The following is a 54,104-nucleotide window of genomic DNA, read 5'->3' on the forward strand; positions in this document are numbered from 1 at the left end:
CCTTCGACCACCGCGTGGTCCTGCTGGCGGACGCCGAGGGCGAGGGTGAGCCGGTGGAGGTGGCGCGGAGGCGGTGCCGGGCGGCGGTGCGGGTGCGGTGCCGGGTGGCGGCGGGGCGCCGGACCCGGCCGTGCGGGCGGTACGCCCGCCGGTCTGCTCGTCGTTCGTGCGCGGGGCCATGCCGTCTCCTGGATCGCCTGGTGCCGGTTCGGAAGCGGAGGGCGCGGCCCGCCGTGGGGGAAGGGAAACGGGCCGCGCCGGTTCGGGGGTGTGTCAGTACGGGCGCTGCATCCGGCGGCGCCACCAGGCGAGGGCGGTGCCGATCAGCAGGATGCCGGCCGCGCCCGAGGCCGCCGAGGCGGCGATCAGCACGGTGTTCCCGGAGCCGGCGGAGCCCGCCCCGGCCGGCCGCAGTGCGTCGCCGAGCTGACTGCGCACGTCCGCGCCCCCGGCCGTGCCCTTGGCGAGCGCGCCGCGCGAACCGGCGGTGGGCTGGGCGACGTAGGGGAAGTACTTCTCGAACTTCTTGTCGTTCCGGTCCACCGCGTCGCCCAGGTCGTTCTTGGCGCCGACCAGTTCGCCCTCCATCACCTGGAGCGCCTCGTCGACCACGTCGTCGGTGAGCCGGCGGCCGTTCGGGAAGCCCGCGTTGTCGCCGTCCAGGACGCCCAGCCGCTTGGGATGCGCGCTCGGCCTGATCGAGGTGTTCAGCCGCAACTGCTCCGAAGGCTTCACGCCCGGCGGCTGGTTGAGGCCCTTGACGCCCTTGAGGAAGACGTCGACCAGGTCGTCGCGCGGCTCGGCGGGCGCCTTGATCTTGTAGATGCCCTCGATGAGCTTCGGCAGCTCCGGACCGGTGACGTTCTTCAGGAACTGGGCGTCGTACGAGGGCTGCGAGGCGTTGAACCGGTCCTTGTCCTTCTGCGGGTTGACGACCTCGTTCACCAGCGGGTTGCCCAGGCGCGACACCTGCGCGTAGTAGCCCTGCGCGTTGCGGCGCTGGGTGGTCGACCAGATGCCGACCACCGGCTGGTCGCCGGACTCGCGGATCAGGTCGTTGGGCACCTGCAGCGCGATCGTGTTGACGTTGTAGCCCTTGAGCGTGTCCCGGCCGACCTCGGTGAGGTTGCCGCCGTACAGCAGGTCGAAGACGCGCAGGTCAAGGAAGAACGGGTCGTCGGCCTGCCCGGCGAAGGTCGCGGCACCGCCGGCCGCCTTGTACACGGCCTGCGAGCGCAGCTTGCCGTAGTCCGGCATGGACGCCTTGCCCACGTTCGACGGCGCCACGGGTACGTCGTCGGCGAGCTTCGTCCGGGACACCACGTGCTGGTTCCTCAGCCGGACCAGGTCGATGTCGTACGTCTGCGTGACGTTGAGGTCCGGGTCGTCCAGGCTGGTGACCGGACCGGTGTTGTACAGGAACGTGTTCCCGTTCTTCGTGTGCGTCCTGAAGGTGTAGCGGAAGAGCAGGTCGTCCCGCGCGTCACCGTTGCTGTCGATGTGGATGTCGTACTGCGCGTCGTCCGCGAACGTGTAGAAGTTCGGGCCGCCGGCCGGATCCTCGAACGGGATCCAGTCGGCCACGATCGTCGTGGTGTCCGGCTTGTCCGGGCTGACGAACGCGTACAGGTCCGTGTTGTCGTACTGCGGGGTGCCCGATATCAGCGGCGCCTCGCGGTGCGAGGAGGCGGAGGCCGCCCCGGGTTCCAGCGTGGCGACGCCGGCGGCTGCGAGCCCGCCGGCGGCCAGCGCGCCACAGATGAGCGTGACCAGACCCTTGCGTCCGGTGCCGCTCCTGGAGAAGAGAGGTGTCATGCCGTCCGTCCTCAGTACCGACTTGCTCTGACGGACGGGTATACGGAGCGGGTTCGCCGGCCGGATTGGTCGGCGGGGGAATTTCTTTCGGGTCCCGCCGGACCCGCGTTTTCGGCTCCCGAATGCGTATCAACCGCCGGAGGTGTGCGCTCGTGCGGATGCGTGGAGTCAGAGGCGGGAGCCGGACCGGATGCGGTCACGGAGGGGGTGCCGGGGCGCGGGCGGACGAACTGCTGCTGCTCGTGGCGGGCGGCGACCACAGGGCGTTCGAGGACCTGTACGCACTGGTGTCCGGGCCGGTGTTCGGGTTGGTGCGGCGCGTGGTGCGCGATCCCGCGCAGTCCGAGGAGGTCGCCCAGGAGGTGCTGCTCGAACTCTGGCGCTCGGCGGGCCGGTTCGACCCAGGGCGGGGCAGCGCCCTGTCCTGGATCCTCACCCTCGCCCACCGCCGCGCCGTGGACCGGGTGCGCAGCGCACGCGCGGCCGGCGAACGCGAGCAGCGGGAGGCCCTGCGCGCCGGGGAACCGGCCTTCGACCAGGTCGCCGAGGAGGTGGAGGCCGGACTGGAGCGCGAGTGGGTGCGCCGCTGCCTGAAACGGCTCACGGCGCTGCAGCGCCAGTCCGTCACCCTCGCCTACTACGACGGCTACACCTACCGTGAGGTGGCCGAGCGGCTCCAACTGCCGCTCGGCACGGTCAAGACCCGGATGCGCGACGGGCTCACCCGGCTGCGCGAGTGCCTGGGAGGTGCCGCGTGAGCCCGCTCGGCCGCCTGCTGGGCCGTGAGGACCCGCACTCCCTCGCCGCGCCCCACGCGCTCGACGCCCTCGGACCCGGCGAACGGCGCCGCTTCGAGAAGCACCTGGGCGGGTGCGACCGCTGCGCCGCCGAGGTGCGGGCGCTGTCCGAGGACGCGGTACGCCTCGCCTGGTCCACGGCCGAGCCCGCGCCGGCCGCCCTGCGCGACCGGGTCCTGGCCGCCGTCCGCACCACGCCCCAGGAGCGGTCGCCCGCCGGGGAACAGTCACCCGCCGGGGAGCGCGCGACCCGGCTGCCCCCGCACGTCTGGGGCGGCCAGCCCCCGCCACGCGCCCGTACGCCCCGATCGCGCCCCCTGTTCGTCCCGTTCGCCACGGCGACCGCCGCCGCGGCCCTCGTCGTCGCCTCGCTCTTCGCGGTCCAGACCGGCCGCACCCAGGACCGACTCGACGCCGAGCAGGCACGGGCACGTGAGATCGCCCACGTTCTCGCGGCCCCCGACGCCCGGGCCGCGGCGAGCGGGGACGGCCGGGGCCGCGGTATCGGAGTGATCGCCTCCGTCTCCGAGGGGCGGGCGGTCGTCACCCTCAGCGGGTACGGCGCCCCGTCCGGTGGCCGCGTCCACCAGCTCTGGGTCATGCGCCCCCACGCGCGGCCCCGCTCGCTGGGCCTCCTCGCGGGCGACACGCCCTTGGTCGCCCAGGGTCTCGGCAGATCCGCGACGTCACTCGCCGTGACCGTCGAGCCCGGCGGCGGATCGGCGCAGCCTACTGGTCAGCCGGTTGCTCAACTCACCCTGAAAGCGGTCGGATTCGGAGAGTAGTCAGCGACGAATGGTCAACCTCCTTGCGGGGAAGGTGAATCCTGTGGGCGAGATACACGGGTGCTCCACCGGGGCGATAGGGTTACCCTGCCCGGGCCGGGTGGACTCGTACGGGTGGGGAGTGACATGGAGCAGATAACAGTGCGCAGCAGGGCCAGGGTTCCTGCGATCACCTGCGGGAGCAGCGCGACCAGTTCGCGCCTCGACCGCCATCTGTCGGTGCTGGCGGGTCCCGCCATACCGCAGGTCGAGACGATCGAGGCCACCTCGCTGATGCGTGAGCTGACGGCGCGCGACACCCCGCACCAGCGCAGCGACCGGGGCCGGCGGGTCAGCCGGGTCTCCCTGTTCGCGCCGCTGCGCCGGCTGCGCCGTTCGCTGTTCGGCGGGCACTGAGCCGGCACCGAGCCGATACCGAGCGCACCCCGCGAGGCCCCGCGGGGTCCCTGAGCAGGCCCGGCGGACCCGGAACCCGTCCGGGGCCCGCGCTCAGGCCACCACACCGTCCCGGCGCAACGCTGCGATCTCGCCGTCCGTCATCCCCACGGCGCGCAGCAGGGGTTCGGTGTGCTGTCCGAGCGCGGGCACGTCGCCCATCCGTGCCTCCTCCCCGCCCGGCAGCGTGAGGGGAGGCAGCAGCGCCTTCAGCGGTCCGGCCGGCGTACCCACCTGACGCCACCGGTCCCGGGCCGCGAGCTGCGGATGGCCGGCCAGCTCGTGCAGGTCGCGCAACCGCGCGCAGGCGATCCCGGCCTTCTCCAGCAGGGCCAGCGCCTCGTCGGCGCCGAGCGCTCCCAGTTCCCGCGCCACCAGCTCGTCGGTCCGCGCCCGGTTCGCCACCCGGGCCGCGTTCGTCGCGAAGTCCGGGTCCGTCCCCAACTCCGACCTGTTCAGCACCTGCTCCGCCAGCCGCCGCCACTCCCGGTCGTTCTGCACCGACAGCAGCACCCGTCCGCCGTCCGCCGTCGGGTAGGCGTCGTAGGGGGCGATGACGGCGTGCGCGAGCCCGGTGCGGGCCGGCGGCTCGCCGCCGTGCATGGCGTGGTGCAGGGGATGCCCCATCCACTCCGCGAGCGCCTCCAGCATCGACACCTCCACCGGCCCGCCCCGCCCGGTGACGCCGCGCCGGACCAGGGCGGCCAGCACACCGGAGAAGGCGTACATGGCCGCCGCGATGTCCGCCGCCGGGATGCCCGCCTTGACCGGCTGCCTGGGCGTCCCGGTCACCGACACGAGACCGGCCTCGCACTGCACGAGCATGTCGTACGCCCGCTTGTCCGCGTACGGGCCCGAACCGCCGTACCCGGAGATGTCCACGGCGATCAGCCGCGGGTGCGCCGCGCACAGCGTGGCCGCGTCCAGGCCCAGCCGGGCGGCGGCCCCATGAGCCAGGTTCTGCACGAACACGTCCGCCTCCGCGACCAGCCGCCGCACCACCGCCAGGCCGCGCGGGTCCTTCAGGTCCAGGGCGATGGACTCCTTGCCGCGGTTGCACCACACGAAGTGCGAGGCGAGCCCGCCGGCGGCGGTGTCGTAACCCCGCGCGAAATCACCTCCGTCGACCCGCTCCACCTTGACGACCCGGGCGCCGAGGTCGGCGAGCTGCCGGGTGGCGAAGGGCGCGGACACGGCCTGCTCGACGGCGACGACGGTGATGCCCTCCAGGGGCAGCGGCAGTTGATCCATGGGCCGGATGATCTCCCCTGACCGGCGGTCCTGTCAGCACCCGGCCACCGGGCCGCGTACGCTGACCGCATGGACCGGGGCCGCGCGGGGCGTCAACCCGCCCTGATCGCCGGGGTGCTGGAGGTCACCGGCGGATCGGGTCCGGCCCTGTGGCCGCGCGGCGGCCGGGCGATGGACCTCTTCCTCGGCGAGGTCACCCGGGACCACGGGGACGCCGACCGGTTCCCCTGGGCACGGGACGCGGCGGACCTCACCCGCACCCCGAACCGGCTCGGGCACCGGCCCGTTCCCGGACCGCCGGCCGGCCTCCGGCTCGTCACCAGGGACGGCCCGTCCAGCAGCTTCACCCGGCTGGACCCCGCATGACGCCTGTCCGGGACCCCTCCCGGCCGCGCCGGGCCGAGGACGACGCCGACGTCGCGCGGCCGGAGGCCGCCCCGCGCGAGCGCTAGAGCAGCGCGAACTGGCCGTCGGGGCCCTCCTCCTGGTGGTCCAGGACCGAGGCGGGGCGGCGGGCGGAGGCCGGGACCGGGAGGACGCCCGCGCGCCGCAGCCCGGCCGCGGTGACCGGTGAGGTGACCTCGAAGGCGGCCCGCCGTGGACGCAGCTCCGCCAGCAGGGCCAGCACCGTGACCAGCTCCAGCAGCTCCGACGTCCAGGCCTGCGGCCAGCCGGCAGGGCGGATCGCGGAGAGGGTGCCCGGCGCCGCCGGCGCGGTGCGGGCCGTGAACCAGGCCTCCAGGACCCGGACCCCGGCCACCTCGTAGTCCCAGGCCTCCGGTGGCACGGGGGAGACGCGGCCGTCGTCGAGGTGCAGCGTCTCCTCCTCGCGGTCGTAGCGCAGGGCCAGGGGGCGGGCGGGCAGCGGGGCGCGGACGTAGGGGCGGCGGCCGCCGGGCAGTCTGGGGCGTTCGCCGTCGCGGCGCATCAGCCACAGCACGCGCCGGCCCAGCTCCACGCCCGCGGTCCAGACCTCGGCGTCCCGCGTCAGCGGGACGGTGAGATCGGGGCGGGCCGCCACCAGGATCCAGGCCAGCACGTCCACGGCCGTGGGGCGCTCACCCAGCAGGGCGGTGAGATGGTCCAGCAGGCCGGGCGCCAGGTTCGGCTCCGTGCCGTCCGGGCGGCGGTACAGCGGGCGGATCCGGCCGGGGCGCAGCAGCGGCAGCAGCGAGGTCGCGAGCGGCGGACCGCCGTCGCCGGTCTCCACCACGAACACCTGGCGCTCGCCGGCCACCCGCCACAGCTCCGGCCGGGCCGCGTCGAGCAGCCGGTGGTCCGGGATCAGCCACTGCTCGTCGAACGGCGCCGCCAGCACCCGCACCGGTTCCGCGCAGGGGCCCTCCGCGCGCGCCAGCCGTTCGGTGCCGGTGGGCTGGCCGGGGAGCTGGCCCACCGCGGAGTGCGGGGTGCGGGAGCGGGTCGGCTCGAACAGGGCCTCCCGCTCCGGGCCCGCCGCCCGGAGCAGCGCGTCCCAGCGGGCCCGCAGGGAGCCGGGGTCGGGCGCCGTCGGCCAGGCGCGGCCCGGCCGCGGCGGTGCGACGGACCACGGCATGAGGTCCGCCAGCGGCGGAGCGTCGTCGTGCGTCACGCTGGGAATCGTAGAGCCTGCCGGCGGCGGACGGGTCAGGTGGCGTCCAGGGTCACCGTGAAGGAGAAGCGGTCGCCCCGGTAGTGGATGACCACCACGTCCAGCGCCCGGCCCGCGGCGTCGTAGGTCACGCCGGTGTAGTGCAGGATCGGGCTGAGCAGCGGCACCCGCAGCAGCCGCGCGGTCTCCGGATCGGCGAGCCGGGCCTCCACGGTGTCCGTGATGCGGCTGATGTCCGCGCCCGCGACGTCCCGCAGCACCTTGGTCATCGGCCAGCGCACCAGGTCCCGCACGTCGATGCGGGCGGCGAGTTCGGGCCGGACGTGGTTGCGCGCGTGGTTGGTCGGCTCGCCGGTCTTCTCGTCGCTGCGCAGCCGGTGGTACGTCGCCACCTCCGCCAGGTCCGGGAAGTGCTCGGCGAGTTCGCCGGTCACCGGGGTGCTGCCCTGCTCCAGCAGCTCGGTGGTCATGCCGGACTGCTGGGCGACGATCGCGTCCACCGAGCCCAGCAGCCGCACCGGGGCGCCGCGCCGCGCATCGGGTTCGATGAACGTGCCGCGCCGCCGGTGCCGGCTGATCAGCCCCTCGTCCTCCAGTTCCTTCAGCGCCTGGCGCATGGTGAGCACGCTCACCCCGTAGTGCTCCGCGAGGCGCTCCTCGGTGGGCAGGCGCAGCGGGTCCCGCGGGGAGCGGCCCAGTATCGAGGCGCGCAGCGACTGCGAGACCTGGTACCACAGCGGCAGCTTGCGGTTCAGGACGATCGAATCCGGGGCGAAGGAGGTCACGGGCTATCCGTACCTGTTCGGGATCGTTCGGTGCAACGGAGCCGTCACAGCGCGCGGAAGTGACGTTCGAGGCCCTGCCAGACGTCGTCGTAGCGCTGCTGGAGATGGCCGGCCCCGGCCGCCTGCGGGGCGAGCGTCACCGGCCAGCGGGTCTCGAACATGAACGCCAGCCCGTCGTCGATCCGCTGCGGCCTCAGCTCGGCCGCGCTCGCCCGGTCGAAGGTCTCCCGGTCCGGGCCGTGCGCCGACATCATGTTGTGCAGCGAGCCGCCGCCCGGCACGAAGCCCTCGGCCTTGGCGTCGTAGGCCCCCTCGATGAGGCCCATGTACTCGCTCATCACGTTCCGGTGGAAGTACGGCGGCCGGAAGGTGTCCTCGCCCACCAGCCAGCGCGGAGCGAACACCACGAAGTCGACGCCGGCCAGGCCCGGGGTGTCCGACGGGGAGGTCAGCACCGTGAAGATGGACGGGTCCGGGTGGTCGTAGGAGATGGTCCCGATCACATTGAAACGGCGCAGGTCGTAGACGTACGGCACATGGTTGCCGTGCCAGGCGACCACGTCGAGCGGGGAGTGGTCGTACGTGGCGGTCCAGAGGTTGCCGCAGAACTTGTTGATTACCTCCACCGGCCCCTCCACCTCCTCGTACGCGGCGACCGGGGCCCGGAAGTCCCGGGCATTGGCCAGTCCGTTGGCGCCGATGGGCCCGAGGTCGGGGAGCTGGAAGGGCGCCCCGTAGTTCTCGCACACATAGCCACGGGCGGACGGGATCCGCCCGCCGTCCGGTGCGGTGTCGAGCAGCTCCACGCGGAAGCGCACCCCGCGCGGGATCAGCGCCACATGTGCGGGCTCCACATGGAGCCGGCCGAACTCGGTGTGCAGCAGCAGTCCGCCCCGCTCCGGCACGATGAGCAGCTCCCCGTCGGCGTCGGAGAACACCCGCTCCATCGAGGCGTTGGCGTGGTACAGGTGCACGGCCATGCCGGTCCGCTGGGTCGCGTCGCCGTTGCCGCCCAGCGTCCACAGGCCCGCCAGGAAGTCGGTGCCGGCCGGCGGCTCGGGTAGCGGGTTCCAGCGCAGCCGGTTGGGGTCGGGCACGGTCTCGGTGAACGGCGCCGTGCGGATCGCGCCGTTGCCGGTGCGGGTGAACGCGGGGTGCGCGGCCGAGGGGCGGACGCGGTACAGCCACGAGCGCCGGTTGTGCGCCCGCGGCTCGGTGAACGCCGTCCCGCTGAGCTGCTCGGCGTACAGGCCGAGCGGCGCGCGCTGCGGCGAGTTGCGGCCCTCGGGCAGGGCGCCCGGCACCGCCTCCGAGGCGTGTTCGTTGCCGAACCCGGTCAGGTAGGACAGTGACTCGGCGGTCTTCCGCGCGTCCCCGCTCATCGATCGCTCCCTTGCGCCGCTGATTCCTATGCATCACCGTAGGAATGAGTGGGGCGCGGGCGCAAGGGGGCGCCGGACGCCGGGTGTCGGGCGTCCCTTCCCCGTCTGCCGGCGACGTGGGCGCCGTCCCGGCCCGTACGGTCGATGAGTGCAGCAGCCACCTTTTCCCGTACTGGGGGGCGAGGTTCACCCGACCCCGCCGGAGAGGCATCATGAAGTCCGTGCCCCACGCGACATCGCTTCGCCGCGCGCCCGTCCAGAGGCGAAGCGCGGAACGGCTGACCCGGATCCTCGACGCCTGCGCCGACCTCCTCGACGAGGTCGGCTACGAGGCCCTGAGCACCCGCGCGGTGGCCGCGCGCGCCGAGGTGCCCATCGGCTCGGTCTACCGGTTCTTCGGCAACAAGCGGCAGATGGCCGACGCCCTCGCCCAGCGGAACCTGGAGCGGTACGCCGAACGCGTCGCGGAGCGGATGAAGGGCGAGCGGCAGGGGGACTGGCGGGCCGCCGTGGACGCCGTGCTGGACGAGTACCTGGCCATGAAGCGCACCGCGCCCGGCTTCGCCCTCGTGGACTTCGGCAACCAGATACCGGTCGGCGTCCGGCAGGCGGAGCCCAACACCCGGGTCGCCGACCGGCTCACCGACCTGCTCGCCGGCCATCTCGGCCGCACCCCCGGCGAGGAGCTGCGCCGCGTCTTCCTGGTCGCCGTGGAGAGCGCCGACACCCTGGTCCAACTGGCCTTCCGGGTCGACCCCGAAGGGGACTCGGCGATCATCCACGAGACCCGTGAGCTGCTGCGGGCGTACCTGGGGCGCGTCCTCGACTGAGCCGGCCGCCGGCCGCCGCCGACACGGGGGCTCCCCTCCATGCCTACCGGTCGGTATGCTCACCCCCCGAGCCTGCCCGGGCCGCCCGGGCCCACCGCGGCGGGCCCGGCAACGCCACCGATCCTCCGGGAGGACCCGTGCCCCGCACCGCCCTGCGAATCTGCCCCCTGTGCGAGGCCACCTGCGGGCTGACGCTCACCGTCGAGGGCACCCGGGTCACCGGCGCCCGCGGCGACCGCGAGGACGTCTTCAGCAAGGGCTTCATCTGCCCCAAGGGCGCCGCCTTCGGGGCCGTCGACTCCGACCCCGACCGGCTGCGCGTCCCGCTGGTCCGTGAGGACGGCGCGCTGCGTGAGGCCACCTGGGAGGAGGCCTTCGACGCGGTCGCGGCGGGGCTGCGCCCGGTCGTCGAGCGGTACGGGCCGCACGCCCTCGGAGTGGTCCTCGGCAACCCCAACGTGCACACCGTGGCCGGCGCGCTCTACCCGCCGGTCCTGCTGGCGGCCCTGCGCACCCGCAGCCTGTTCACCGCCTCCACGGTCGACCAGATGCCCAAGCACGTCTCCAGCGGCCTGCTCTTCGGCGACGCGCACGCCATCCCCGTCCCGGACCTCGACCGCACCGACCACCTGCTGCTGATCGGCGCCAACCCCCTGGAGTCCAACGGGAGTCTGTGCACCGCCCCCGACTTCCCCGGCCGGCTCAAGGCCCTCCGGGCCCGCGGCGGCCGGCTCACCGTGGTGGACCCCCGCCGCACCCGCACCGCGAAACTCGCCGACCGGCACCTCGCGATCCGCCCCGGCACCGACGCCCTGCTGCTCGCAGCCCTGGCCACCGTGCTGTTCGAGGAGGACCTGACCGACCTCGGCGCGCTCGCCCCGCACGTCCAGGGCGTCGGGGAACTGCGCGACGCCCTGCGGGACTTCACCCCCGAGGCGGTGGCCGAGGCCTGCGACCTGGACGCGGACCTCATCCGCACCCTCGCCCGCGAACTCGCCGCCGCCCCCACCGCCGCCGTCTACGCCCGCATCGGAAGCTGCACCGTCCCGCACGGCACCCTGGCGAGCTGGCTGGTCGACGTCCTCAACGTCCTCACCGGCAACCTGGACCGGCCGGGCGGCGCCCTCTTCCCGCAGGCCGCCACCGGCCGCACCCCCCGCCCGGCCGGCCCCGGGCACGGCTTCGCCCTCGGCCGCTGGCACTCCCGGGTCCGGCGTCTTCCCGAGGCCAAGGGCGAGTTGCCGCTCTCCGCGCTCGCCGAGGAGATAGACACCGCCACCGACGAGGGCGAACCGGTCCGCGCGCTCGTCGTGGTCGCGGCCAACCCGGTGCTGTCCGCGCCCGACGGCGACCGCCTCGACAAGGCTCTGCGCTCGCTGGACTTCATGGTCAGCGTCGACCCGTACCTCAACGAGACCTCCCGCCACGCCGACGTCGTGCTGCCCCCGCCGCCGCCCTCGCAGAGCCCGCACCACGACTACGCCTTCAACGGCTTCGCCGTCCGCAACCAGGTCCGCTACAGCCGTCCCGCCGTACCCCTCGAACCCGGCCGCATGGCCGAGACCGAGATCCACGCCCGGCTGGTGCTGGCCGCGACGGGCATGCACGGCGCCGACCCGGCCGCCGTGGACGCGACGGTCGTCGAGCAGACCCTCGCCAAGGCCGTCCAGGATGTCCACTCCCCGGTGCACGGCCGCGATCCGCGGGAACTCGCCGCACAGCTCACCGGGGACGACGGCCCGGAACGGCGGCTCGACCTGATGCTGCGCCTCGGCCCCTACGGCGACGGCTTCGGCGCCCGGCCCGACGGGCTCAGCCTGCGCGAACTGCTCGACCACCCGCACGGAATCGACCTCGGCCCGCTGCGCCCGCGCCTGCCGCAGCCGCTGAAGACCGTGAGCGGCAGGATCGAGCTGCTGCCCGCGCCGATCGCCGGCGACCTGCCCCGGCTGCGCCGGGCGCTGCGCGAGCGCCCCGCCGCACTGGTCCTCGTCGGCCGCCGGCACCTGCGCTCCAACAACAGCTGGATGCACAACGTGCCCGCCCTCACCGGCGGCAGCAACCGCTGCACCCTGCAGCTCAACCCGCGGGACGCCGCGCGCCTCGGCATAGGGGACGGCCAACCGGTTCGGGTGACGGGCGCCGGGGGAGCGGTCACCGCGCCCGCCGAGGTCACCGACGCGGTCCGGCCGGGCGTGGTGAGCCTGCCGCACGGCTGGGGCCACGACCGCCCCGGCACCCGGCTGAGCCACGCCGGCGCCGACCCCGGCGTCAACGTCAACCAGCTCCTCGACGGCAGCCTGCTCGACCCGCTGTCCGGCAACGCGGTCCTCAACGGCGTGCCCGTCGAGGTGGCGGCCGTGCCCGAAGAGCTCACCGTGCTGACCTGAGCAAAAACGACGGTCGTGCGGGCCGCCCCGACCGGCGCCCGCTCCACCGCGCTCGCCCTGCGGCTGACCGGCAACCGGCTCGGCCAGTTCGCCGCACCGGCCGCGGCGGGACTGGCCGCGGGGGTGGCCGGAGTGGCCGCGCCGCTCGTGATGCTGGGGGCGTTGCTGCTGCTGTCCTCGGCGGTGGCGGTGCGGTCGCCGGAGGGCGCAGAGCCGTCCCAGGCAGCCGATTCGGCACCCGGGGAGGGTCGGAAGGGAACGGCGTTGCGCCGCACGAGCGATATCTGACGGCGCGTCCGGCGTTGGTGCCGCCGGCCGTGGAGGGCATGCGTGAGAGTCCAGATAAAGAGCGATTTGTATGAAAATCGTCTAACTCGGAGGAGCTTGCATGCCCACCCTGACACCTCCACGGACTTTCTCCCGCGCGAGTGCCACCGTCCTCCTCACCGCCCTCGCCGTGGCGGGCGCGTCGTGGGTGGAGGCCCCCAACGCGGCGGCTCAGGGGGAGAACGGCGACATCAGGATCCACAACGCGCGTTCCACCAATCCGCCCTCGTTCATCGGTTCGGCGAAGGACGATCCGGTGGTCTGCAAGTTCTTCCTCGAGGCGGTCAACTTCGACTCGCTGCCCGCCGTCACGTACACCATCACGCCCCAGCCCCCGCTGCCCACCGCCGCCACCGTGACCGGGAGCATCCAGCTCGCCGCCGGCGCGGGCCACACCGACCCGCTGGGGCTCGCGGACGGGCAGTACAAGATCAGCTGGACCGTGGGGACGCCTCCGGCCCTGAAGGAGAAGGTGTTCCACGTCAACTGCCACGACGGCAGGACGGAGGGCCAGCACGGCCCGGGCGGCCAGATCGAGGACCACCAGCAGAACAACGACCAGCAGGGCGACTCGGCCTGGGGTCCGGGCGGCGACCACGGTTCGGGCGGCGACCACGGTTCGGGCGGCGACCACGGTTCGGGCGCCGACCGCAACGACGGTCCCCCCAAGGGCGGTGTGCACGCGGGCGGCGGCGGTCTCGTCGACACCTCGGGCGCGTTCTCGCCGGTGGCGGCCGCCGCGGCCGTCGGACTCGTCGCGGTCAGCGGCGCGGTGTACATCCGGCTGATCCGCCGGCGGCCCCATGGTGCCGCGTAGGCGCCGACCCAGGCCGTGGTACCGGACCCGGGCCTACCGCCTCACCAGGACGGCCCTGCTCGCGGCCGTCCTGGTGACGGTGGGGGTCCGCTGCGGCGGCCCGGACGGACCGGACCTGGCGGGCGGCCGGACCGGCGACGCACGGCAGGGGGAGACCGCCGCCCGCACGCCCCCGCCCCGCCCCCTGTCCACCCGGTCCCGGCCGACGGACTTCCGCATCCCGTCCCTCGGGATCGACGCCCCCGTCATCGGCCTGGGGCTCGAGGCCGACCGGCAGTTGTCGACACCGCCGCTCGACCGGCCCAAGGAGGTCGGCTGGTACCAGGGCGGTCCCACACCGGGGGAGACCGGCACCGCGATCGCCGTCGGCCACCGCGACACCCGGACCGGCGCCGCCGTCTTCGCGGCCCTGGCCCACGTCGAGCCCGGAAAGCCGATCGAGGTCAGGCGGGCGGACGGCCGCACCGCCGTCTACAGCGTGGACCGGGTGAAGGTGTACGACAAGGCGGGCTTCCCCGACGAGGAGGTCTACGGCTCCTCCGGGCGCCCGGAGCTGCGCGTGCTCACCTGCGGCGGACTGTACAGCCGGCGCACCGGCTACACGAGCAACGTGGTGGTCTTCGCCCACCTCACCGCCACCGGCTGACCGACCCGGACGCGGCCTCCCGCCGCCCGCGCCGGGAGGCCGCGGACCCGAACCGCGCCTTCCGTTTCCGTCCCCGCCCGGTGCGCGGTTTCCGGACGCCGTCGCCACTCTTCCCCCGGCCCGGCACATTCCGTTAACTTCCGTGACTCATGGGGCCTGTCGTCCCCTCCCCGCCGGCCGCGCCACGGGGACGCGACGGCATGCCCCTGGGCCCCGTACGTCCGCACGGGGCCCCGGACCCAAGGAGCGGCGGCGCTCCGCACAGCCCCCGGGGGCAGGCACCCATGACACGCGCCATCTCTCTGCACGACGTGAGCAAGTCCTACGCCCGGGGCCCCCGTGTGGTCGACCGGGTCACGCTGGACATCGCGCCCGGCGAGTTCCTCGTCCTGCTCGGGCCCTCCGGCTGCGGCAAGTCCACCGTGCTGCGCATGATCGCCGGGCTCGAGGAGATCGACGACGGCCGGCTGCTCCTCGACGGCGAGTACGCCAACGACTGGCTGCCCGCCGATCGGGACATGGCGATGGTCTTCCAGAACTTCGCGCTCTACCCGAGCATGACCAGCCGCGACAACATCGGCTTCCCGCTGCGCATCGAGGCCCCCGCCGCCGACCCCGGACCGCGCGTGGACGCCACCGCCCGCTTGCTCGGCATCGAGGACCTGCTCGACCGCTTCCCCGGCCAGCTCTCCGGCGGTGAACGCCAGCGGGTCGCCATGGGCCGGGCCATCGCCCGCCATCCCTCGGCGTTCCTGATGGACGAGCCCCTGTCCAACCTCGACGCCAAGCTCCGCAACCACCTGCGGGCCGAGATATCCCAGCTCACCCGTGAGCTGGGCGTCACCACGGTGTACGTCACGCACGACCAGTCCGAGGCCATGTCCCTCGGCGACCGGGTCGCCGTGCTGCGCGGCGGGGTGCTCCAGCAGGTGGGCAGCCCGCGCGAGGTCTACGCCCTGCCCCGCAACATCTTCGTCGCCGCGTTCATCGGCACCCCGCGCATCAACCTGCTGCGCGGCCTCGTCCGCGCCCCGCTGGACGGCGCCATGACCATCAGCCTCGGCAAGCAGTACCTGCGCCTGCCCGAACCCCTCTCGCTGGACCACCAGTTGCTCCGCGTCCAGCAGGGCCGCGAGGTCATCGTCGGACTGCGCTCGGAGGCGGTGCGCATCGCCAAGCACAGCGCCGCCCGGCCCGGCGAGGTGCCGCTGACCGGACTGGTTGAGCACATGGAGTTCCAGGGGCACGAGACCCTCGTGCACTTCAGCACCGGCTCGCGCCCCGCCGTGGTGCCCGAGCTGGAGGCCCCGCGCCCGGCCGCCCGGCCCGTGCGCCGGCGCCGCCGGGAGGGGCCGGGCGTGCTGGACCGGCTGCGGGAGCGGGCCGGGTCGCTGCGGGCCGGCCCGGTGGTGGTCCTGGAGCACCCGCGGGAACCCCTGCCCGAGCCCGCGCCGCCGGAGGGCCGGCTCCCAGGCGACCTGGTGGTCCGCACCACCCCCGACATCCGGCTGCGCCACGGCATGCAGGTGCCCCTGCTCGTCGACCTCGCCCACCTCTTCGTCTTCGACCAGCACGGCGACCGCATCTGCCCGTCCCCGGCCCACCTGCCCGACCTGGAGGAGTGAGCGACGGCCGTCCCGGCGGGGATGTCCTGGTACGTCCGGGTGTGCGGCGCCGCCGGCGCCCGGACATCTCTGGCGCGAGAAAACTATCGCCGCTAGTTTGTGTGCCGGACGACGGAGACCCGCCGGGAGGAAGCAGCATGAAGGCACACGACGGCCTGTACATCGACGGCGCCTGGCGCCCCGCCGCCGGCCGCGACGTGATCGAGGTCGTGAACCCGGCCGACGAGCAGGTCATCGGCCGGGTCCCGGCCGGTGACGCCACGGACGTCGACACCGCCGTACGCGCCGCCCGCGCGGCCCTCGCGGCCTGGGCGGCCACGCCCCCGGCCGAACGCGCGGCACGCCTGGGCGCCCTCCGCGACGTGCTGGCGGCCCGCAAGGACGAGATCGCCGGGACGGTCACCGCCGAGCTGGGCTCGCCGCTGCCGTTCTCACAGGCCGTGCACGCGAGCGTGCCGATCGCGGTCGCCGGCTCCTACGCCGAGCTGGCCGCCGCCCACTCCTTCGAGGAGAAGGTCGGCAACTCCACCGTGCTGCACGAGCCGGTCGGCGTGGTCGGCGCGATCACCCCCTGGAACTATCCGCTGCACCAGATCGTCGCCAAGGTCGCCCCCGCCCTCGCGGCCGGCTGCACCGTCGTCCTCAAGCCCGCCGAGGACACCCCGCTCACCGCGCAGCTCTTCGCCGAGGCCGTCCACGAGGCGGGCGTCCCGGCCGGTGTGTTCAACCTCGTCACCGGACTCGGTCCGGTCGCCGGGCAGGCCCTCGCCGAGCACCCGGACGTCGACCTGGTCTCCTTCACCGGCTCCACGGCCGTCGGCCGGCGGATCGGCGCGGCGGCCGGCGCCGCCGTCAAGAAGGTGGCGCTGGAACTGGGCGGCAAGTCCGCCAACGTCATCCTGCCGAGCGCCGACCTCGCCAGGGCGGTCAACGTGGGGGTCGCCAACGTGATGTCCAACTCCGGCCAGACGTGCAGCGCCTGGACCCGGATGCTGGTCCACCGCGACAGTTACGACGAGGCCGTCGAACTGGCCGCGGCCGCGGCCGCCAAGTACGGCGACCGCATCGGGCCGGTCGTCAACGCCAGGCAGCAGGCCCGTGTCCTCGGCTACATCGAGAAGGGCGTCGCCGAGGGCGCCCGCCTGGTCGCGGGCGGCTTCGAAGCCCCGCGCGGGCAGGGGTACTTCGTCAGCCCGACCGTCCTCGCCGACGTCACCCCCGAGATGACCGTCGCCCAGGAGGAGATCTTCGGCCCGGTCCTGTCCGTGCTGCGCTACGAGGACGAGGAGGACGCCCTGCGCATCGCCAACGGCACGGTGTACGGGCTCGCGGGCGCCGTCTGGGCCGGGGAGGAGTCCGAGGCGGTGGCCTTCGCCCGCCGGATGGACACCGGCCAGGTCGACATCAACGGCGGCCGGTTCAACCCGCTCGCGCCGTTCGGCGGCTACAAGCAGTCCGGGGTCGGCCGGGAACTCGGCAGCCACGGACTGGCCGAGTACCTCCAGACCAAGTCCCTCCAGTTCTAAGGGAGTCACCGAGACATGGCCGTACGAGCCGCCGTTCTGCCCGCCATCGGCGCACCCCTGGAGATCACCGGCATCGAGCTGCCCGACCCGGGCCCCGGACAGGTCCGCGTCCGCCTCGCCGCCGCCGGGGTCTGCCACTCCGACCTGTCCCTGTCCAACGGCACCATGCGGGTGCCGGTCCCGGCCGTCCTCGGCCACGAGGGCGCCGGCACCGTGGTGGCCGTGGGGGAGGGCGTCACCCATGTCGCGCCCGGCGCCCCCGTCGTCCTCAACTGGGCGCCCTCCTGCGGCGCCTGCCACGCGTGTGCGCTCGGCGAGGTCTGGCTGTGCGCCGACGCCCTGGCCGGCGCCGCCGGGGTGCACGCGCGCACGAGCGACGGCACCGAGCTCCACCCCGGTCTGAACGTCGCCGCGTTCGCCGAGGAGACGGTGGTCGCCGCGTCCTGCGTGCTGCCGCTCCCCGACGGGGTACCGCTCACCGACGCCGCCCTGCTCGGCTGCGCCGTCCTCACCGGCTACGGCGCGGTCCACCACTCGGCACGCGTCCGGCGGGGCGAGACGGTCGCGGTGTTCGGCGCGGGCGGCGTGGGCCTCGCCACGCTCCAGGCGGCCCGGATCGCCGGGGCGTCCAGGATCATCGCCGTCGACGTCTCACCGGAGAAGGAGGAACTGGCCCGCGCGGCCGGCGCCACCGACTACGTCCTCGCCTCCGACGCCACCGCGCGCGAGATCCGCGGCCTCACCGGCAGGCAGGGCGTCGACGTCGCCGTGGAGTGCGTGGGCCGCGCGGTCAGCATCCGCGCCGCCTGGGACTCCACCCGCCGGGGCGGCCGGACGACCGTCGTCGGCATCGGCGGCAAGGACCAGGAGGTCACCTTCAACGCCCTGGAGATCTTCCACTGGGGCCGCACCCTGTCCGGCTGCGTCTACGGCAACACCGACCCGGCCCGCGACGTACCCGTCCTCGCCGAGCACGTGCGGGAGGGCCGGCTGGACCTCTCGGTGCTGGTCACCGAGCGGATCGGGCTGGAGGGCATCCCGGCGGCCTTCGAGAACATGCTCGCGGGCAAGGGCGGCCGCGCGCTGGTGGTGTTCTGAGGGTCCGGCGCCCGCCGGTTCAGCCGACCTTCTCGGGTCGCGGCTCCCCGGCCGCGACCCGGCGCGACCGTCCGCCCGCCCGGGACCGGGACACCGCCACGCCCGCCAGGCACAGCGCCCCGCCCACCAGGGTGAGCGCCCCCGGCACCTCGCCGAGCGCCAGCCACGACATCAGCACGACCAGCGCCGGCACGGCGTACGTGGTGGCGCCCATCCGGCTGGCGGTCGTGCGGGCGAGGGCGTAGGCCCAGGTCGTGAAGGCCAGCGCGGTCGGGAAGACACCCAGGTAGACCATGTCCAGGGTCGCCGACACGGGCGCGTGGGCGGCCTCGGTCACCAGTCGCCCGGCGAACGGCAGGCAGACCACCGCGCCGACGAGACACCCGAACGTCGTCACCTGCAGGGCGCTCGCCTGCCCGAGCGCCGGCTTCTGCGACACGACCCCGGCCGCGTAGGCCGCCGCCGCGAGCAGACACGCCACCACCCCGAGCAGCGAGGCCCCGGCGCCCCCGGACGACATCGAGAGGCCCACGGTCACGGCGCCTGCGAAGGACACCGCCATGCCTGCCAGCAGCCTCGGCGGCATCGGGTCGCCGAGCAGCCGGGCCCCGAGCAGGGCGATCAGCAGCGGGCCGACGTTCACGACGAGAGCGGCGGTGCCCGCGTCCACCCGCTGTTCGCCCCAGTTGAGGGCGACCATGTAGAACCCGAACCAGAGCACCCCGGAGAGGGCTATGCCGCGCCAGGCGGATCTCGGCGGCAGCCCCTCCCGCCGTACGACGCACAGGACGCCCAGTGTGAGGGCTCCGGCCAGCAGCCGCCCGAGCGCCAGCGCCCCCGGCGAGTAGGCGTCACCGGCACTGCGGATCGCCACGAAGGCCGAGGCCCAGAGCACGACGGTGAGGCCGGCCGCGGCGGCGGGCAGCAGGGGGTGACGCGGGGTGTTGCTCATCATGCTCCTGAGGCTGGGAGGGACAGGGTGACGCCGGCCGGCGGAAGGCGACGGCGCCTTGCGGACGGGGGATGCGGGGGCAGCCGGGGGCGCGGGGCCGCTTCGACGTGCGGCCCCCGCAGCGGCGCGACCAGCCGCGGCGGACCCGCACCCGGCGACCGGCACGACCCCAGCCCCCGTGACGGTGCTGACCCCGGCCCCCGTGGCCGTGCTCGTCCTCGCCCCCGTGCCCCTGTTGACCCCCCGGCCCCCGTGGCCGTGCTCGTCCTCGCCGCCGCAGCCGTCCGCTCAGCACAGCGCCTCCCGCTCGACGCCCAACAGCTCGTACAGCGCCCGCTCCCCCGCGGGAGTCACCCGCACCGCGCGCTCGGACCCGATCCGCAGGCACCAGCCCGCGTCCAGCGCGTGCCGGCACAGCGCGGCGCCTGCGGAACCCGCGAGATGGGGCCGCCGCTCGGTCCAGTCCAGGCACGCCCGGGCCAGGGGCCGCCTGGCCGCACGGTCCAGGGTGATCCCCGCCGCGCCGAACCACCGCAGTCCCGCGTCCGTCAGCGCGAAACCGGTGTCCTGGCGCAGCAGCCCCCGCCCGGTCAGCGCGTCCGTGATCGCGATGCCCAGCCGCCCCGCGAGATGGTCGTAGCAGGTACGGCCCCGGGCCATCGCGGAGCCCGCGCTCGACTCCCGCAGCGTGCGCGTGCGCGCGGCCGGAGCGGGCGCCACCTGGGCGGCGAGGTCCTCGACGAGCTGCGCCGCCCGCGCGTCCGCCAGCCGTACGTAGCGGTGCCGTCCCTGCCGCTCCTGGACGAGCAGCCCGCCGGCGACCAGCTTGCCCAGGTGCTCGCTGAGCGTGGACGGGGCCACCCCGGCGTGCCGGGCCAGTTCCCCGGCGGTCCAGGCCCGTCCGTCCAGCAGCGCCAGCAGACACGCCGCCCTCGTCTCGTCGGCGACCAGCGCGGCGAACGCGGCGAGCCCGGCGGCCCGGGAGTCCTTGGTGGTCATGCACCCAGCATGCGGCACCGGTACTTCGGCGCCGGCCGAAGCGTCCCGGCGTCCTCACACGCTCTGCCGCGCCTGCTCGTACTGCTGCGCCAGCCCGTCCAGCAGCGCCGTCAGCCCCGTCTCGAAGGCCCGCTCGTCGATCTTCTCCTGCTGCTCGGCGAGCAGGTGGGCCTGCCCGAGATGCGGGTAGTCGGCGGGGTCGTAGGCGCTCGCGTCGTCCACGAAGCCGCCCGCGAAGGAGCCGAGCGCGGAGCCCATGATGAAGTACCGCATCAGCGCGCCGATGGACGTGGCCTGCGCCGGCGGCCAGCCCGCGTCGACCATCGCGCCGTACGCGGCGTCGGCCAGCCGCAGGGCCGCCGGGCGGCGGCCGGGCCCGCGGGCGAGCACCGGGACGATGTTGGGGTGGTCGCGCAGTGCGCTCCGGTAGGAGACGGCCCAGTCGTGGAGCGCGGTCCGCCAGTCCCGGCCGTCCTCGAACATCGACAGGTCGACCTGCCCGCTCACCGAGTCCGCGACCGCCTCCAGGATCTCGTCCTTGGTGCGGAAGTGGTTGTAGAGCGAGGGCCCGCTGACCCCCAGTTCGGCGGCCAGCCGCCGGGTGGAGACGGCCGCGAGTCCCTCCGCGTCCACGAGTTCCCGGGCCGTCTCGACGATCCGGTCGGTGCTGAGCAGGGGCTTGCGCGGTCGGGCCATGGCGCACATAGTAGGGCTGCGACCGGAAACTAGCACTGCTAATTTAAATGTACGTCTTTCAAGATCTGTATCCGTGTGGGGTGATCGCGTGCTGAACCTGGAGCTGAGCGAGGAGCAGGCCGCCGTACGGCAGCTCGCCCGGGACTTCGTGGAGCGTGAGATCACCCCCCACGTGGTCGCCTGGGACCGGGCCGAGGAGGTCGACCGGGGGATCGTGAAGAAGCTCGGCGAGGTCGGCTTCCTCGGGCTGACCGTCGACGAGGAGTACGGCGGCTCCGGCGGCGACCACCTCGCGTACTGCCTGGTCACCGAGGAACTGGGACGCGGCGACTCCTCGGTGCGCGGGATCGTGTCGGTGTCCCTGGGGCTGGTCGCCAAGTCGATCGCCGCCTGGGGGAGCGAGGAGCAGAGGCGGCGCTGGCTGCCGGGGCTGACCTCCGGCGAGTACGTCGGCTGCTTCGGCCTCACCGAGCCCGGCACCGGCTCCGACGCGGGCAACCTCGCCACCCGCGCCGTGCGCGACGGCGGGGACTTCGTCCTCGACGGCACCAAGATGTTCATCACCAACGGCACCTGGGCCGATGTGGTGCTCCTGTTCGCCCGGTCCACCGACGCCCCCGGCCACAAGGGCGTCTCCGCCTTCCTGGTGCCCACGGACACCCCCGGCCTGACCCGGCGCACCGTCCACGGCAAGCTCGGCCTGCGCGGCCAGGCCACCGCAGAGCTGGTCCTGGACGGCGTGCGGGTGCCCGCCTCCGCGCTGGTCGGCGAGGAGGGCAAGGGCTTCTCCGTCGCCATGTCCGCGCTGGCCAAGGGGCGGATGTCGGTCGCCGCCGGATGCGTCGGCATAGCCCAGGCCGCGCTGGACGCGGCCGTGCGGTACGCGGGCGAGCGCGAGCAGTTCGGCAAGCCCATCGCCCGGCACCAGCTCGTCCAGGAGCTGATCAGCGACATCGCCGTCGACGTGGACGCCGCCCGGCTGCTGACCTGGCGGGTCGCCGACCTGATCGACCGCGGCCGGCCGTTCGCGGTGGAGTCCTCCAAGGCCAAGCTGTTCGCCTCCGAGGCCGCCGTCCGCGCCGCCAACAACGCCCTCCAGGTCTTCGGCGGCTACGGCTACATCGACGAGTACCCGGCCGGCAAACTGCTCCGCGACGCCCGGGTGATGACCCTCTACGAGGGCACCAGCCAGATCCAGAAGCTGCTCATCGGGCGGGCGCTCACCGGGGTCTCCGCCTTCTGAGGCCTGACGGGGGCGCCCGGCTGAGTACGCGTTCTGAGTATCCGGGCGGATGTGGCGCCGGCCACGTCCGCCGATGCTCGTCGTCATGAGTGACACACCGGTCAAGCAGCAGAACACGGCCGCCTTCTACGGGCAGGCCGTCGCCTCCTTCGCGGTCGCCATGGCGGCCACCGCCATCGGCGTCTTCCGGCTGGACGCCGACGCCTGGGTGCGTTCCTTCCTCGCCGTCGCCGTCCTCTACCTCGTCACGTCCGCCTTCACCCTCGCCAAGGTGATCCGCGACCGGCAGGAGGCCGGACAGATCGTCAGCCGCGTCGACCAGGCCCGGCTGGAGAAGCTGCTCGCCGAGCACGACCCCTTCGAGAAGCTCTGACCGCCCGGGGACGGCGGCCCCGCGCCGGGAGGCTGCGCTAAGCGGCCGCTCACCTTCGGCGGTATGGTGGTGCTCCTGTCACCGAGAGGGGCGAACGAGCGATGAGTACGGCGGAGGAGACGGCCGGCGGCGAGGTCGAGCCGTGGGAAGAGGTCACCCCTGACGCGGCACGGCGGCTGCTGGTCGCCGCCGTGGAGGCCTTCGCCGAGCGCGGGTACCACGCGACGACGACCCGCGACATCGCGGGCCGCGCCGGAATGAGCCCGGCCGCGCTCTACATCCACTACAAGACCAAGGAAGAGCTGCTCCACCGGATCAGCCGGATCGGCCACGACAAGGCCCTGGACATCCTGCGCACGGCGGCCCGGCGCGAGGGCAGCGCGACCGAGCGGCTCGCCGACGCCGTCAGCTCCTTCGTGCGCTGGCACGCCGGGCGGCGCACCACCGCGCGGGTCGTGCAGTACGAGCTGGACGCGCTCGGCCCCGCCGCCCGCGCCGAGATCGTCGCGCTGCGCCGCCAGGTCGACGCCGAGGTGCGCGGGATCATCGACGAGGGTGTCGCCTCGGGCGAGTTCCGGGTGCCGGACGTGCAGGGCACCACCCTCGCGGTGCTGTCGCTCTGCATCGACGTGGCCCGCTGGTTCAACGTGGCCGGTCCGCGCACGCCCGAGGAGGTCGGTGCGCTCTACGCCGACCTCGTGCTGCGCATGGTGGGCGCCGAGCCGGACGCGCCGGCCCGGCGGTAGGGCCGGCGGGCCCCAAGGCCCGGGCTCAGAGGTAGTAGCGGGACACCGACTCCGCGACGCACACGGGCTTCTGCCCGCCCTCCCGCTCCACCGTGAAGGCGAGCGTGACCTGGATGCCGTCCTTGACGTCCTCGACGCCGGTGACGACGGCGGTGGCGCGCAGCCGGGAGCCGACCGGGACGGGGGAGGGGAAGCGGACCTTGTTCGTCCCGTAGTTGACGCCCATGCGCACGCCCTCGACGCGGAGCAGCTGTGGGCCGAACAGCGGCAGCAGGGAGAGCGTGAGGTAGCCGTGCGCGATGGTCGTCCCGAACGGCCCCGCGGCGGCCTTCTCCGGGTCCACGTGGATCCACTGGTGGTCCCCGGTCGCCTCCGCGAACAGGTCGATCCTCTTCTGGTCGATCTCCACCCAGTCCGTGTGGCCGAGCTGCTCGCCCACTGCGGCCTTCAGCTCGTCGGGGGAGGTGAAGGTCCTCGGTTCTGCCATGTTCCCGGCCTCTCGCTCGCATTCCTAAGCAACTGCTTAGCATGGTCGGGCGCGGGGAGGATGTCAACGGATGGCGGTGCGGCCGGGTCGGTAGTCTCTGCCGGGTGCCCCAGATCCCCGAGAAGGTCCACGAGCTGACCGTCGGCCAGTTGTCCGCGCGCAGCGGCGCCGCCGTCTCCGCCCTGCACTTCTACGAGTCCAAGGGACTGATCACCAGCCGACGCACCGCGGGCAACCAGCGCCGTTACACCCGGGACACCCTGCGCCGGGTCGCCTTCGTGCGCGCGGCCCAGCGGGTCGGCATCCCGCTGGCCACGATCCGCGAGGCGCTGGCCCGGCTCCCCGAGGAGCGGACCCCCACCCGCGAGGACTGGGCCCGTCTGTCGCAGGCGTGGCGCTCCGAACTCGACGAACGCATCCGGCGGTTGAACCGGCTCCGGGATCACCTCACGGACTGCATCGGCTGCGGCTGCCTGTCCCTGGAGAACTGCGTGCTGTCCAACCCGGACGACATCTCCGGCAACCGCCTGACCGGCTCCCGTCTCCTGCCCGAACGGCCGTAGGGCCGGTCCGGGCGCGCGCCCGCGGGCACGGCCCCGCCCGCAGGAGTCCGGGCCCGCCCCGCGTTACGGCGAACGCCGGACCGACCCGTACTGGGCCAGTCCCTCCGCCACCAACCGGGCGTTGGAGGCGGCGCGTTCGCCGTCGGGCAGGAACAGGGTGTCCTCCAGGCCGATGCGGGTGGCCAGGCCGAGCCGGCCGGCCAGCCGCAGCACCGGCCAGGCGCCGCCCTCCTCACCGTGCAGCAGGACCGGGCGGCCGTGCGCGGGACCGAGGCGCGCCAGCAGGGCCCGCGCGGTCGCCTCCGCGGTCCCGGGGTCGGGGTCCGTCACCTCCGCGAGCACACGCAGCACCCTCGGACCGAGCGGCGAGGCCGCGAACCGCCCGGCGGCGTCCGTGCCGGACCAGACGCCCGCCTCGACCCCCACGCCCATGGCGAGCAGTTGCGCGGCGACCTCCTCGGCGCCCGGCTCGTGCCAGTTGACCGACGCGAAGTCGGGCAGCACCGACCAGGCCCGCACGCGGCCGAGCCGGGCGGCCGGTTCGGGCTCGGCCCAGGCGCCGGTGGTCACGCCGACCGGCACCGCCACCCGCGCCCGTATCGCCTCGAGCGCCGCCGCGAGCACCCGGGGGGACAGGCTGTCGCGCCCGCACGGCGTCTTCGGGTGGACGTGGACCTCGGTGGCGCCCGCCGCGACGGCCTCGGCCGCGGACCGCGCCAACTCCGTTGGGGACAGCGGCACTCCGACGCCGTCGGCGGCCGAGCGGTTTCCGTTGAGACACACCTGCACCATGGGCCGATGGTGCCAGAGGCCACCGGGCACGGCGGCCGAGCGCATCAGGGGCGCGGCATCCCCCGGCGCACCCCCTGCGCGTCCCCCTCGGTCGGGCCGGCCCGCGGATCAGGCCGACATCAGCAGGCGTTCGCTTCTGGAGTACGCCAGCGCCTGCTGTGTGAGCACGGGCCGGGGCACGAGGATGCCGCAGTCCGCGCAGACCGGGCCGGACGACGGCTCGTGGTCGAGGCCGTACCTCCAGGCCAGCCGCTCCCCGTCGCAGACCGGGCAGCACGCGCCCGGTTCGCGGTTCAGCGCGGCGATGATCCGGCGCAGCACCTCCGCCAGGGGCTCGCCGGGATGGATCCGCGGGTCGTCGCACCAGGCGACCCCGAACCCGCCCCAGGTCATCCGGTGCCAGTCGTCCACCGTCCCCGGCCGGCGCAGCCCGTCGTGCTTCTCCTTCTTGCGGCGCTCGGCGAACTCGGCCTCGTAGCCGAGCCAGACCGCCCGCGCCTCCTCGAGCTCCTCCAGTGCGGCCACGAGCCGCGCCGGATCGGGGGACCGGTCCTCCGGGCCGAAACCGGCCCGGGAGCAGAGATGGTCCCAGGTAGCCCGGTGCCCATAAGGAGCGAACCGCTCCAGGCACTTGCGCAGCGAGTAGCGCCGCAGCGCCAGATCACACCGCGGGTCCCGCACCTGTCTCGCCAGACTTCGGAATCCGGCCATCGCCATGCACCTCCGTCACACCTGCGTCCGCTCTTGCGTCAGTTCTCCGTCGTCGTACGGGTTCCGCGCGACGTCGCCGAATAGACGTGTCGACACGAGATTCGGCTCCATCCGTTTTCCGATGCCCTCCCATAAGGCGCCCGGCGGTCGGCGTGGGGCACCGCTGTGACGACTTCGGAAAGTTGACGCATGTTCATCTTCATTCCCGGGGATACCGGCGGTAACGTCCGGCCCACCCCAGTCGGGAGGAGCTGCCATGCCACGGCGCGCCCCACGCAACGTGCTGTTCGACAAACTGAGAACTCCCCGCAGACTCACCGGGTTCCTGAAGACGGCGTCGATATGCGTTCTCGTCGCCGGACTTCTCAGCCCGCTCACCCACGCCACCGCCGCACAAGCCGCCGTGACCTCGGACGACTACTGCGGCGGCCAGTGTTCGGACATCCTGCCGCCCGGCGAGAACGGCAACGCCACCCTCGCCCAGATCCTGCTCAACCAGGCCTTCGGCACCCAGCCCGCGCACGCCGAGGACCAGCTCGGCCCCTACGCCGGCCTGGCGACCGGATACCGGGGACTCACCGACGCGAAGATCAACACCTTCTTCAACGACGCGTCGTTCGGCGTGCCTTCCGACCAGGTCGCCTCCACCGAGAAGCCGGCCGGGCGCGGCGACGTGACCATCGTCCGCGACAAGAAGACCGGTGTGCCGCACATCACGGGCACCACCCGCTACGGCACCGAGTTCGGCGCCGGGTACGCGGCCGCGGAGGACCGGCTGTGGCTGATGGACGTCTTCCGGCACGTGGGCCGCGGCCAGCTCACCGGCTTCGCGGGCGGCGCCGCCGCCAACCAGGGCCTGGAGCAGCAGTTCTACCGCAACGCGCCGTACACCGAGGCTGATCTGCAGGCGCAGATCGACAACGCCGTCGCGCGCAACGGCGCCCGCGGGCAGCAGGCCCTCGCCGACGCGGACGCCTACCTCGCCGGCATCAACTCCTACATCGACGCCTCCGACAGCGGCCGTTACTTCCCCGGCGAGTACGTCCTGACCGGCCACAAGGACTCCATCACCAACGCCGGCACCATAGAGCACTTCAAGATCACCGACCTGGTGGCGCTCGCCTCGGTCGTCGGCTCCCTGTTCGGCTCCGGCGGGGGCGGCGAGGTGAACAACGCCCTCTCCCTGATCGCCGCCCAGTCCAAGTACGGCGTGGAGCAGGGCACCAGGGTCTGGGAGTCGTTCCGGATGCGCAACGACGCCGAGGCGGCCCTCACCGTCCACGACGGCACGAGCTTCCCGTACGCCGGCCGGCCCGCCGACCCCAAGGGCCTGGCACTGCCCGACGCGGGCACGGTGACCGAGGAGCCCCTGGTCTACGACCGCACCGGCAGCGCGGCCACCGCGAGCGCGAAGAGCGCCTCGAGCGCGGCGGCGAGGACCTCGCTGAGCTCCGCCCGGCGCGGCATGTCCAACGCCCTCGTGGTCAGCGGCAAGTACACCGCGAGCGGCCACCCCGTCGCCGTCTTCGGGCCGCAGACCGGCTACTTCGCCCCGCAGCTCCTTCTCCTCCAGGAGATCCAGGGCCCCGGCATCAGCGCCCGCGGCGCCTCCTTCGCGGGCCTGAGCATGTACGTCGAACTGGGCCGCGGCCAGGACTACTCCTGGAGCGCCACCACCTCAGGCCAGGACATCATCGACACCTACGCCGTCGAGCTGTGCCAGGACGACCACCACTACCTGTACCACGGCGCCTGCACGGCCATGGACCAGGTCGAGCGGAAGAACTCCTGGAAGCCCACCGTGGCCGACGGCACCGCCGCGGGCTCGTACACGATGCGGGTGTGGCGCACCAAGTACGGACCGGTGCAGTACCGCGCGACCGTCGGCGGCAAGAAGGTCGCCTACACCACGCTGCGCTCCTCCTACCTGCACGAGGCCGACTCCATCATCGGCTTCCAGATGCTCAACGACCCCGGCTACGTCAAGGGCCCGAAGGACTTCCAGAGCGCGGCCCAGCACATCAACTTCACCTTCAACTGGTTCTACGCCGACTCACAGCACACCGCGTACTACAACAGCGGCGACAACCCGGTCCGGGCGAGCGGCGTCGACGCCGAGTTCCCGGTGCGGGCCGAAGCCGCCTACGAGTGGCGCGACTGGGACCCGGCCACCAACACGGCCGACTACACCCCGGCCTCCGCCCACCCGAACTCGGCCGACCAGGACTACTACGTCTCCTGGAACAACAAGCAGGCCAAGGACTACACGACCGCGTCCTGGGGCGACGGCTCCGTGCACCGCGGCGACCTGCTCGACGACCGGGTGGCGAAGCTGGTCGCGGCCGGCGGGGTGACCCGCACCCAGCTCGTGCAGGCCATGGCGGACGCGGCCCTCGCCGACCTGCGCGCCGAGGACGTCCTGCCGAAGCTGCTCAGGGTGATCGGCTCGTCGCCGGTGACCGACTCCACCGCCGCCGCCGCGGTGAGCAAGCTCCAGGCGTGGGTGACCGCGGGCGCGAAGCGCACCGAGACCTCGGCCGGCTCCAGGAAGTACGCCGACGCGGACGCCGTCCGGATCCTGGACGCCTGGTGGCCGCTGCTGGTCAAGGCCGAGTTCGAACCCGGTCTCGGCAGCGACCTGTACACCGCGTTCACCGGCAACCTGCCCGTGGACGAGGCCCCGTCCGCCGGTCACGGCCCGACCGGATCGCACGCCGGCAGCTCCTTCCAGTACGGCTGGTGGAGCTATGTCGACAAGGACATCCGGGCGGTGCTCGGCGAGTCCGTGCGGGACGGCCTGGCGCAGAAGTACTGCGGCGGCGGCGGCCTCGGCGCCTGCCGGGACGTCCTGATCGCCACCCTGAAGGAGGCGGCCGGAAAGAGCGCCGCCCAGGTCTACCCGGGTGACGACCAGTGCTCCGCGGGCGACCAGTGGTGCGCCGACTCCATCGCGCAGCGCCCTCTGGGCGGCGTCAAGCACGGCAGCATCAGCTGGCAGAACCGGCCGACCTACCAGCAGGTCGTGGAGTACACCTCGCACCGGTGACGCACCGGCCCCGGCGACGGCGGCGGGTCAGGCGATACGGCCCGCCGCCAGCACCACCCGCGCCAGCTCCGGGTGCAGGATGTCGCTGTGCGCTCCGCTCGGCGCGCCGCCGCGCCGCACCACCGCGGCCACGTCGACGTTCACGCAGCCCGACCTGGGCAGCGGTCCGCGCAGGGCCGCCGCGAGGTCCAGGGCGGCGGTGCCCGGCACCGCCCGCACCCCGTCGTGGCCCATGGCTCCCCACCGGTCGCCCAGCAGCCGCCCGAGGGCGAGGCCGCCGACCGAGCGGTCGTCGTCGGCGCAGCGCGAGGCCAGCGGGTAGAACGTGGCGAGCGCCGAGTCGAAGCGGGAGTAGCAGCACACCAGCGGGCCGTCGATCCGCTCCTGCCGGTCCCGCAGCGCGCCCGCGCGGCCGGTGTCGTGCGGCAGCCCGGCCGCGAACGCGTAGTGCGAGAAGGCGCCCTGGAGCAGCGTCACGGACTTCACCGAGCGCACCCCGGCCGGCAGCCCGCGCAGCGCGAACGACACCAGCCGCCCGCCGAAGCTGTGCCCGACCAGGTGCACCCGTACGCCCGGCGCCGCGGCGGCCAGCCGCCCGACGGCCGGCCCGAGCCCGTGCTCCCCGACCGTCCCGGCCCGCCGCTTCATCGTGTAGTACGTCGCCTGCCGCAGGAGTTCCTTCGCGCCGTTCCAGGGGTCCGGCAGCGTGAACCCCTCCGCCGTGCCGAGTCCCGCCAGGGCCCCGGCCAGCTCCGCACAGGCCGCCACCGGGTCGCCCCGGAACACCGCCGGCCCGTCCTCCCCGGGGACGTCCGCCACCCCGGGCGCGCCCGGCCCCGGCTCGACGAGCAGCCGCACCAGCCGCCCGAACTCCGCGAGCCCCTCGTCCCCGGCCGGCCGCTCGTCCAGCAGCCGGGCCAGCCGGCCGAGCACGGTGGCCCGGGCCGGGAAGGCGTCCAGCAGGGCGCGCCGGGTGTCCTCGTCCAGCGCCGGGCCCGGCGCCGCCTGCGCCTCCACGGCCGCGACCGACCGGGGCAGGTCCGGGATCGGCTCGTCGCAGAACCGCATCGACGGCCAGATGACTCCGGCGTACCCGATCCGGGCCTTGGGGGCGAGACCCGGGACCGGGGCGAAGAACGCGCGGTACAGCGCGGTCGCGCTCGAACGGTCGTTGTTCCAGCCGTGCGCGAAGACGATCAGGTCACGGACGCCGCGTTCCGTGACCTGCGCCAGCAGCCGGTCCCGTTCGGGGCCGTCCACGTCCCCGTCCGCGTCGAAGGTCAGCTCCCAGTAGGGAGACACGCTCATCCCCGGCTCCGCCATGACAGGCTCCCTCGTGCCCCGAAACGGTGCGATGCGGGCGTATCGTCCTGCGGCGCGGGGGAGTTGGCCAGAGCGGGCGGCTCACCTGTAGAGGAGATATTTCCCGCGGACCTTCCGGAAGGCCGCCAGCTCGTCCTGCCAGGCGCCGACGACCTCGTCGGTGCCCGCGCCGGCGTCGATCATCGTCCGCACCCGGGTGGAGCCGGTGAGCTTGTCGATCCAGTCGTCCGGCCGCCAGGCGAAGCCGTCCCAGACCTTCCGGGCGGTCACCAGCAGCGCGATCCCGGTGCGCACGGGATCGAAGGCGGCCCGGTCGTGCACGTGGATCTGCACGCCTCCGGCCGTCCTCCCCTGGAACTTCGAGAACGTGGGCGCGAAGTACGCCTCCCGGAACCGGACGCCCGGCAGCCCCGCCCCGTTGGCCTCGGCCGCCCACCGCCCGTCGATGCCCTCGGCCCCCAGCAGCTCGAACGGGCGGGTCGTGCCCCGTCCCTCGGAGAGGTTGGTGCCCTCGAACAGACAGGTCCCCGAGTACACCAGCGCGGTGTCCGGCGTGGGCATGTTCGGGCTCGGCGGCACCCAGGGCAGGCCCGACGCGTCGTAGAACCGGTCGCGCTTCCAGCCCGTCATCCGGACGGTCTCCAGCCGGACCGCCCCGTCCAGGAACTCCCCGTTGAACAGCAGGGCCAGCTCGGCCACCGTCATCCCGTGCGCCTGCGCGATCGGCTGCCGCCCGACGAACGTGGCGAACTCCCGGTGCAGCACCGGGCCCTGGGCCGAGCGGCCGGTCACCGGGTTGGGCCGGTCGAGCACGACGAAGCTCTTGCCCGCCAGCCGGGCCGCCTCCATGCAGTCGTAGAGGGTCCAGATGTAGGTGTAGAAGCGGGCGCCGACGTCCTGGATGTCGAAGACGACCGTGTCCACGCCGGAGGCGGTGAACACGTCGGCCAGCGGCTGACCGCTCTTCAGGTACGTGTCGAAGACCGGCAGGCCGGTCGCCGGGTCGTCGTAGCGGCCCTCGGAGCCGCCGGCCTGGGCGGTGCCGCGGAAGCCGTGCTCCGGGCCGAAGACGGCGGTCAGCCGCACCCGGGGGTCCGCGTGCATGACGTCGACGATGTGCCGGGCGTCGCGGGTGATGCCGGTGGGGTTGGTGACGACGCCGACGCGCCGGCCGTCGAGGAGGCGGTAGCCGTCGGCCGCGAGCTGCTCGAAGCCGGTGCGGGGATGCTCCGCGGCGGCTGCCGGCGCCGCCGGGAGGGTGGCGGTGGCCCTGGACGCCGCCGGGATGGCCGCGCCGGCCGTGGCCGCCGCCAGGACGCTCCGTCTGGACAGGTGCACGAGGAGACCTCCGTGGGTGGGGAAGTGCGGACCGTGCGTGGCGGGTCGTGCCCACGCGGCGGAGTCGCACATCGGTACGGCCCCGCGCCCCTAGGTTTGATCCGGCCGCCCTTCCCTCACACATACCGACCGGTTAGTCTGGCCGTCGCTGAGCCGAGTCGCGTCGCGTCGAAGGAGACCGATGGTGAAAGCCGTGCAGGATGCGGGAGTGGTCGTCACCGGAGCGGGCGGGGGGATCGGGGCCGCGCTGGCCCGGCGGTTCGCCGCCGAGGGCGCCCGCGTGGTCGTCAACGACCTGGACGCCGGCAAGGCCGCGGCCGTGGCCGAGGAGATCGGCGGGACCGCCGTGCCCGGGGACGCCTCGGCCGTCGTCGGCGAGGCCCGCGACGCCCTCGGCGGCACGGTGGACGTCTACTGCGCCAACGCCGGCGTCGCCTTCGAGGACGCCGGAGCCGGCAAGCCGCTGGACGAGCGGGCCTGGGCCGTTTCCTGGGACGTCAACGTGATGGCGCACGTCCGCGCGGCCCAGGAGCTGCTGCCGGGCTGGCTGGAGCGCGGCGCGGGCCGCTTCGTCTCCACCGTCTCGGCCGCCGGGCTCCTCACCATGATCGGCGCCCCGTCCTACGCCGTCACCAAGCACGGTGCGCTGGCCTTCGCCGAGTGGCTGTCGCTGACCTACCGCCACCGGGGCGTCAAGGTGCACGCCATCTGCCCGCAGGGTGTGCGCACCGACATGCTGGCCGCCACCGGCAGCGCGGGCGACCTGGTGCTGCAGCCGACCGCGATCGAGCCCGAGGACGTCGCGGACGCCCTGTTCCGGGGCATCGAGGAGGACCGTTTCCTGATCCTGCCGCACCCCGAGGTCGCCGAGTACTACCAGGCGCGGGCCGCCGTCCCCGACCGCTGGCTGGCCGGCATGAACCACATCCAGCGCAAGTGGGAGGCCACCCGATGAGCGGCTCCCGCTACGCGGCCCGGCCCTGGCTGGCCCTGCTCGACGAGGCCCAGCGCGCCCCGGTCGACCCCGCCGACTCCCTGGTGCACGCCCTGCGCCGCTCCGTCGCCGAGGCCCCCGACCGCACCTTCCTCACCTACTTCGACGCCCGGCTCGGCTACCGGGAGACCGACGACCTGACCGACTCGGTCGCCGCCCACCTCGCCGGTCGCGGCCTGCGGCGCGGCGACCGGGTGGCCGTGCTGCTGCAGAACTCCCCGCACTTCGTGCTCGCCGTCCTCGGCGCCTGGAAGGCGGGCGCCACCGTGGTGCCGGTCAACCCCATGTACAAGTCGGCCGAGGTCGCCCACGTGCTGCGGGACGCCGAGGTCAGCGCGCTGATCTGCTCCGACCGGGCCTGGGAGTCGTACCTGCGGGAGACGGCCGCAGATTCGCCGGTACGCGTCGTGCTCACCGCCTGCGAGCTGGACCTCCAGACCCGTGACGACGCGCGCGTGCTCAGCTTCGAGCGGCTGCCCCAGGCCTCCGACGCCGACGACCTCCTGGCCGTCGCCCGGCAGGGCGGCCGGGCCCCGGCGGGCCGCGACCCGCTGCCCGGCGACATCGCCCTGATCAGCTACACCTCGGGCACCAGCGGCACCCCCAAGGGCGCCACCAACACGCACGGCAACATCATGCACAACGCCGAACGCCAGCGGACCGGTCTCGCCCTGCCCGAGGCGCCCGTCTACTACGCGCTCGCGCCCCTGTTCCACATCACCGGCATGGTCTGCCAGTTCGGCGCCTGCCTGAACAGCACCGGCACCCTGGTGCTCACCTACCGCTTCGAGCCCGGCGTGGTCCTCGAGGCCTTCGCCGAGCACCGCCCGCACTACACGGTCGGCCCGTCCACCGCGTTCATGGCGCTCGCCGCGCACCCGGACGTCACCCCGGAGCACTTCTCCTCCTTCGTCAACATCTCCTCCGGCGGCGCGCCCGTGCCGCCCGCCCTGGTGGAGCGGTTCCGCGACCGCTTCGGGCCGTACATCCGCACCGGGTACGGCCTCACCGAGTGCACCGCGCCGTGCGCCTCCGTGCCGCCCGGCCTGGAGGCGCCGGTGGACCCCGTCTCCGGGACCCTCTCGGTCGGCCTGCCCGGCGCCGACACGGTGGTGCGGATCCTGGACGACCGGGGCGTGGAGCTGCCCTTCGGGGAGCAGGGCGAGATCGTCGTGCGCGGCCCGCAGGTCGTCCCCGGCTACTGGCGGCGGCCCGACGCCACCGCCGAGACCTTCCCGGACGGCGAACTGCGCACCGGCGACATCGGGTTCATGGACGAGCGGGGCTGGCTCTACGTCGTCGACCGCAAGAAGGACATGATCAACGCGTCCGGCTTCAAGGTCTGGCCGCGCGAGGTCGAGGACGTCCTGTACACCCATCCGGCGGTGCGCGAGGCGGCCGTCGTGGGCGTCCCGGACGGCTACCGCGGCGAGACCGTCAAGGCCTACATCAGCCTGCGCCCCGGCTCCGACACGGACCCCGGTGAACTCGCGGTGTACTGCAAGGAGAGACTGGCCGCCTACAAGTACCCGCGGCAGGTGGAGATCCTGCCCGACCTGCCCAAGACGGCGAGTGGGAAGATCCTCCGGCGGGAACTGCGCACCCGGGCGCAGGACAGCGGCAACGACAGTCGGTAGACACGACGGAAAGGCAGGTGGCGGCAGTGCCCAGGACGACGGACGGAGACGGGACGCCCGTCCCGCAGCGGCTGCTGGACGCCGCCACCCGCCTCTTCGCCGAGCAGGGTTACGACCGCACGTCGGTGCAGGAGATCGTGGAGGCGGCCGGCGTCACCAAGGGGGCGCTGTACCACTACTTCGGCTCCAAGGACGACCTGCTGCACGAGGTGTACGCGCGCGTGCTGCGCATCCAGCAGGAGCGCCTCGACACCTTCGCCAACGCGGACGAGCCGGTCGAGAAGCGGCTCAGGGGCGCGGCGGCCGACGTCGTCGTCACGACGATCGAGAACCTCGACGACGCGATGATCTTCTTCCGCTCCATGCACCAGCTGAGCCCGGAGAAGAACAAGCAGGTGCGCGCCGAGCGCCGGCGCTACCACGAGCGCTTCCGCGCGCTCATCGAGGAGGGCCAGCGCGAGGGCGTCTTCTCCACCGCCACCCCGGCCGACCTGGTGGTCGACTACCACTTCGGCTCGGTCCACCACCTGTCGACCTGGTACCGCCCCGACGGCCCGCTCACCCCGCAGCAGGTCGCCGACCACCTGGCCGACCTGCTGCTGCGCGCGCTGCGCCCATGACCGGCGGCGAACGCGCGTGAGCCCCTGACCGGGCACGCGGAGGGGCGGCCGCCCGGGCGGCCGCCCCTCTGAGTCGTTCCCCTACAGATGTGACGTTCCCCTACAGGTACTTCTTCAGCTCGCGCCGGGCCAGCGAGCGCTGGTGCACCTCGTCCGGGCCGTCGGCGAGCATCAGCGTGCGGGCGCTCGCGTACAGCTCGGCCAGCGGGAAGTCCTGGCTCACCCCGCCCGCGCCGTGGAGCTGGATCGCCCGGTCCAGGATGCCGACCACCGCGCGCGGAGTGGCGATCTTGATGGCCTGGATCTCCGTGTGCGCGCCCCGGTTGCCGACGGTGTCCATCAGCCAGGCCGTCTTCAGCACCAGCAGCCGGAGCTGCTCGACGGTGACCCGCGCGTCGGCGATCCAGTTCTGCACCACGCCCTGCTGGGCCAGCGCCTTGCCGAAGGCGGTCCGGGACACCGAACGCCGGCACATCAGCTCGATCGCCCGCTCGGCCATGCCGATCAGCCGCATGCAGTGGTGGATCCGGCCGGGGCCGAGCCGGGCCTGGGCGATGGCGAAGCCGCCGCCCTCCTCGCCGATCAGGCTGGTGACCGGCACGCGCGCGTGGTCGAAGACCACCTCGGCGTGGCCGCCGTGGGAGTGGTCCTCGTAGCCGAAGACCCGCATCGCGCGCCTGACCGTCACCCCGGGGGTGTCGCGCGGGACCAGCACCATGGACTGCTGGCGGCGGATGTCGGCGCCGTCGGGGTCCGTCTTGCCCATGACGATGAAGATCTTGCAGTCCGGGTTCATCGCCCCGGAGATGTACCACTTGCGGCCCGTGACGACGTACTCGTCGCCGTCCCGCTCGATGTGCGTGGTGATGTTGGTGGCGTCCGAGGAGGCCACCTCCGGCTCGGTCATCGCGAACGCCGAGCGGATCTCCCCCGCGAGCAGCGGCTCCAGCCACTGCTTCTTCTGCCGCTCGTCGCCGAACTGCGCCAGCACCTCCATGTTCCCGGTGTCGGGCGCGGCGCAGTTCGTCGCGGTCGGCGCCAGGTGCGGGGAGCGGCCGGTGATCTCGGCGAGCGGCGCGTACTGCAGGTTGGTCAGACCGGCGCCGTGTTCGGCGTCGGGCAGGAAGAGGTTCCACAGGCCCTGCCTGCGCGCCTCTGCCTTCAGCTCCTCCACCACGGCCGGGGTGTCCCACGGCGAGGCCAGCGCGGCCCGCTGCTCCTCGGCGACCGGCTCGGCCGGGTACACGTACTCGTCCATGAAGGCCAGCAGCCTGGCGCGCAGCTCCTCGGTGCGCGCGTCGAACGCGAAGTCCATGTCCGGGTCAGCCTTCCTGCAGAGTGGTCAGTCCGTGGTCGATGAAGACGGGCACCAGCTCGCCGATCCGGTCGAAGCCGCGCCCGACCGTCTGGCCGAGCGTGTACCGGTAGTGGATGCCCTCCAGGATCACGGCGAGCTTGAACCAGGCGAACGCCGTGTACCAGGAGACGTCGGAGACGTCGCGGCCCGAGCGTGCGGCGTACCGCTCGATCAGCTCGGCGGGGGAGGGGTGCCCGGGCGCCTCGGCGGTCGTGGACACCGGCGACTGCGGCAGGCCGAGCGGCGTGCTGTACATGACCAGCAGGCCCAGGTCGGTGAGCGGGTCGCCGAGGGTCGACATCTCCCAGTCGAGGATGGCCCGGATGGTGTCGTCGGGGCCGATCAGCACGTTGTCCAGCCGGTAGTCGCCGTGGACGACGGCCGGGGCGGGCGAGGCGGGCAGGGCCCGGCCGAGGGCCGCGTGCAGCTCGTCGACGCCCGCGAGCTCGCGGTTGCGGGAGGCGTCGAGCTGCTTGCCCCAGCGGCGCAGCTGGCGGTCCAGGAAGCCCTCAGGCCGCCCGAAGTCCTGCAGGCCCACGGCCGCCGGGTCCACCCCGTGCAGCCCGACCAGCGTGTCCACGAGCGAGAGCACCGCGTCCCGGGTCCGCGCCTCGCCGAGCGGGGCGAGCTGCCGGGCGGTGCGGTAGGGCGTGCCCTCGACGAACTCCATGACGTAGAACGGCGCCCCGAGCACCTCCTCGTCCTCGCACAGCAGCACCGGCCGGGGGACCGGCACGTCCGTCGGGTGCAGTGCGCTGATCACCCGGTGCTCGCGCTTCATGTCGTGCGCGGTGGCCAGCACGTGACCGAGCGGCGGCCGCCGTACGACCCACCGCGAGGCGCCGTCGGAGAGCGCGTAGGTGAGGTTCGACCGTCCGCCCTCGATCAGCCGGCCGTCGAGCGGGCCGTTCACCAGGCCGGGGCGCTCGCGGTCGAGCAGCGCGCGCAGCCGGTCGAGATCGAGCCCGGGCGGGTGGTCGGCGCTCATACATCACTCCTACGAACCGGTGAACAAGAACGGGTCTCATGATGCCGACCGGTCGGTATGTCGTCCAGTGCGCGTGCCGAACCGGCCCCCGAACGTGACCGGAGCCACCATAATCGCCGCGCGCCGCGGACGCGGCGGACGGTCACGGCGGCCCCCGCGGGGTACCGGCGACTGCGACACGGACGCTGCCGTCACGCGAACGGCGCACATCGCGGCACACCCGTTGCGTGGCGTACGAGGACCCCGGAGGGTCGTGGGCATGAAGGCCATCAGTTACAGCCGCTACGGCGGGCCCGAGGTGCTGGAGTACGGCGAGGCGGACGACCCCAAGGTCGGCCCCGACTCGGTGCTGGTCGCGGTCCGCGCCGCGGCCGTCAACCCGGTCGACTGGAAGTGCCGGGAGGGCTACCTGGACCCGATCCTGGACGCCGTCTTCCCGGTGATCCCCGGCTGGGACGTCAGCGGGGTGGTGGTGCGGCCCGGCGCCGCGGTCCCGGAGTTCTCCGCCGGCGACGAGGTCATCGGCTACGTCCGCGAGGACTTCCTGTCCCGCGGCACCTTCGCCGAGTACGTCGCCGCGCCCGTGCGCACCCTGGCCCGCAAGCCGCGCAACCTCTCCTTCGAGGAGGCCGCCGGGCTGCCGCTGGCCGGGCTCACGGCCTACCAGGTCCTCGTCGGGGCGCTGGAGGTCAAGCGGGGCGAGACCGTGCTGGTGCACGCTGCGGCCGGCGGGGTCGGCTCCCTGGCCGTCCAGATCGCCGCCCACCTCGGCGCCCGGGTGATCGGCACGGCGAGCGAGCACAACCACGACTTCGTGCGCGGGATCGGCGGCGAGCCGGTGAGCTACGGCGAGGGCCTGGCCGAGCGGGTGCGCGGACTCGCCCCCGAGGGCGTGGACGCAGCCTTCGACACCATCGGCGGCGACACCCTCAAGGCCTCGGCCAATCTGCTCGCCCCCGAAGGACGGCTGGTGTCCATCGCCGACCCGGAGGTGGTGAAGTACGGCGGCCGCTACTACTTCGTCCGGCCCGACGCCGAGGACCTGTGCAAGCTGTCCGAGCTGGCCGAGGAGGGCGTGGTGTCCGTGCACGTCCAGGAGACCTTCCCGCTGGAGCGGGCGGCGGACGCGCACCGGCTGAGCCAGGAGGGGCGCACCCGCGGCAAGATCGTGGTGACGGTCGCCCGGGAGACCGAGGGAACCGCCTCCGCCTAGACCCGGGCGGCTCCCTCCGGGGGACGGCCGAGGCGCGGGCTTCTGGTCCCCGGCGGTTCCCTTGGGGGGCGGGCCAGGCGCCTGATGCTCAGGGGCCCCTTTCCGGGGGCGAGACGGGCTTCTGATTCTCGGGGGCTAGGTCACCAGGGCCACCGCGCACAGCGCCATCGCCACCGCGCACAGCGCCGCCGCCGCGGCCTGCCGGGGCGCGAGCGCGGGCGGCCGGGCCGCGGCCGCCAGGGCGCGGATGCGGTGCTGGGCCACCCGCAGGAAGACCAGCCAGAGCCCGCAGCACAGCACGCATCCGGCGATCGTGACGGCCGACGCACCGCCGTGCAGCGCGGCCCTGACCGCGAGCACGGCGGCCACGGCGGCCGACAGCGTCGTACGGCGCCAGGCCAGCCGGGTGCGCTCCGGCTGGAGCCCCGGATCGCGCTCCGCCGGGCTCACCCCTCCCACCCGGCCAGCACCACCACGACCATCGCGACCGCCACCACCGCGACGACCAGGCTCAGCACGGCGGGGAACCGGGAGGCGGGCAGGTCCTCGCCCCGCCGCATCGCCCGTTCGCAGCGCACCCAGTGGTTCACCGCGCGCAGCGCGCACAGCACTCCGGCGCCGAGCAGCGCGAGCGCCAGACCGGTCCGCCACGCCCAGCGCAGGTGCGGCAGGAACTGGTCCACCGCGAACCCGCCGCCGATCAGCGCGAGCGCGGTCCGCAGCCAGGCCAGGAACGTGCGCTCGTTGGCCAGCGAGAACCGGTAGTCGGGCGTGCCGCCCTCTTCGCGCACGCGCTCCGGGGTGAACCAGAGCCGGACGTTGCGTACGAACTCACTCACGCGCAGGACCCTACCGGGGCGTCACCGGGCGGCGCGGAACGCCCGCAGCCGCTCGTAGGCCGCCACGCCGTCCGGCACCCACTCCCACTCGCCGAGCCGCCGCTCCACCTCGTCGACCGCCAGGAAGTCGTGCCACTGCACCTCCTCGGCCTGCGGGTCCACCGGAAGGTCGCAGCGCACCTCGTACACCGCCGACCACCAGCTCTTCCCGGCCCCGTCGTCGTAGAGGAACTTGAAGAGGAACTCCGGCCGGGGCAGCCCCGACACGCCCAGTTCCTCCTCCGCCTCGCGCAGCGCCGCCTCGTCGTAGGACTCGCCCGCGCCCACCACGCCGCCGACGAACATGTCGTACAGGGAGGGGAAGACGAGCTTGGTGGGGGTGCGGCGGTGCACGAACAGACGCCCGGCCGCGTCCCGGGCCTGGATGAAGACGCACCGGTGGCGCAGGCCCCGGGCGTACGCCTCGCCGCGCGGGACCTGGGCGACGACCCGGTCGTCGTGGTCGACGATGTCGAGCATCTCGTCAGCAGGGTTCATACCGGTATCCAAGCAGGGCCGAGCGCGCCGCCTCAGCGCGACTGGAGGTCCGGGGCGCGCTCCGCGTCCCCCGCCCTGGACGGCATCGCCGGGTGCAGCCCCAGCAGCACGATGCCCGCGACGATCGCCGCGAGCCCCGCCGCCTCCCCGGCCAGCGCCCCGGCGCCGGCGCGCAGCCGGTCGCCGAGGAAGCCCACCCCGCACAGGATGCCGGCCAGCGGCTGGGCGGCGGTGAGCGCCGGCAGCGACATGCGCAGCTCGGCCGTCTCGAAGGCGCTCTGCACCAGGACCAGCCCGGTGACGCCCAGCGCGAGCACCCCGTACGGCTGCCATCCGGTGAGCAGCCCGGTGAGGCCGCCGGCCGCGAAACGGGTGCCGCAGATCCGGGTCAGCGCGTCCTGCACGCCGTAGAGCAGCCCGGCGGCGGTGGCCAGCAGCACCGGGCCCCAGCTCAGCCGGGACCGCTTGGCCCAGGCGGTGAGCGCCAGGGCCGAGCCGAGCATCGCGCCGATGATGAGCCAGTGCCGCACCGGATCGGTGACGGCGCTGCCGGCGCGCGGCTCGCCGGCCACGATGAACGCGCTCACGCCTCCCGCGAGCAGCCCGAGCCCCGCCCAGCCCTGGCGGCCGAGCGACTTCCCGGTCCGCAGCCGCGACAGGGCGAGCGCGAACAGCAGGTTGGTCGCGAGCAGCGGTTCGACCAGTGAGATCTCGCCCTCGCCGAGGGCGATGGCGCCGAGCGCCATGCCGGCCGCCATCAACGCGATGCCGCCCAGCCAGCGCGGCACCCGCATCAGGTCCAGCAGCAGCCGGAAGGACAGGAAGTCGCTGAGCGGCGCCTGCTGCGCGGCGCTCTGCTGGAGCACGAACCCGAAGCCCACACAGCAGGCGGCGCTCACGGCGAGCAGGAGAACCAGAACGGACACGCGGCGTACCTCGATCATCCGGCCGGACCACGGACGCTAGTGGCCGACTGTAGCGCCCGGGGAACGCCGCGCCATGGCGTTCACCACACCGCCGCGCCCGCACGCCGCCCCGAGCCCGCGGCCACCAGCGGGTCCGTGTCCCAAGTGGGCCTTCCCACCCGGTGGTTGAAGAGGGCAACACTCCGGTTCCGCTTGACGCAAACCTGAGCTGAGGGTTTGCTGTGTGTGATCGGCCGATGGCAGCCCGAGAAACAGGAAGTCCCGCGGTGCCCCCAATCCCGTCCCTGCTCGGCGCCCGCCGCGCCTTCCCGGACCTGCCGGGCGACACCGCCCCGGAGGACTCCGGTGCCACCGGCGCCTTCGACGCCGCCCTGGACGACGCCGAGCTCCTCGCCGCCCGGGCCGCGCTGGCCCACGGCCGGCGACAGGCCATCCGCGCCCTGCTGCTGCGCACCGGCGACGACTGGGACCGCCGGGGACACCGCCTCACCGTGCTCGCCGGCGCACCCCAGGCCGTCGACTGGGCCGACGACTGGCTGCTCGCCGAGCCCGCGTCGCCGGACGCCGCCGCCCTGCACGCCCTGGCACTGGTCAGGCGGGCGTTACGCGGCAAGGAGAGCCCCGACCGGGCCCGCGCCGCCTGCCGTGCCGCGGCCGCCCTCGCCCCCGCCGACCCCACGCCCTGGCTCGGCCTGCTCCAGCTGGCGCGCACCCAGGGCCCGGAGCGCGAAGTGCTGGGCGCCTTCGCGGAGGTGCGCGAACGCCACCCGGAACACCACCACGCCCACCACCTGCTGGTCGCCCGGCTCGCCGAGCGGCCCCAGGACGGCGGGGGTGAGTCCCACCTGGTGCACGACCTCGCGGAGCGGGCGGCCGCCGAGGCCCCCGCCGACTCCCCGCTGGCCGTCCTGCCGGTCGTCGCGTACGCCGAGCGCTACCGCGTCCTGGCCGCCACCGGCCTGGCCCCCTCGGACCCGGCCGCCGGCGGCCACTGGTCGGGCCCGCGGGCCCGCCGCGTCCTGCGCGCGGCCTTCGACTGGTGGCTGGAGTGGGAGCACGACGAGCACCCCCGCCGCCACACCGACCTCAACCACCTCGCCTTCGCCATGTCCTGCGCCGGCCGCCCGGCCGAGGCGGCGGCCCTGTTCCGGCGCATCGGCCGGCACGCCACCCGCGTCCCCTGGGCGTACCCGCACCGCGAGCCGTGGCCGGCCTTCCGCGCGGCCCGCGCCCGCGCGCTGGGCGGCCACCAGCGACAGCGCGGCGGGAGCGCTCCCGCACCCGGACGGGAAGTCCTTACGGAACTCTGACGGTGCCCGCCCCCACTGGCCCGCCCCCGGCCGCAAGTGCTCGAATGAACACGTGAACCCCGAACCGCCCGAGGACCCCGGCGCCCAGGGCCGACCCGTCGGCCGCCGCGTCTTCCTCGGCACCCTCGCGCTGGGCGCGCTGGGCGTCGCCACCGCGCCGGTGCTGCAGCGCGGCCTCGAAGGCTTCCTGGGCGGCGTCTCCGGCAGCGACCCGACGGGCCTGACCGGCCTGCTGCCCAACGGCGGCGGCTTCCGCTACTACTCGGTGGCCGCGTCCGTCCCGCACAAGGGTCCCGCCGACTACCGGCTCACCGTCGACGGCCTGGTCGACCACCCGCACACCTACACCCTCGCCGATCTGCGCGCACTGCCGCAGACCCGGCTGGTCCGGGACGTCCAGTGCGTCACCGGCTGGCGGGTACCGGGCACCCCCTTCCAGGGGGTGGCGCTCTCCCGGCTGCTGGACGCGGCCGGCGTACGGGCCGCCGGCCGGGCGGTCCGATTCACGTGCTTCGACGGCACCTACACCGAGAGCCTCACCCTCGACCAGGCCCGGCGCCCGGACGTCCTGGTCGCCCTGCGCATGCAGGACGAGGACATCGGCCACGACCACGGCGGCCCGGTCCGCCTCTACGTGGCGCCCATGTACTTCTACAAGTCCGCGAAGTGGCTCTCCGGCATCACCGTCACCGACCGCGTCCGGCCCGGCTACTGGGAGCGGCTCGGCTACGACGTCGACGGCTGGGTCGGCCGGTCGAACGGACGGACCGATGAGCCTACGAGCTGACACCCCGGCACCGCCGGACTCCCGCGTCCGCCGCTTCGGACCGGCCCAGCGCTGGGTGCACCGGGCCACGGCCGCCCTGATGGGCGTGTGCGTGATCACCGCCGCCTGCCTCTACGTCCCGCAGCTCGCCGTGCTCGTCGGCCGCCGGGATCTGGTCGTGCGGGTCCACGAGTGCGCCGGACTCGCCCTGCCCGTCCCCGTGCTGCTCGGCCTCGCCTCCCGTGCCTTCCGCGCCGACCTGCGCTTCCTCAACCGATTCGGCCCGCACGACCGCGTCTGGCTGTGGGCCGCGCTGAGCCGGGACAAGCGCCGCTCCTCACGGCCGGCGGGCAAGTTCAACGCCGGCCAAAAGGTCTACGCGGCCTGGATCGCCGGTGCGTCGCTGGTCATGCTCGGCACCGGCCTGCTGATGTGGTTCACCCGGCTCACCCCGCTGGTCTGGCGCACCTCGGCCACCTTCGTGCACGACTGGCTGGCCCTGACGATCGGCGTGGTCCTGGCCGGTCACATCGGCATGGCGCTCGGTGACCCGGAGGCGCGGCGCGGACTGCGGACGGGCACGGTCAGCAGACGGTGGGCCGAGCGGGAACACCCGCTCTGGCGGCCCTGAGACGCCGCTCGCCCCCTCCCCGGCGGCCGGGGAGGGGGCGAGCGGCGTGCGAGGCGGTACGCACCCGCACTAGGCGCGGTGCGAGCGGCGCACCGCGCCTATATGACGAGTGACAGCAGCAGGACCAGTCCGCCCGCGACCACCGAGATGATCGTCTCCATCACGGACCAGGTCTTCACGGTCTGTCCGACGCTCAGCCCGAAGTACTCCTTGACCAGCCAGAAACCGGCGTCGTTGACATGGCTGAAGAAGAGCGAGCCGGCGCCGATGGCGAGGACCAGCAGGGCGGTGTGGGTGGTCGACATGTCGGCCGCGAGCGGCGCGACCAGGCCGGCCGCCGAGACCGTGGCCACCGTCGCCGAGCCGGTGGCCAGCCGGATCGCGACCGCGATCAGCCAGGCCAGCAGCAGCGCCGGGATCGACCAGTCCTTGGAGATGTCCAGCACCATCTGGCCGACGCCGCAGTCGATCAGCGTCTGCTTGAAGCCGCCGCCCGCGCCCACGATGAGCAGGATGCCGGCGATCGGCATCAGGCCCTTCTCGACCGTCTGCTGCAGCCGGCCCTTGCTGAACCCGGCGGGCCGGCCCAGCGTGAAGAAGCCGACGATGACGGCGGCGAGCAGCGCGATCAGCGGGGAACCGACCACGTCGAAGACCCGCTGGGTCATGTTCGCGGTGTCGTCGACCACGATGTCCACCAGCGCCTTGGCCAGCATCAGCACCACCGGCAGCAGCACGGTGGCCAGCGTCGGGCCGAATCCCGGACGGCGCTCCAGCTCCTCGGACGGGCGCTGCGGGATCATCCGCTCGGGAGCCGGGACGTCCACCCAGCGGGCGGCGAAGCGCGAGAACACCGGACCGGCGATGATCACCGTGGGGACGGCGACCAGGATGCCGAGCGCCAGGGTGACGCCCAGGTTGGCCTTGACGGCGTCGATCGCGACCAGCGGGCCGGGGTGCGGCGGGATCAGGCCGTGCATCACGGACAGACCGGCCAGCGCCGGGATGCCGATGCGCATCAGGGAGTAGTTGCCGCGCTTGGCGACCATCAGCACGACCGGGATCAGCAGCACGATGCCGACCTCGAAGAAGAGCGGCAGACCGATCACGGACGCGATCAGCACCATCGCCCACGGCATCGACCGCCCGCCCGCCTTGGCGAGGATCGTGTCGACGAGCTGGTCGGCGCCGCCGGAGTCGGCGAGCAGCTTGCCCAGGATCGCCCCGAGCGCGATCAGGACGCCCACGCCGGCCACGGTGCTGCCGAGCCCGGTGGTGAAACTGAGGATGGCCTTGTCCAGCGGCGCCCCGGCGACCGCGCCGAGCACCAGTGACCCGATGGTCAGCGACAGGAAGGCATGAAGCTTGAACTTGGTGATGAGCAGCACGATGACGGCGATGCCCACCAGGACGGCGATGCCGAGCTGGGCATGGCCGGCGGAGGTGATCGGCGGAGGTGCGTCCGCTGCCAGCATCTCGACGCTGAGTCTGGTCACGGGGGTTCCCTTGCAGGTACGGGGGGACGGGGGTGAGGTGTTACTCGGAGGTGTCGGAAAACGCTTCGAGGGCCCGCACGGCGCGTGCGGTGATCTCCTCGGGGCTGCCGCTGACGTCGACGGCCACTCCGGCCTCGTCCGGCTCCAGCGGCTCGAGCGTGGCGAACTGGGAGTCCAGCAGCGCGGTCGGCATGAAGTGACCCTGCCGGTGGGACATACGGTCCGCGATCAGCTCGCGGTCGCCCGTCAGGTGGAGGAACACCACCCCCGGGGCGACGGCCCTGAGGCGGTCGCGGTACGACCGCTTCAGCGCCGAGCTGCTTGCCACCCCGCCCAGCCCGGCACGCCCGTGCGCCCAGTGCCCGATGGCTTCGAGCCACGGCCACCGGTCGGCGTCCTCGAGCGGAACACCGGCCGACATCTTCTCGATGTTGGCCTGCGGGTGGAAGTCGTCGCCCTCGGCGTACGGGACGCCCAGCCGGGCGGCGAGCAACGGACCGATCGTGGTCTTGCCCGTCCCGGCGACGCCCATGACGACGACGACCTGGGGGGTGCGCATGACTGCCTCGCTGTCTTCCTCGACATCCGACGCCACATCGGCGTCGCCACACTGAAACCTATTAGGTACGACGAATTCAAGAGAGTGTGACGCATAAGTCTGACTTTTTGTGATCGTGATCCAGGCCGTACGCTGACTCCATGAGCACACCGGGCCGGGGGCTGCACGGCCGCGTACTGGACACCCTCGGTCCCGCGATCACCGCGGGTGAGTACCCGCCGGGCAGCGTGCTGCGTACCGACGAGCTGGCACAGCACTTCGAGGTCTCCCGCTCCGTGATGCGCGAGGCCGTGCGCGTGCTTGAGTCCATGCACCTGGTCGAGTCCCGCCGCCGGGTCGGTGTCACCGTCCGCCCCAGATGCGAGTGGAACGTCTACGATCCGCAGGTCATCCGGTGGCGGCTGGCGGGCGCCGACCGCCCGCACCAGCTCCGCTCCCTGACCGTGCTGCGCTCCGCGGTCGAACCCGTGGCCGCGGGCCTCGCCGCCGCCCACGCCACCCCCGAACAGTGCGCCGAACTCACCGAGTGCGCCCTCGGGATGGTGGCCAACTCACGCGGACACCGGCTCCAGCAGTACCTGATCCACGACATCGCCTTCCACCGGGTCGTCCTCACCGCCTCCGGCAACGAGATGTTCGCCCGGCTCGGCGACGTCGTCGCCGAGGTGCTGGCCGGGCGCACCCAGCACGAGGTCATGTTCGAGGACCCCGACCCGGCGGCCGTCACCCTGCACGTCCAGGTCGCCGAGGCGGTCCGCGAACGCGACCGCGCCCGCGCCGAACGGCTCACCAGGGAGATCACCGAGGGCGCCCTGCAGGAACTGGACATCCTGGCGCCCTGAGCCCGCCGGGCACGGCGCCGCCGCGAGCGCGGTCAGCCGAGGAAGTCCCCGTCGACGTACACCCACGCCCCGTCCACCCGCTCGAACCGGCTCCGCTCGTGCAGCGAACCACCCCGGTAGGAGGCGCGGAAGGTCACCGTCCCCGCCCGGTGGAACGCCGAGCCCTCACCGGTCTCCAGGACCTCCAGCCCCGTCCACCTCGTCCGCGGATCGAGGTCCAGCCGCTCGGGCCGGGTCCGCGGATGCCACGTCCGCAACAGGTACGCCGCGTCCCCCCGGACGAACGCGCTGTACCGCGACCGCATCAGCGCCTCGGCGGTCGGAGCGGCGGCCGCACCGGAGTGGAAACGGCCGCAGCAGGCGTCGTAGGGCCGGGGGAGCCCGCAGGGGCAGTCGCGCGAGGTCATGCCCCTCATTCTGCCCGGACCGCCGCGCCGGTCCGCCGCCGGTGCGGCGCACGCCCGGCCGGTGCACAGTGGAAGGGGCGACGCGCGCCGGCGCGCCCCGTTCGGCCTCGCAGCCCAGTGAGGAGAGGCGGACGATGACCCGACCCCTGAGCAGCCGTCCTCCGTCCGTCAAGGAATGGCGGCTGAACCTGTACCTGTCCGAACACGACCCGGACACCACGGCCCGGATCGTCCTGGACACCGGAGACAACGTCCTGGAGAGCCACGCCGAGGCCCGCCGCAACCCGTACGACACGGCGGTGCCCGACATCGGCGACGAACTCGCCGCCGGACGCGCGCTGATCGCCATGGGCCGGATGCTGGTGCGCGCGGCCACGGGCGACATGAAGGAGATGGGCGCGATGGACCGGGAGACCCCAGCGCCGCTCTGGCTGTTCCGCGAATGAGGGAGCCCACCGTGCTCTTCACCGACCGGACCGAGGCGGGACGGCGGCTGGGCGCCCGCCTCGAGTACCTCAGAGGCCAGGACGTCGTGGTGCTGGCCCTGCCCCGGGGCGGGGTCCCGGTCGGCGCGCAGGTCGCCGAGGCCCTCGACGCACCGCTGGACGTCTGCATGGTCCGCAAACTGGGCGTGCCCACCCAGCCCGAGCTGGGCATGGGCGCGATCGGCGAGGACGGCGTCCGCGTCGTCAACCAGGAGGTGCTGCACGCCGGCGGGGTCTCCCCGGCCGAGCTGGACCAGGTCGAGACGCACGAGCGCGCCGTCCTGGCCCAGCGGGCCGCCCGCTACCGCGGCGACCGCCGGCCGGCCGGCGTCGCCGGCCGCACCGTCGTGGTCGTCGACGACGGCGTCGCGACCGGCTCCACCGCGCGGGTCGCCTGCCGGATCGCCCGGGCCCGCGGCGCCGCCCGCATCGTCCTCGCGGTCCCCGTCGCCCCCCAGGACTTCACGCACCGGCTCGCCGGGGACGCCGACGACCTGGTCTGCCTCGCCACCCCGGCGGACTTCTACGCGATCGGCCAGTTCTACGGCGACTTCGCCCAGGTCGCCGACGACGAGGTCACCGCCTGGCTGCGGCAGGCTGCCCACCACCACGAGCGCTTCGCCGGCACCGGGCCCGGGGACCGGGAGGCGGAGATCGCCGCCGGAGCCGTCCGGCTGCGCGGACGGCTCACCCTGCCCACGGGCGCCACGGGCGTCGTCGCCTTCGCCCACGGCAGCGGCAGCGGCCGGCACAGCCCCCGCAACCGGTTCGTCGCCGGCGGACTCAACCGGGCCGGACTCGGCACCCTGCTCTTCGACCTGCTCACCGAGGACGAGGAGGGCGACCGGGCCAACGTCTTCGACATCGGACTGCTGGCCGCCCGGCTCCACGACGTCACCCGGTGGCTGCGCGAGGAACCCGACACCGAAGGACTCGCGGTGGGCTACTTCGGCGCCAGCACCGGCGCGGCCGCCGCCCTTTGGGCCGCCGCCGAACCGTCGGCACGCCCCGCCGCCGTCGTCTCCCGCGGCGGCCGCCCCGACCTCGCCGGGCCCCGGCTGCCCGAGGTGACCGCGCCCACCCTGCTCATCGTGGGCGGCGCCGACCGGGAGGTGCTCCGGCTCAACCGGGCGGCACAGGCCGCGCTGACCTGCGAGAGCCGGCTCGAGGTCGTGCCCGGCGCCACCCATCTCTTCGAGGAGCCCGGCACGCTGGAGAGGGTGACCGAACTGGCCCGCGACTGGTTCACCGACCACATGGCGCCCGCGCGCGTCTAGGCCGCGATCATGCGCGAGGGCACCGTCACCCTGTTCCTCGCCGGAGACGTCATGCTCGGACGGGGCGTCGACCAGATCCTCCCGCACCCCGGCGACCCCGCCCTGCGGGAGGACTACGTGCGCGACGCCCGGGACTACGTGGCCCTCGCCGAGGCCGCCAGCGGCCCGATACCCCACCCGGTCGACCCGGCCTGGCCCTGGGGCGAGGCATTGCCCTGCCTGGACCGGGCCGCGCCCGACGTACGGGTGGTCAACCTGGAGACCGCCGTCACCCAGGACGGAGACTTCGCCCCCGGCAAGGCCGTCCACTACCGGATGAACCCGGCCAACCTGCCCTGCCTCGCCGCGATCCGCCCCGACGTCTGCGTACTCGCCAACAACCACGTGCTCGACTTCGGGCCACCCGGCCTGGCGGAGACGCTGGACAGCCTGGCCGGGGCCGGGCTGCGCACCGCCGGAGCGGGCGCCGACGCGGTCGCCGCCTGGCGGCCCGCCGCAGTGCCCCTTCAGTCCGGCGGACGCCTCCTGGTCTTCTCCTTCGGGATGCCCTCCAGCGGCATACCGCACGACTGGGCCGCCACCGCCGACCGATCCGGAGTCGCCCTGATCCCCGCGCCCACCCCGGCCGGCGCGGCCGCCTTCGCCGACTGCCTGCGGCAGCTCCGGCGGCCCGCCGACCTCGTCCTCGTCTCCGTCCACTGGGGCCCCAACTGGGGCTACGGCGTCCCCGCCGACGAGGTCCGCTTCGCGCACGCCCTGGTCGACGCCGGCGTGGACGTCGTCCACGGCCACTCCTCCCACCACCCGCGCGCCCTCGAGCTGTACCGGGGCCGGCTCGTCCTGTACGGCTGCGGCGACCTCGTCGACGACTACGAGGGCATCAGCGGCTACGAGCACTACCGGGACGACCTGCGCCTGCTCTACCTGGTGACCCTGGAGGCGGGCACCGGCCGGCTGACCCGCCTGCGGATGGTGCCGCTGCGGGCCCGCCGGATGCGCCTGGAACACGCCCCGGCCGAGGACACCGCCTGGTTGCGCGGCGTGCTCGACCGGTGCGGCCGCGACCTCGGCACCCGCGTCGAGCGGAGCGGTGACGGCGCCCTCACCGCACGGCCCCTGCGCGCCGCCGCGCCCCGCTGAGGCCCGCGCGCTTCCTGGGCCGGGACATGCGAAAGGCCCCTGCCGAGCAGGGGCCTCACTGGTGTCCGAGGGGGGACTTGAACCCCCACGCCCGATAAAGGGCACTAGCACCTCAAGCTAGCGCGTCTGCCATTCCGCCACCCGGACAAGGTGTCTGTCGTGCGAGGTTTTCCCCGCGGCGACGAAGGAAACACTACCAGGCTTTCCGGGGTGGCCGATCACACCCCGTCCCGCCGTCCCGCCCGGCGTGAACGGCGCGTGACGGGCCGGGCCCGGTCTTGGGCGCGGGGCGGGGCCGGGGAGAGGATGGACGGGACCACCAGCAGTGACAGTGGGAGGAATCAGCGTGAGTGAGACGGACACGGCCAGGGGCGTCACCGGCGAGGACGAGGTCGTGGACCTCTGCCGCGAGCTGATCCGGTTCGACACCAGCAACTACGGCGACCACTCCGGGCCCGGCGAGCGGGCGGCCGCCGAGTACGTGGCCGAGAAGCTCGCCGAGGTCGGGCTGGAGCCGGAGATCTTCGAGTCGCACCCCGGGCGCGCGTCCACCGTGGCCCGGATCGAGGGCGAGGACCCGTCCCGGCCCGCGCTGCTCATCCACGGCCACCTCGACGTCGTGCCGGCCAACGCCCAGGACTGGACCCACGACCCGTTCTCCGGCGAGGTCGCCGACGGGTGCGTGTGGGGGCGCGGCGCCGTCGACATGAAGGACATGGACGCGATGACCCTCGCGGTCGTGCGCGACCGGCTTCGGAGCGGACGCCGGCCCCCGCGCGACATCGTGGTCGCCTTCCTCGCCGACGAGGAGGCGGGCGGCACGTACGGCGCGCGCCACCTGGTCGACAACCACCGCGGCCTGTTCGAGGGCGTGACGGAGGCGATCAGCGAGGTGGGCGGCTTCTCGTTCACGGTGAACGACCAGCGGCGGCTCTATCTGATCCAGACGGCCGAGAAGGGCATGCACTGGATGAAGCTGACCGTGGCCGGCACCGCCGGGCACGGGTCGATGATCCACCGGGACAACGCCATCACCGAGCTGTCCGAGGCGGTCGCCCGGGTCGGCCGGCACCGGTTCCCGGTCCGGGTCACCAAGACCACCCGGGCCTTCCTGGACGAGCTGGGCGACGCGCTCGGCACCGAGCTGGACCCGGAGGACATGGAGGCCACCCTCGCCAAGCTCGGCGGCATCGCCAAGCTCATCGGCGCCACCCTCAGCAACACCGCCAACCCCACCCAGCTCGGCGCCGGCTACAAGGTCAACGTCATCCCCGGCGAGGCCACCGCGCACATCGACGGACGGTTCCTGCCGGGGTACGAGGAGGAGTTCCTCGGCGACCTCGACCGGCTCCTCGGCCCGAACGTCCGCCGTGAGGACGTGCACGCCGACAAGGCGGTCGAGACCACCTTCGACGGCGCGCTGGTCGAGGCCATGCAGTCCGCGCTGCTCGCCGAGGACCCGACCGCCAAGGCGATCCCCTACATGCTGTCCGGCGGCACCGACGCCAAGTCCTTCGACGACCTCGGCATCCGCGGCTTCGGCTTCGCGCCGCTGAAGCTGCCGCCGGAGCTGGATTTCGCCGGCATGTTCCACGGCGTCGACGAGCGGGTTCCGGTGGACGGCCTGAAGTTCGGGGTACGGGTGCTCGACCGCTTCATCGACGCGTCGTGACGCCCTGGGCCGAGGTATTCGGTCGGCTGTGCGGGATCGACTGAGAAGAGTGAATGCGACGATAAGCTCGTAGCCCCATTAATTCCCCCTCGTTACAGGTGATGTGATTCCGCACCTTGGAATCGCATTGCCTACTAGGAGGAATAATGATCAAGAAGGTCGTCGCTGCCGCGGCCGCCACCGGTGGTCTGGTTCTCGCGGGGGCGGGCCTCGCCGTCGCCGACTCGGGTGCCCAGGGTGCCGCCGTGCACTCGCCGGGTGTCGTTTCCGGCAACGTCATCGAGGTGCCCGTGCACGTTCCCGTGAACGCCTGCGGCAACACGGTCGACGTGATCGGGCTCCTGAACCCCACCTTCGGCAACGCCTGCGTCAACGACTGACGTCGGCTCCCCGAGGGGCGTCTTTTACATGCCGTCGGCCCCGGAACGCGCGTCACGCGCTCCGGGGCCGACCGGTCTTCCTCCGCGCTTCTCCCATGACGCGGAGGGTTCACGGACATTCGAAGGCAGGGGGGAATTCCGCAATGCGACAGAGCACCCGCAAGGGTCTGATGACCATGGCCGCGGCCACCGGTGTGATCGCCGCCGCGAGCGGCTACGCGCACGCCGACGCCGGCGCGGCCGGCTCCGCCACCGGGTCGCCCGGTGTGCTGTCCGGCAACACCGTGCAGGCTCCGGTGCACGTTCCGGTGAACGTCTGCGGCAACACCGTGAACGTCGTCGGGCTCCTGAATCCGGCCGCGGGCAACGCCTGCGCGAACCACGGCGGCAGCGGCTCGGGCGGCCACGGCGGCTCCCACGCGAGCGGCCGCACCGACGGCTCGCCCGGCGTCGGCTCCGGCAACACCGTCCAGGTACCGGTCGACGTACCGGTGAACGTGTGCGGCAACAGCGTGGACGTCGTGGGCGCCGGCAACGCCGCCAAGGGCAACGACTGCGCCAACGGCGGCGGGCACCACGGGCACCACCACCCGCCCGGCACGCCCGGGCACCCGTGCGAGCCGGGCCACCCTGACACGCCCCGCACCCCGGGCCACCCGGGTACGCCCGGAACTCCCGGCCACCCGGGTACGCCGGCCACCCCGCCCGCCGACAGCGGCCGGACGCCGCACGGCTCGTCCCAGGTCAGGGCGCAGGGCGGCGACTCGGCACGGTCCCTGGGCGGCGGTCAGCTCGCCCACACGGGAAGCGAGGTGCCGCTCGGGCTCGCCCTGCCGGCCGGCGCGGGCGCGCTGCTCGCCGGCGCCGTGCTGTACCGCAAGGCCCGGGCCGCCGCCTAGCCGGCCGGCGCGTCGCCGCCCGGCCCCCGGAACCGGAGCGGGCCCCGCCGTCCACGGCGGGGCCCGCTCCGTCGTTCACGGGTCCCACGTCACCACGTGGCCCGCACCTGGCGGATGATCCGTCGGCGCAACCGCACCCTGCGGCTGCCGTCGCGCATCAGGCTCAGTCGGTCCAACTCCCAGTGTCCGTACTCGGCATGGTCCGTCAGCAGACGCGTGGCCTCCTTGCGGGACACCCCGCGAGGCACGTACACGTCGACAAATTCGTATTCCGGCATCGCATCTATTGTGCGGGCTGGTGCCCGGTACGGATAGCGTCTGCACTATGTCTGATGCTGCGCAGCCCACCGCTGCCGAGGTACGCGCCGCCGTCGAGGCGGTCAAGACCGCGCTCGACCGTCACCTGGCTGCGGTAGAACGCAGGACGGGGGAGGACGACCAGGCCGTCTACCAGGCCTTCAACGAGCTGGCCGCGGCCGCCGAGACGTACGACGAACTGCTCTACGACCGCTACGACGAGGTGACCCCCTTCGAGATCCCCGGTGCGGAGGACTCACTGCCGCCCTACTCCGGCCCCGGGGAGCCGAGCGCCGTCAGCGTGCTGATCCGCCGCGACTACTCCGTGGCGGAGCCCCAGCGGCTGCTGGCCCAGGCCCAGCGGGTCGAGGCGGCGGAGTACGAGGGCGGTGAGGGCCTCAACGACAACGCCGCCGCCACCGTCCCCCGGGCGCTCGGCGTCCTCTTCGGCGAGTTCGAACCGGACGAGATCGCCTCCCGGCACAAGGAGTTCGGCCTGGAGGAGGGCGACTCCACGCTCTGGGTCACCGCCGCCGACGAGCCGGCCGACCCCGGTGAGTGGCTGGAGGCCCCGTTCGACCAGGTCGATCCGGAGCGGGTGCTGTGCCGGTTCGACGTCAGCGCGGTGTTCGACGAGGACGAGGACGTGGACGTGGACCACGAGGACGAGGGGATCGACGAGGACGGCCTCGACGAGCTGGACGCGGACGACGAGCTGGACGGCGACGACGAGCTGGACGACGACGATCTGGAGCCGCTGGACGCCGAGCGGTGACCCGCCCGGCGGCGCCGCCGGGCCCACGGCCCGCACGGCACCGCCGGCTTCCGCCGGCGCCGCTGCGCCCGGCGGGTCAGCCCGCCGCCGGGACCTGGGCGCGCAGCAGCGTCTGCAGACGGGTCGTGCGGGGCTTGGCAGGGACCTCCGCCACGGCCCTCGGCAGCGCCTGCTCCACACCGTGCACCACCGACAGATGACGCTCGGCCCGGCCGAAGGCCGTGTACACCCACGGCCTGGTGAGCATCTGCGCGGCGTCCCCGGGCAGCACCGCCACCACGGCCGGCCAGCGGCCCCCGACCGCCTGGTGCGCGGTCAACGCCCAGCCGTGCCGCACCGACTGCTCCACCCGCTCCCGGGGCACGACGACGGTCTCGCCCGCGCACTCCAGACGCAGCCCGCCGGCGTCCGCGCCCACCACACGGCCCGGCACCGTACGGCCCGGGGCGGGGGAGTAGGCGATCCGGTCGCCGGGGTCGAAGCCGCCGAAACGGCCGGGACCGGGGTTTAGGCGCTCCTTCAGAGCGGTGTTCAGGACCCGGGTGCCGGCGGCGCCGCCGTGGCCCGGAGTGATCACCACCGTCTCCTCGGACGGCACCCCGATCGCCCGCGGCACCGAATCGGCGACCAGCTGCACCGTCCGGTGCACGGCCTCGCCCGCGTCGCGCACCGGAACGATGACGACCTC

The 54,104-nt window shown here is 73.8% G+C and carries 55 protein-coding genes, 1 tRNA gene and 1 pseudogene (1 of these 57 running past the window's edge); 32 read left to right on the top strand and 25 right to left on the bottom strand.

Annotated features, from left to right (window positions below; genetic code table 11):
* Positions 1-273 precede the first annotated feature (273 nt).
* Entirely contained in the window at positions 274-1,815 is a 1,542-nt protein-coding gene (locus tag ACFQ9Z_RS35285) for a DUF4331 domain-containing protein (RefSeq protein WP_383029719.1), read from the bottom strand.
* A 158-nt stretch (positions 1,816-1,973) separates the two neighbouring features.
* Here ACFQ9Z_RS35285 and ACFQ9Z_RS35290 point away from each other — a divergent pair, with 158 nt between their 5' ends.
* The 3 genes from ACFQ9Z_RS35290 (at position 1,974) to ACFQ9Z_RS35300 (ending at position 3,793) form a co-directional block, all read left to right on the top strand.
* Positions 1,974-2,573, top strand: coding sequence for a sigma-70 family RNA polymerase sigma factor (locus ACFQ9Z_RS35290; protein ID WP_383029723.1), 600 nt, complete (start codon positions 1,974-1,976; stop codon positions 2,571-2,573).
* The gene (locus ACFQ9Z_RS35295; protein ID WP_383029727.1) at positions 2,570-3,397 is read left to right on the top strand and encodes an anti-sigma factor domain-containing protein; all 828 of its coding nucleotides are present in this window, start codon (positions 2,570-2,572) and stop codon (positions 3,395-3,397) included. The genes ACFQ9Z_RS35290 and ACFQ9Z_RS35295 overlap by 4 nt, the downstream gene beginning before the upstream one ends.
* A 126-nt stretch (positions 3,398-3,523) precedes the next feature.
* A complete protein-coding gene (locus ACFQ9Z_RS35300; protein ID WP_383029730.1) occupies positions 3,524-3,793 on the top strand; it encodes a hypothetical protein in 270 nt (89 codons plus the stop codon).
* A gap of 93 nt (positions 3,794-3,886) precedes the next feature.
* Here the strand turns inward: ACFQ9Z_RS35300 and ACFQ9Z_RS35305 are convergent, their stop codons facing one another.
* Entirely contained in the window at positions 3,887-5,083 is a 1,197-nt protein-coding gene (locus tag ACFQ9Z_RS35305) for a CaiB/BaiF CoA transferase family protein (RefSeq protein WP_383029732.1), read from the bottom strand.
* A 69-nt stretch (positions 5,084-5,152) separates the two neighbouring features.
* Between ACFQ9Z_RS35305 and ACFQ9Z_RS35310 the strand changes: the two genes are divergently transcribed.
* Positions 5,153-5,449, top strand: coding sequence for a hypothetical protein (locus tag ACFQ9Z_RS35310; protein ID WP_383029734.1), 297 nt, complete (start codon positions 5,153-5,155; stop codon positions 5,447-5,449).
* A gap of 82 nt (positions 5,450-5,531) precedes the next feature.
* Here ACFQ9Z_RS35310 and ACFQ9Z_RS35315 read toward each other — a convergent pair whose 3' ends face one another.
* Genes ACFQ9Z_RS35315 through hmgA form a run of 3 tightly spaced genes read right to left on the bottom strand, consistent with a single transcriptional unit; the run spans position 5,532 to position 8,841 of the window.
* On the bottom strand, positions 5,532-6,683 hold the full coding sequence (locus tag ACFQ9Z_RS35315) for a type ISP restriction/modification enzyme (RefSeq protein WP_383029968.1): 1,152 nt from the start codon (positions 6,681-6,683) through the stop codon (positions 5,532-5,534).
* A 26-nt stretch (positions 6,684-6,709) separates the two neighbouring features.
* Positions 6,710-7,459, bottom strand: a complete 750-nt coding sequence (locus ACFQ9Z_RS35320) for a GntR family transcriptional regulator (protein ID WP_383029737.1) — start codon at positions 7,457-7,459, stop codon at positions 6,710-6,712.
* Positions 7,460-7,503: 44 nt separating this feature from the next.
* Entirely contained in the window at positions 7,504-8,841 is a 1,338-nt protein-coding gene (gene hmgA / locus ACFQ9Z_RS35325) for a homogentisate 1,2-dioxygenase (protein WP_383029740.1), read from the bottom strand.
* Positions 8,842-9,053: 212 nt separating this feature from the next.
* Here hmgA and ACFQ9Z_RS35330 point away from each other — a divergent pair, with 212 nt between their 5' ends.
* The 8 genes and pseudogenes from ACFQ9Z_RS35330 (at position 9,054) to ACFQ9Z_RS35365 (ending at position 18,100) form a co-directional block, all read left to right on the top strand.
* Positions 9,054-9,671: a TetR family transcriptional regulator gene (locus ACFQ9Z_RS35330; RefSeq protein WP_383029743.1), complete on the top strand. Its 618-nt coding sequence runs from the start codon at positions 9,054-9,056 to the stop codon at positions 9,669-9,671.
* Between the two features lie 137 nt (positions 9,672-9,808).
* The gene (locus ACFQ9Z_RS35335) at positions 9,809-12,061 is read left to right on the top strand and encodes a molybdopterin oxidoreductase family protein (protein WP_383029745.1); all 2,253 of its coding nucleotides are present in this window, start codon (positions 9,809-9,811) and stop codon (positions 12,059-12,061) included.
* A 6-nt stretch (positions 12,062-12,067) separates the two neighbouring features.
* Positions 12,068-12,349: pseudogene (locus ACFQ9Z_RS35340) on the top strand (MFS transporter); the annotation flags it as partial.
* A 100-nt stretch (positions 12,350-12,449) separates the two neighbouring features.
* The gene (locus ACFQ9Z_RS35345; RefSeq protein WP_383029747.1) at positions 12,450-13,205 is read left to right on the top strand and encodes a hypothetical protein; all 756 of its coding nucleotides are present in this window, start codon (positions 12,450-12,452) and stop codon (positions 13,203-13,205) included.
* On the top strand, positions 13,192-13,851 hold the full coding sequence (locus ACFQ9Z_RS35350) for a class F sortase (RefSeq protein ID WP_383029749.1): 660 nt from the start codon (positions 13,192-13,194) through the stop codon (positions 13,849-13,851). Before ACFQ9Z_RS35345 ends, ACFQ9Z_RS35350 begins: the two co-directional genes overlap by 14 nt.
* 284 nt (positions 13,852-14,135) lie before the next feature.
* Positions 14,136-15,476, top strand: a complete 1,341-nt coding sequence (locus ACFQ9Z_RS35355) for an ABC transporter ATP-binding protein (protein ID WP_383029751.1) — start codon at positions 14,136-14,138, stop codon at positions 15,474-15,476.
* A gap of 137 nt (positions 15,477-15,613) precedes the next feature.
* Complete coding sequence (locus ACFQ9Z_RS35360) at positions 15,614-17,002, top strand: aldehyde dehydrogenase family protein (protein ID WP_383029753.1); 1,389 nt, start codon at positions 15,614-15,616, stop codon at positions 17,000-17,002.
* Between the two features lie 15 nt (positions 17,003-17,017).
* Positions 17,018-18,100, top strand: a complete 1,083-nt coding sequence (locus ACFQ9Z_RS35365) for a Zn-dependent alcohol dehydrogenase (protein ID WP_383029756.1) — start codon at positions 17,018-17,020, stop codon at positions 18,098-18,100.
* A 19-nt stretch (positions 18,101-18,119) separates the two neighbouring features.
* On the opposite strand, the gene ACFQ9Z_RS35370 is transcribed toward ACFQ9Z_RS35365, so the two are convergent.
* The 3 genes from ACFQ9Z_RS35370 to ACFQ9Z_RS35380 all read right to left on the bottom strand — a co-directional run bounded on the left by ACFQ9Z_RS35370 (position 18,120) and on the right by ACFQ9Z_RS35380 (position 20,747).
* Complete coding sequence (locus ACFQ9Z_RS35370) at positions 18,120-19,055, bottom strand: DMT family transporter (protein ID WP_383029759.1); 936 nt, start codon at positions 19,053-19,055, stop codon at positions 18,120-18,122.
* A gap of 285 nt (positions 19,056-19,340) precedes the next feature.
* The gene (locus tag ACFQ9Z_RS35375; RefSeq protein ID WP_383029762.1) at positions 19,341-20,051 is read right to left on the bottom strand and encodes an ArsR/SmtB family transcription factor; all 711 of its coding nucleotides are present in this window, start codon (positions 20,049-20,051) and stop codon (positions 19,341-19,343) included.
* Between the two features lie 54 nt (positions 20,052-20,105).
* Positions 20,106-20,747 (bottom strand): TetR/AcrR family transcriptional regulator, encoded by a 642-nt coding sequence (locus tag ACFQ9Z_RS35380; RefSeq protein WP_383029765.1) that lies wholly within the window; start codon positions 20,745-20,747, stop codon positions 20,106-20,108.
* 91 nt (positions 20,748-20,838) lie between these two features.
* Between ACFQ9Z_RS35380 and ACFQ9Z_RS35385 the strand changes: the two genes are divergently transcribed.
* From ACFQ9Z_RS35385 to ACFQ9Z_RS35395, 3 genes are all read left to right on the top strand, one after another.
* Positions 20,839-21,990: an acyl-CoA dehydrogenase family protein gene (locus tag ACFQ9Z_RS35385; RefSeq protein ID WP_383029971.1), complete on the top strand. Its 1,152-nt coding sequence runs from the start codon at positions 20,839-20,841 to the stop codon at positions 21,988-21,990.
* Between the two features lie 85 nt (positions 21,991-22,075).
* Positions 22,076-22,363, top strand: coding sequence for a YiaA/YiaB family inner membrane protein (locus tag ACFQ9Z_RS35390; RefSeq protein ID WP_383029767.1), 288 nt, complete (start codon positions 22,076-22,078; stop codon positions 22,361-22,363).
* Positions 22,364-22,464: 101 nt separating this feature from the next.
* Positions 22,465-23,109, top strand: a complete 645-nt coding sequence (locus tag ACFQ9Z_RS35395) for a TetR/AcrR family transcriptional regulator (RefSeq protein WP_383029769.1) — start codon at positions 22,465-22,467, stop codon at positions 23,107-23,109.
* A 25-nt stretch (positions 23,110-23,134) separates the two neighbouring features.
* Here the strand turns inward: ACFQ9Z_RS35395 and ACFQ9Z_RS35400 are convergent, their stop codons facing one another.
* Positions 23,135-23,596 (bottom strand): MaoC family dehydratase, encoded by a 462-nt coding sequence (locus ACFQ9Z_RS35400; RefSeq protein ID WP_383029772.1) that lies wholly within the window; start codon positions 23,594-23,596, stop codon positions 23,135-23,137.
* A gap of 104 nt (positions 23,597-23,700) precedes the next feature.
* Here ACFQ9Z_RS35400 and soxR point away from each other — a divergent pair, with 104 nt between their 5' ends.
* On the top strand, positions 23,701-24,159 hold the full coding sequence (soxR, locus tag ACFQ9Z_RS35405) for a redox-sensitive transcriptional activator SoxR (protein WP_383029775.1): 459 nt from the start codon (positions 23,701-23,703) through the stop codon (positions 24,157-24,159).
* A 63-nt stretch (positions 24,160-24,222) separates the two neighbouring features.
* On the opposite strand, the gene ACFQ9Z_RS35410 is transcribed toward soxR, so the two are convergent.
* Both ACFQ9Z_RS35410 and ACFQ9Z_RS35415 read right to left on the bottom strand, forming a co-directional pair.
* Entirely contained in the window at positions 24,223-24,951 is a 729-nt protein-coding gene (locus ACFQ9Z_RS35410; protein ID WP_383029779.1) for a 3-keto-5-aminohexanoate cleavage protein, read from the bottom strand.
* A 108-nt stretch (positions 24,952-25,059) separates the two neighbouring features.
* Positions 25,060-25,662: a hypothetical protein gene (locus ACFQ9Z_RS35415; RefSeq protein WP_383029782.1), complete on the bottom strand. Its 603-nt coding sequence runs from the start codon at positions 25,660-25,662 to the stop codon at positions 25,060-25,062.
* A 256-nt stretch (positions 25,663-25,918) separates the two neighbouring features.
* Here ACFQ9Z_RS35415 and ACFQ9Z_RS35420 point away from each other — a divergent pair, with 256 nt between their 5' ends.
* Positions 25,919-28,708, top strand: coding sequence for a penicillin acylase family protein (locus ACFQ9Z_RS35420; protein ID WP_383029784.1), 2,790 nt, complete (start codon positions 25,919-25,921; stop codon positions 28,706-28,708).
* Between the two features lie 27 nt (positions 28,709-28,735).
* Here the strand turns inward: ACFQ9Z_RS35420 and ACFQ9Z_RS35425 are convergent, their stop codons facing one another.
* Both ACFQ9Z_RS35425 and ACFQ9Z_RS35430 read right to left on the bottom strand, forming a co-directional pair.
* Entirely contained in the window at positions 28,736-30,031 is a 1,296-nt protein-coding gene (locus tag ACFQ9Z_RS35425) for a serine-threonine protein kinase (RefSeq protein ID WP_383029786.1), read from the bottom strand.
* An 81-nt stretch (positions 30,032-30,112) separates the two neighbouring features.
* Positions 30,113-31,369 carry an exo-beta-N-acetylmuramidase NamZ domain-containing protein gene (locus ACFQ9Z_RS35430; RefSeq protein ID WP_383029789.1) on the bottom strand — a complete coding sequence of 419 codons (1,257 nt, stop codon included), beginning with the start codon at positions 31,367-31,369 and terminating at the stop codon, positions 30,113-30,115.
* Between the two features lie 181 nt (positions 31,370-31,550).
* Here ACFQ9Z_RS35430 and ACFQ9Z_RS35435 point away from each other — a divergent pair, with 181 nt between their 5' ends.
* The 3 genes from ACFQ9Z_RS35435 to ACFQ9Z_RS35445 are packed head-to-tail and all read left to right on the top strand — an operon-like array spanning position 31,551 to position 34,620.
* Positions 31,551-32,324, top strand: coding sequence for an SDR family oxidoreductase (locus tag ACFQ9Z_RS35435; RefSeq protein ID WP_383029791.1), 774 nt, complete (start codon positions 31,551-31,553; stop codon positions 32,322-32,324).
* Positions 32,321-34,000: a class I adenylate-forming enzyme family protein gene (locus ACFQ9Z_RS35440; RefSeq protein WP_383029794.1), complete on the top strand. Its 1,680-nt coding sequence runs from the start codon at positions 32,321-32,323 to the stop codon at positions 33,998-34,000. Before ACFQ9Z_RS35435 ends, ACFQ9Z_RS35440 begins: the two co-directional genes overlap by 4 nt.
* Positions 34,001-34,026: 26 nt before the next feature.
* On the top strand, positions 34,027-34,620 hold the full coding sequence (locus tag ACFQ9Z_RS35445; RefSeq protein WP_143635460.1) for a TetR/AcrR family transcriptional regulator: 594 nt from the start codon (positions 34,027-34,029) through the stop codon (positions 34,618-34,620).
* Between the two features lie 100 nt (positions 34,621-34,720).
* Here the strand turns inward: ACFQ9Z_RS35445 and ACFQ9Z_RS35450 are convergent, their stop codons facing one another.
* Entirely contained in the window at positions 34,721-35,935 is a 1,215-nt protein-coding gene (locus ACFQ9Z_RS35450) for an acyl-CoA dehydrogenase family protein (protein WP_383029798.1), read from the bottom strand.
* A 7-nt stretch (positions 35,936-35,942) separates the two neighbouring features.
* The gene (locus ACFQ9Z_RS35455) at positions 35,943-36,965 is read right to left on the bottom strand and encodes a phosphotransferase family protein (protein WP_383029801.1); all 1,023 of its coding nucleotides are present in this window, start codon (positions 36,963-36,965) and stop codon (positions 35,943-35,945) included.
* Between the two features lie 259 nt (positions 36,966-37,224).
* On the opposite strand from ACFQ9Z_RS35455, the gene ACFQ9Z_RS35460 reads away from it, so the two are divergent.
* Entirely contained in the window at positions 37,225-38,178 is a 954-nt protein-coding gene (locus tag ACFQ9Z_RS35460) for an NADP-dependent oxidoreductase (protein WP_383029803.1), read from the top strand.
* A 135-nt stretch (positions 38,179-38,313) separates the two neighbouring features.
* Here the strand turns inward: ACFQ9Z_RS35460 and ACFQ9Z_RS35465 are convergent, their stop codons facing one another.
* The 4 genes from ACFQ9Z_RS35465 to ACFQ9Z_RS35480 are packed head-to-tail and all read right to left on the bottom strand — an operon-like array spanning position 38,314 to position 40,498.
* Entirely contained in the window at positions 38,314-38,628 is a 315-nt protein-coding gene (locus ACFQ9Z_RS35465; protein ID WP_383029806.1) for a DUF202 domain-containing protein, read from the bottom strand.
* The gene (locus ACFQ9Z_RS35470; RefSeq protein WP_383029808.1) at positions 38,625-39,017 is read right to left on the bottom strand and encodes a YidH family protein; all 393 of its coding nucleotides are present in this window, start codon (positions 39,015-39,017) and stop codon (positions 38,625-38,627) included. Before ACFQ9Z_RS35470 ends, ACFQ9Z_RS35465 begins: the two co-directional genes overlap by 4 nt.
* A gap of 21 nt (positions 39,018-39,038) precedes the next feature.
* Positions 39,039-39,554, bottom strand: coding sequence for an NUDIX domain-containing protein (locus ACFQ9Z_RS35475; RefSeq protein WP_383029810.1), 516 nt, complete (start codon positions 39,552-39,554; stop codon positions 39,039-39,041).
* A gap of 32 nt (positions 39,555-39,586) precedes the next feature.
* A complete protein-coding gene (locus ACFQ9Z_RS35480) occupies positions 39,587-40,498 on the bottom strand; it encodes a DMT family transporter (protein ID WP_383029813.1) in 912 nt (303 codons plus the stop codon).
* A gap of 248 nt (positions 40,499-40,746) precedes the next feature.
* On the opposite strand from ACFQ9Z_RS35480, the gene ACFQ9Z_RS35485 reads away from it, so the two are divergent.
* From ACFQ9Z_RS35485 to ACFQ9Z_RS35495, 3 genes are read left to right on the top strand one after another with little or no spacing between them, the layout of a single operon-like run.
* The gene (locus ACFQ9Z_RS35485) at positions 40,747-41,790 is read left to right on the top strand and encodes a hypothetical protein (protein ID WP_383029815.1); all 1,044 of its coding nucleotides are present in this window, start codon (positions 40,747-40,749) and stop codon (positions 41,788-41,790) included.
* Positions 41,791-41,842: 52 nt separating this feature from the next.
* On the top strand, positions 41,843-42,577 hold the full coding sequence (locus ACFQ9Z_RS35490) for a molybdopterin-dependent oxidoreductase (RefSeq protein ID WP_383029818.1): 735 nt from the start codon (positions 41,843-41,845) through the stop codon (positions 42,575-42,577).
* Entirely contained in the window at positions 42,561-43,187 is a 627-nt protein-coding gene (locus ACFQ9Z_RS35495) for a cytochrome b/b6 domain-containing protein (RefSeq protein ID WP_383029821.1), read from the top strand. The genes ACFQ9Z_RS35490 and ACFQ9Z_RS35495 overlap by 17 nt, the downstream gene beginning before the upstream one ends.
* A gap of 98 nt (positions 43,188-43,285) precedes the next feature.
* Here the strand turns inward: ACFQ9Z_RS35495 and ACFQ9Z_RS35500 are convergent, their stop codons facing one another.
* Complete coding sequence (locus ACFQ9Z_RS35500; RefSeq protein ID WP_383029824.1) at positions 43,286-44,683, bottom strand: GntP family permease; 1,398 nt, start codon at positions 44,681-44,683, stop codon at positions 43,286-43,288.
* Positions 44,684-44,723: 40 nt separating this feature from the next.
* Positions 44,724-45,242 (bottom strand): gluconokinase, encoded by a 519-nt coding sequence (locus tag ACFQ9Z_RS35505; protein WP_383029826.1) that lies wholly within the window; start codon positions 45,240-45,242, stop codon positions 44,724-44,726.
* A gap of 140 nt (positions 45,243-45,382) precedes the next feature.
* Here ACFQ9Z_RS35505 and ACFQ9Z_RS35510 point away from each other — a divergent pair, with 140 nt between their 5' ends.
* Positions 45,383-46,084, top strand: a complete 702-nt coding sequence (locus ACFQ9Z_RS35510) for a FadR/GntR family transcriptional regulator (RefSeq protein WP_383029829.1) — start codon at positions 45,383-45,385, stop codon at positions 46,082-46,084.
* A gap of 32 nt (positions 46,085-46,116) precedes the next feature.
* Here the strand turns inward: ACFQ9Z_RS35510 and ACFQ9Z_RS35515 are convergent, their stop codons facing one another.
* Entirely contained in the window at positions 46,117-46,491 is a 375-nt protein-coding gene (locus ACFQ9Z_RS35515) for a YchJ family protein (protein WP_383029831.1), read from the bottom strand.
* 134 nt (positions 46,492-46,625) lie between these two features.
* Between ACFQ9Z_RS35515 and ACFQ9Z_RS35520 the strand changes: the two genes are divergently transcribed.
* Genes ACFQ9Z_RS35520 through ACFQ9Z_RS35530 form a run of 3 tightly spaced genes read left to right on the top strand, consistent with a single transcriptional unit; the run spans position 46,626 to position 49,393 of the window.
* Positions 46,626-46,937 (top strand): dsRBD fold-containing protein, encoded by a 312-nt coding sequence (locus tag ACFQ9Z_RS35520; protein WP_383029834.1) that lies wholly within the window; start codon positions 46,626-46,628, stop codon positions 46,935-46,937.
* A gap of 11 nt (positions 46,938-46,948) precedes the next feature.
* Entirely contained in the window at positions 46,949-48,253 is a 1,305-nt protein-coding gene (locus ACFQ9Z_RS35525; RefSeq protein ID WP_383029837.1) for a phosphoribosyltransferase family protein, read from the top strand.
* A 9-nt stretch (positions 48,254-48,262) separates the two neighbouring features.
* Positions 48,263-49,393, top strand: a complete 1,131-nt coding sequence (locus ACFQ9Z_RS35530; RefSeq protein ID WP_383029839.1) for a CapA family protein — start codon at positions 48,263-48,265, stop codon at positions 49,391-49,393.
* 59 nt (positions 49,394-49,452) lie between these two features.
* Here ACFQ9Z_RS35530 and ACFQ9Z_RS35535 read toward each other — a convergent pair.
* Positions 49,453-49,540: transfer RNA gene (locus ACFQ9Z_RS35535), tRNA-Leu, on the bottom strand.
* Between the two features lie 199 nt (positions 49,541-49,739).
* On the opposite strand from ACFQ9Z_RS35535, the gene ACFQ9Z_RS35540 reads away from it, so the two are divergent.
* From ACFQ9Z_RS35540 to ACFQ9Z_RS35550, 3 genes are all read left to right on the top strand, one after another.
* Positions 49,740-51,065 (top strand): M20/M25/M40 family metallo-hydrolase, encoded by a 1,326-nt coding sequence (locus ACFQ9Z_RS35540; protein WP_383029842.1) that lies wholly within the window; start codon positions 49,740-49,742, stop codon positions 51,063-51,065.
* Between the two features lie 146 nt (positions 51,066-51,211).
* Positions 51,212-51,445: a chaplin ChpH gene (gene chpH, locus ACFQ9Z_RS35545; protein WP_383029844.1), complete on the top strand. Its 234-nt coding sequence runs from the start codon at positions 51,212-51,214 to the stop codon at positions 51,443-51,445.
* A gap of 143 nt (positions 51,446-51,588) precedes the next feature.
* Positions 51,589-52,344, top strand: a complete 756-nt coding sequence (locus tag ACFQ9Z_RS35550) for a chaplin (RefSeq protein WP_383029847.1) — start codon at positions 51,589-51,591, stop codon at positions 52,342-52,344.
* Positions 52,345-52,433: 89 nt separating this feature from the next.
* Here ACFQ9Z_RS35550 and ACFQ9Z_RS35555 read toward each other — a convergent pair whose 3' ends face one another.
* Entirely contained in the window at positions 52,434-52,622 is a 189-nt protein-coding gene (locus tag ACFQ9Z_RS35555) for a DUF5703 family protein (protein ID WP_046732800.1), read from the bottom strand.
* A gap of 47 nt (positions 52,623-52,669) precedes the next feature.
* On the opposite strand from ACFQ9Z_RS35555, the gene ACFQ9Z_RS35560 reads away from it, so the two are divergent.
* Positions 52,670-53,416 (top strand): hypothetical protein, encoded by a 747-nt coding sequence (locus ACFQ9Z_RS35560; protein ID WP_383029850.1) that lies wholly within the window; start codon positions 52,670-52,672, stop codon positions 53,414-53,416.
* Between the two features lie 76 nt (positions 53,417-53,492).
* Here ACFQ9Z_RS35560 and ACFQ9Z_RS35565 read toward each other — a convergent pair whose 3' ends face one another.
* A protein-coding gene (locus ACFQ9Z_RS35565; protein WP_383029852.1) for a helix-hairpin-helix domain-containing protein crosses the window boundary here: on the bottom strand, positions 53,493-54,104 show its final stretch. It continues 1,863 nt past the right edge of the window; only the last 612 of its 2,475 coding nucleotides appear in the window; its start codon lies off the right edge, out of view — the gene reads right to left on this strand; its stop codon occupies positions 53,493-53,495.

The organism is Streptomyces sp. NPDC056580, from assembly GCF_042793175.1.
Lineage (GTDB): Bacteria > Actinomycetota > Actinomycetes > Streptomycetales > Streptomycetaceae > Streptomyces.

Coding starts and splice junctions, on each gene's coding strand:
- ACFQ9Z_RS35285 (WP_383029719.1), bottom strand. CDS start 1,815: ATGACACCTCTCTTCTCCAGGAGCGGCACCGGACGCAAGGGTCTGGTC.
- ACFQ9Z_RS35290 (WP_383029723.1), top strand. CDS start 1,974: ATGCGTGGAGTCAGAGGCGGGAGCCGGACCGGATGCGGTCACGGAGGG.
- ACFQ9Z_RS35300 (WP_383029730.1), top strand. CDS start 3,524: ATGGAGCAGATAACAGTGCGCAGCAGGGCCAGGGTTCCTGCGATCACC.
- ACFQ9Z_RS35305 (WP_383029732.1), bottom strand. CDS start 5,083: ATGGATCAACTGCCGCTGCCCCTGGAGGGCATCACCGTCGTCGCCGTC.
- ACFQ9Z_RS35310 (WP_383029734.1), top strand. CDS start 5,153: ATGGACCGGGGCCGCGCGGGGCGTCAACCCGCCCTGATCGCCGGGGTG.
- hmgA (WP_383029740.1), bottom strand. CDS start 8,841: ATGAGCGGGGACGCGCGGAAGACCGCCGAGTCACTGTCCTACCTGACC.
- ACFQ9Z_RS35330 (WP_383029743.1), top strand. CDS start 9,054: ATGAAGTCCGTGCCCCACGCGACATCGCTTCGCCGCGCGCCCGTCCAG.
- ACFQ9Z_RS35345 (WP_383029747.1), top strand. CDS start 12,450: ATGCCCACCCTGACACCTCCACGGACTTTCTCCCGCGCGAGTGCCACC.
- ACFQ9Z_RS35350 (WP_383029749.1), top strand. CDS start 13,192: ATGGTGCCGCGTAGGCGCCGACCCAGGCCGTGGTACCGGACCCGGGCC.
- ACFQ9Z_RS35355 (WP_383029751.1), top strand. CDS start 14,136: ATGACACGCGCCATCTCTCTGCACGACGTGAGCAAGTCCTACGCCCGG.
- ACFQ9Z_RS35360 (WP_383029753.1), top strand. CDS start 15,614: ATGAAGGCACACGACGGCCTGTACATCGACGGCGCCTGGCGCCCCGCC.
- ACFQ9Z_RS35365 (WP_383029756.1), top strand. CDS start 17,018: ATGGCCGTACGAGCCGCCGTTCTGCCCGCCATCGGCGCACCCCTGGAG.
- ACFQ9Z_RS35370 (WP_383029759.1), bottom strand. CDS start 19,055: ATGATGAGCAACACCCCGCGTCACCCCCTGCTGCCCGCCGCCGCGGCC.
- ACFQ9Z_RS35375 (WP_383029762.1), bottom strand. CDS start 20,051: ATGACCACCAAGGACTCCCGGGCCGCCGGGCTCGCCGCGTTCGCCGCG.
- ACFQ9Z_RS35380 (WP_383029765.1), bottom strand. CDS start 20,747: ATGGCCCGACCGCGCAAGCCCCTGCTCAGCACCGACCGGATCGTCGAG.
- ACFQ9Z_RS35390 (WP_383029767.1), top strand. CDS start 22,076: ATGAGTGACACACCGGTCAAGCAGCAGAACACGGCCGCCTTCTACGGG.
- ACFQ9Z_RS35395 (WP_383029769.1), top strand. CDS start 22,465: ATGAGTACGGCGGAGGAGACGGCCGGCGGCGAGGTCGAGCCGTGGGAA.
- ACFQ9Z_RS35400 (WP_383029772.1), bottom strand. CDS start 23,596: ATGGCAGAACCGAGGACCTTCACCTCCCCCGACGAGCTGAAGGCCGCA.
- ACFQ9Z_RS35410 (WP_383029779.1), bottom strand. CDS start 24,951: ATGGTGCAGGTGTGTCTCAACGGAAACCGCTCGGCCGCCGACGGCGTC.
- ACFQ9Z_RS35415 (WP_383029782.1), bottom strand. CDS start 25,662: ATGGCCGGATTCCGAAGTCTGGCGAGACAGGTGCGGGACCCGCGGTGT.
- ACFQ9Z_RS35420 (WP_383029784.1), top strand. CDS start 25,919: ATGCCACGGCGCGCCCCACGCAACGTGCTGTTCGACAAACTGAGAACT.
- ACFQ9Z_RS35425 (WP_383029786.1), bottom strand. CDS start 30,031: ATGGCGGAGCCGGGGATGAGCGTGTCTCCCTACTGGGAGCTGACCTTC.
- ACFQ9Z_RS35435 (WP_383029791.1), top strand. CDS start 31,551: ATGGTGAAAGCCGTGCAGGATGCGGGAGTGGTCGTCACCGGAGCGGGC.
- ACFQ9Z_RS35440 (WP_383029794.1), top strand. CDS start 32,321: ATGAGCGGCTCCCGCTACGCGGCCCGGCCCTGGCTGGCCCTGCTCGAC.
- ACFQ9Z_RS35450 (WP_383029798.1), bottom strand. CDS start 35,935: ATGGACTTCGCGTTCGACGCGCGCACCGAGGAGCTGCGCGCCAGGCTG.
- ACFQ9Z_RS35455 (WP_383029801.1), bottom strand. CDS start 36,965: ATGAGCGCCGACCACCCGCCCGGGCTCGATCTCGACCGGCTGCGCGCG.
- ACFQ9Z_RS35460 (WP_383029803.1), top strand. CDS start 37,225: ATGAAGGCCATCAGTTACAGCCGCTACGGCGGGCCCGAGGTGCTGGAG.
- ACFQ9Z_RS35475 (WP_383029810.1), bottom strand. CDS start 39,554: ATGAACCCTGCTGACGAGATGCTCGACATCGTCGACCACGACGACCGG.
- ACFQ9Z_RS35480 (WP_383029813.1), bottom strand. CDS start 40,498: ATGATCGAGGTACGCCGCGTGTCCGTTCTGGTTCTCCTGCTCGCCGTG.
- ACFQ9Z_RS35495 (WP_383029821.1), top strand. CDS start 42,561: ATGAGCCTACGAGCTGACACCCCGGCACCGCCGGACTCCCGCGTCCGC.
- ACFQ9Z_RS35505 (WP_383029826.1), bottom strand. CDS start 45,242: ATGCGCACCCCCCAGGTCGTCGTCGTCATGGGCGTCGCCGGGACGGGC.
- ACFQ9Z_RS35510 (WP_383029829.1), top strand. CDS start 45,383: ATGAGCACACCGGGCCGGGGGCTGCACGGCCGCGTACTGGACACCCTC.
- ACFQ9Z_RS35515 (WP_383029831.1), bottom strand. CDS start 46,491: ATGACCTCGCGCGACTGCCCCTGCGGGCTCCCCCGGCCCTACGACGCC.
- ACFQ9Z_RS35520 (WP_383029834.1), top strand. CDS start 46,626: ATGACCCGACCCCTGAGCAGCCGTCCTCCGTCCGTCAAGGAATGGCGG.
- ACFQ9Z_RS35530 (WP_383029839.1), top strand. CDS start 48,263: ATGCGCGAGGGCACCGTCACCCTGTTCCTCGCCGGAGACGTCATGCTC.
- chpH (WP_383029844.1), top strand. CDS start 51,212: ATGATCAAGAAGGTCGTCGCTGCCGCGGCCGCCACCGGTGGTCTGGTT.
- ACFQ9Z_RS35550 (WP_383029847.1), top strand. CDS start 51,589: ATGCGACAGAGCACCCGCAAGGGTCTGATGACCATGGCCGCGGCCACC.
- ACFQ9Z_RS35555 (WP_046732800.1), bottom strand. CDS start 52,622: ATGCCGGAATACGAATTTGTCGACGTGTACGTGCCTCGCGGGGTGTCC.
- ACFQ9Z_RS35560 (WP_383029850.1), top strand. CDS start 52,670: ATGTCTGATGCTGCGCAGCCCACCGCTGCCGAGGTACGCGCCGCCGTC.